This window comes from bacterium, from assembly GCA_021372515.1.
Lineage (GTDB): Bacteria > Gemmatimonadota > Glassbacteria > GWA2-58-10 > GWA2-58-10 > JAJFUG01.
Window position 1 is genome coordinate 1 of record JAJFUG010000030.1, and the last position, 44512, is coordinate 44512.

At 63.0% G+C, this 44512-nt stretch carries 34 protein-coding genes, 1 tRNA gene and 1 other RNA gene; 33 read left to right on the forward strand and 3 right to left on the reverse strand.

All coding sequences use genetic code 11. The annotated features are described in order from the left end of the window. The 6 genes from LLH00_02605 to LLH00_02630 form a co-directional block, all read left to right on the forward strand. Positions 1 to 1243, forward strand: a 1243-nt coding sequence (locus LLH00_02605) for a family 20 glycosylhydrolase (GenBank protein MCE5270155.1), incomplete at its 5' end; no start/stop codon positions are given. A gap of 92 nt (positions 1244 to 1335) precedes the next feature. Beyond that, positions 1336 to 2985, forward strand: coding sequence for a beta-N-acetylhexosaminidase (locus LLH00_02610; GenBank protein MCE5270156.1), 1650 nt, complete (start codon positions 1336 to 1338; stop codon positions 2983 to 2985). Positions 2986 to 3326: 341 nt separating this feature from the next. After that, positions 3327 to 5564 (forward strand): ATP-dependent RecD-like DNA helicase, encoded by a 2238-nt coding sequence (locus LLH00_02615; GenBank protein ID MCE5270157.1) that lies wholly within the window; start codon positions 3327 to 3329, stop codon positions 5562 to 5564. A gap of 183 nt (positions 5565 to 5747) precedes the next feature. Next, a complete protein-coding gene (gene pyrF, locus LLH00_02620; protein MCE5270158.1) occupies positions 5748 to 6578 on the forward strand; it encodes an orotidine-5'-phosphate decarboxylase in 831 nt (276 codons plus the stop codon). 18 nt (positions 6579 to 6596) lie between these two features. Beyond that, positions 6597 to 7043, forward strand: coding sequence for a transcriptional repressor (locus LLH00_02625; protein MCE5270159.1), 447 nt, complete (start codon positions 6597 to 6599; stop codon positions 7041 to 7043). A gap of 64 nt (positions 7044 to 7107) precedes the next feature. After that, the gene (locus LLH00_02630; protein MCE5270160.1) at positions 7108 to 7869 is read left to right on the forward strand and encodes a carbohydrate-binding family 9-like protein; all 762 of its coding nucleotides are present in this window, start codon (positions 7108 to 7110) and stop codon (positions 7867 to 7869) included. Between the two features lie 12 nt (positions 7870 to 7881). Here LLH00_02630 and lnt read toward each other — a convergent pair whose 3' ends face one another. Further along, a complete protein-coding gene (gene lnt, locus LLH00_02635; GenBank protein MCE5270161.1) occupies positions 7882 to 9384 on the reverse strand; it encodes an apolipoprotein N-acyltransferase in 1503 nt (500 codons plus the stop codon). Positions 9385 to 9464: 80 nt separating this feature from the next. Here lnt and LLH00_02640 point away from each other — a divergent pair, with 80 nt between their 5' ends. From LLH00_02640 to LLH00_02705, 14 genes are all read left to right on the forward strand, one after another. Then, positions 9465 to 10121: a 1-acyl-sn-glycerol-3-phosphate acyltransferase gene (locus LLH00_02640; protein MCE5270162.1), complete on the forward strand. Its 657-nt coding sequence runs from the start codon at positions 9465 to 9467 to the stop codon at positions 10119 to 10121. Positions 10122 to 10257: 136 nt separating this feature from the next. After that, a complete protein-coding gene (gene rpsA / locus LLH00_02645; protein MCE5270163.1) occupies positions 10258 to 12231 on the forward strand; it encodes a 30S ribosomal protein S1 in 1974 nt (657 codons plus the stop codon). A 231-nt stretch (positions 12232 to 12462) separates the two neighbouring features. Further along, entirely contained in the window at positions 12463 to 14022 is a 1560-nt protein-coding gene (locus LLH00_02650) for an ABC transporter substrate-binding protein (protein MCE5270164.1), read from the forward strand. Next, positions 14019 to 14756 carry a class I SAM-dependent methyltransferase gene (locus tag LLH00_02655; protein MCE5270165.1) on the forward strand — a complete coding sequence of 246 codons (738 nt, stop codon included), beginning with the start codon at positions 14019 to 14021 and terminating at the stop codon, positions 14754 to 14756. Before LLH00_02650 ends, LLH00_02655 begins: the two co-directional genes overlap by 4 nt. A gap of 38 nt (positions 14757 to 14794) precedes the next feature. Further along, positions 14795 to 15532 (forward strand): glycosyltransferase family 2 protein, encoded by a 738-nt coding sequence (locus LLH00_02660; GenBank protein ID MCE5270166.1) that lies wholly within the window; start codon positions 14795 to 14797, stop codon positions 15530 to 15532. Then, entirely contained in the window at positions 15529 to 17886 is a 2358-nt protein-coding gene (locus LLH00_02665; protein MCE5270167.1) for a YfhO family protein, read from the forward strand. The genes LLH00_02660 and LLH00_02665 overlap by 4 nt, the downstream gene beginning before the upstream one ends. Positions 17887 to 17913: 27 nt before the next feature. Continuing rightward, positions 17914 to 18759 (forward strand): rhomboid family intramembrane serine protease, encoded by an 846-nt coding sequence (locus LLH00_02670; GenBank protein ID MCE5270168.1) that lies wholly within the window; start codon positions 17914 to 17916, stop codon positions 18757 to 18759. A 649-nt stretch (positions 18760 to 19408) separates the two neighbouring features. After that, positions 19409 to 19484, forward strand: a tRNA-Lys gene (locus LLH00_02675). A 133-nt stretch (positions 19485 to 19617) separates the two neighbouring features. Further along, on the forward strand, positions 19618 to 20553 hold the full coding sequence (gene era, locus LLH00_02680) for a GTPase Era (protein MCE5270169.1): 936 nt from the start codon (positions 19618 to 19620) through the stop codon (positions 20551 to 20553). Between the two features lie 24 nt (positions 20554 to 20577). Beyond that, positions 20578 to 20742 carry a Trm112 family protein gene (locus tag LLH00_02685; protein ID MCE5270170.1) on the forward strand — a complete coding sequence of 55 codons (165 nt, stop codon included), beginning with the start codon at positions 20578 to 20580 and terminating at the stop codon, positions 20740 to 20742. Positions 20743 to 20756: 14 nt separating this feature from the next. Beyond that, complete coding sequence (porU, locus tag LLH00_02690; GenBank protein ID MCE5270171.1) at positions 20757 to 24773, forward strand: type IX secretion system sortase PorU; 4017 nt, start codon at positions 20757 to 20759, stop codon at positions 24771 to 24773. Between the two features lie 52 nt (positions 24774 to 24825). Beyond that, complete coding sequence (locus LLH00_02695; protein MCE5270172.1) at positions 24826 to 25830, forward strand: PorV/PorQ family protein; 1005 nt, start codon at positions 24826 to 24828, stop codon at positions 25828 to 25830. 104 nt (positions 25831 to 25934) lie between these two features. Further along, entirely contained in the window at positions 25935 to 26858 is a 924-nt protein-coding gene (locus LLH00_02700) for a hypothetical protein (protein ID MCE5270173.1), read from the forward strand. 144 nt (positions 26859 to 27002) lie between these two features. Continuing rightward, positions 27003 to 29333 carry a GWxTD domain-containing protein gene (locus LLH00_02705; protein ID MCE5270174.1) on the forward strand — a complete coding sequence of 777 codons (2331 nt, stop codon included), beginning with the start codon at positions 27003 to 27005 and terminating at the stop codon, positions 29331 to 29333. 25 nt (positions 29334 to 29358) lie between these two features. Here the strand turns inward: LLH00_02705 and LLH00_02710 are convergent, their stop codons facing one another. Further along, positions 29359 to 29508 carry a hypothetical protein gene (locus LLH00_02710; protein ID MCE5270175.1) on the reverse strand — a complete coding sequence of 50 codons (150 nt, stop codon included), beginning with the start codon at positions 29506 to 29508 and terminating at the stop codon, positions 29359 to 29361. 474 nt (positions 29509 to 29982) lie between these two features. Here LLH00_02710 and LLH00_02715 point away from each other — a divergent pair, with 474 nt between their 5' ends. After that, entirely contained in the window at positions 29983 to 30642 is a 660-nt protein-coding gene (locus LLH00_02715; GenBank protein MCE5270176.1) for a lytic transglycosylase domain-containing protein, read from the forward strand. Between the two features lie 216 nt (positions 30643 to 30858). On the opposite strand, the gene LLH00_02720 is transcribed toward LLH00_02715, so the two are convergent. After that, entirely contained in the window at positions 30859 to 31368 is a 510-nt protein-coding gene (locus LLH00_02720; protein MCE5270177.1) for a CvpA family protein, read from the reverse strand. Between the two features lie 114 nt (positions 31369 to 31482). Here LLH00_02720 and ssrA point away from each other — a divergent pair. The 12 genes from ssrA to LLH00_02780 all read left to right on the forward strand — a co-directional run. Beyond that, positions 31483 to 31837: a transfer-messenger RNA gene (gene ssrA / locus LLH00_02725) on the forward strand. 67 nt (positions 31838 to 31904) lie between these two features. Next, the gene (locus tag LLH00_02730) at positions 31905 to 32705 is read left to right on the forward strand and encodes a methyltransferase domain-containing protein (GenBank protein MCE5270178.1); all 801 of its coding nucleotides are present in this window, start codon (positions 31905 to 31907) and stop codon (positions 32703 to 32705) included. Positions 32706 to 32998: 293 nt separating this feature from the next. Continuing rightward, positions 32999 to 33709, forward strand: coding sequence for a cytochrome c family protein (locus tag LLH00_02735; GenBank protein MCE5270179.1), 711 nt, complete (start codon positions 32999 to 33001; stop codon positions 33707 to 33709). A 23-nt stretch (positions 33710 to 33732) separates the two neighbouring features. Continuing rightward, positions 33733 to 36876, forward strand: a complete 3144-nt coding sequence (locus tag LLH00_02740) for a 4Fe-4S dicluster domain-containing protein (GenBank protein MCE5270180.1) — start codon at positions 33733 to 33735, stop codon at positions 36874 to 36876. Then, on the forward strand, positions 36854 to 38266 hold the full coding sequence (nrfD, locus tag LLH00_02745) for a polysulfide reductase NrfD (GenBank protein MCE5270181.1): 1413 nt from the start codon (positions 36854 to 36856) through the stop codon (positions 38264 to 38266). The genes LLH00_02740 and nrfD overlap by 23 nt, the downstream gene beginning before the upstream one ends. Next, positions 38263 to 38781: a DUF3341 domain-containing protein gene (locus LLH00_02750; protein MCE5270182.1), complete on the forward strand. Its 519-nt coding sequence runs from the start codon at positions 38263 to 38265 to the stop codon at positions 38779 to 38781. Before nrfD ends, LLH00_02750 begins: the two co-directional genes overlap by 4 nt. After that, positions 38756 to 39358 carry a cytochrome c gene (locus LLH00_02755; protein ID MCE5270183.1) on the forward strand — a complete coding sequence of 201 codons (603 nt, stop codon included), beginning with the start codon at positions 38756 to 38758 and terminating at the stop codon, positions 39356 to 39358. The genes LLH00_02750 and LLH00_02755 overlap by 26 nt, the downstream gene beginning before the upstream one ends. 30 nt (positions 39359 to 39388) lie before the next feature. Beyond that, positions 39389 to 40588: a hypothetical protein gene (locus tag LLH00_02760; GenBank protein ID MCE5270184.1), complete on the forward strand. Its 1200-nt coding sequence runs from the start codon at positions 39389 to 39391 to the stop codon at positions 40586 to 40588. Continuing rightward, the gene (locus LLH00_02765; GenBank protein ID MCE5270185.1) at positions 40581 to 41543 is read left to right on the forward strand and encodes a cytochrome c; all 963 of its coding nucleotides are present in this window, start codon (positions 40581 to 40583) and stop codon (positions 41541 to 41543) included. The genes LLH00_02760 and LLH00_02765 overlap by 8 nt, the downstream gene beginning before the upstream one ends. A gap of 16 nt (positions 41544 to 41559) precedes the next feature. Next, complete coding sequence (coxB, locus tag LLH00_02770; protein MCE5270186.1) at positions 41560 to 42348, forward strand: cytochrome c oxidase subunit II; 789 nt, start codon at positions 41560 to 41562, stop codon at positions 42346 to 42348. 11 nt (positions 42349 to 42359) lie between these two features. Then, entirely contained in the window at positions 42360 to 43940 is a 1581-nt protein-coding gene (gene ctaD / locus LLH00_02775) for a cytochrome c oxidase subunit I (protein MCE5270187.1), read from the forward strand. A gap of 13 nt (positions 43941 to 43953) precedes the next feature. Next, positions 43954 to 44512: COX15/CtaA family protein (locus LLH00_02780; protein MCE5270188.1), on the forward strand; the 559-nt coding region annotated here is incomplete at its 3' end.

A 44512-nucleotide genomic window follows, 5' to 3' on the forward strand; every position in this document is an offset into this window, starting at 1 on the left:
TGAGGTGTTTGGTAAGGCCAGGGCCGAGGGTGTGGCCTGGAGCGCGGCCGGGGTGAAAGTGCGCGACATCCCGCGTTTCGGCTGGCGCGCCTACCATCTGGATGAGGCCTGCTGGTTCCACGGCGAGGCGGAGGTCAAGAAACTCCTGGATCAGATGGCAGCCCTGAAAATGAACGAGTTCCACTGGTACCTGACCGATGACCAGGGCTGGCGCATCGAGATCAAGAAATACCCGAAGCTGACCGGGGTGGGGGCCTGGCGCAAGGATTCACAGACCGGCGGCTGGGACAGCCCGCTGCGCACGGGCCAGCCCCACGGCGGTTTCTACACCCAGGAGCAGTTGCGCGAGATCGTGCGCTACGCGGCCGAGAGGCATATCAACATCGTGCCCTCGGTCAACATGCCGGGCCACTCCACCGCGGCCATCGCCAGCTACCCCGAGATGGGCACCACCGGCGAGCCGGTGGAGGTCTGTGTCACTTTCGGCAAGCTGCCCAGCGTGTTCAACGTGGCGAACGAGAACCTTTACCCGTTCCTGGAGGATATCCTGGACGAGGTGATGGGGATTTTCCCCTCCCAGGTGATCCATCTGGGCGGGGATGAGGTGCTGTTCGGCCAGTGGGTGGCCTCGCCGCAGATCAAGGCCCTGATCGAGCGCGAGCACCTGAGCGGCCCGGCGGATGTGCAGATGTATTTCACCGGGCGCATGAGCCGGTTCATGGAGGGCCGCGGACGGCGCATGCTGGGCTGGAACGATATAATGGGCGATGACCTGCACGGTCTGCTCAAGGCCGTGGGCGCAGGGGACCTTCGTGACCGCCCGGACCGCCGTAATTTGGCTGCGGGCACGGTGGTGCAGTTCTGGGCCGGGGATATCGCCCTGGCCGAGCGCGCGCTCCGCGAGGGCCACGACATCATCAACTCGCTGCACACCGAGACCTACCTGGACTACGACTACACACAAATCCCCCTGGCCCGGGCCTATGCGTTCGAGCCGATCCCGCAGGGGCTGGACCGCTCTCTCTGGCCCAAGGTCCTGGGCCTGGGCTGCCAGATGTGGAGCGAGTGGACCCCGACCGATGACAAGGTGGAGCACCAGACATTCCCGCGGATAGCGGCCTACGCCGAGGTGGGCTGGACCCGTGCCGCACAGAAGGATTATCCGGATTTCTGCCGCCGGCTGGACAGCATGGAAAAGCGCTGGAGCCTGCAGAATGTCAATTTCGCCCAGGTCCCGCGCTGAGCGTTGTCGTTCTCACAAAGCCCGGCGCTCAGGCGGTTGAGCGCCGGGCTATAATGTTTTACCGTTTAGAACCAATTTGGTGAGGGGGGTGGATGGGCAGGGTAATTTTCATTCTGATGTTTCTGTGCGCCTGGGCCGGGTCCGGCTGGGCCGCGGAGCGGAATGTCTCGGTTATTCCGCAGCCGCAGGAACTGAACCTCACCGGCGGCGAGTTTGTCCTCAACCCGGCCACAGTCATCCTGGCCGACAGCGCGTTCAACGCCGAGGCGCGCTACCTGGCCGCGTGCCTGGAGGCCCCCACCGGCTTCAAGCCCGGAGTCAAATCAATAGCGGAAAGTAATAAAGCTCAAAATGTTATAATTCTGATAAAATCTTCGGATAGCTCGCTCGGGGCGGAGGGTTACGGCCTGGAGGTCACCCCCGCTGCGGTCACAGTTACCGCGTTCGCTCCGGCCGGGGCGTTCTATGGAATCCAGACTTTCCTGCAGTTGTTGCCCGTGGAGGCGTTCTCATCGCAGAAAACCTCGGGGGTTCTCTGGAGCGCACCCGGGGTGAAAATCCGGGATATACCACGGTTCCCCTGGCGCGCCTACCATCTGGATGACGCGCGCTGGTTCCACGGCGAGGCGGAGGTGCTGCGCCTTCTGGACCAGATGGCCGCGCTCAAGCTGAACGTGTTCCACTGGTACCTGACCGATGACCAGGGCTGGCGCTTGGAGATAAAGCGATACCCCAAGCTGACCGAGGTGGGGGCCTGGCGCGCCGACACCCAGGTGGGCGGCTGGTACAGCCCGGACCGGGCCGGCAAGCCCCACGGCGGGTTCTACACCCAGGAGCAGGTGCGGCGGGTAGTGCGCTACGCCGCCGAGCGCCATATTAAAGTCGTGCCCGGGATCAACATGCCGGGACATGCCACCGCCGCCATCGCCGCCTACCCCGAGATGGGCACGAGCGGCCAGCCGGCCGAGGTGTCCCAGGTGTTCGGCATCCTCAAGCAGACTTTCAACGTTGGGGATGAGAAGGTCTACACTTTCCTGGAGAACATCCTGGACGAGGTGCTGGAGCTTTTCCCCTCAAAGGAGATACACCTGGGTGGGGATGAGGTGGTTTTCGAGCAGTGGCTGGCCTCGCCGCAGGTGAAAGCCCTGATGGAGCGGGAGCACCTGGCCGGACCGGCCCAGGTGCAGCGCTATTTCACAAACCGGATGAGCCGTTTCCTGGAAAGCCGGGGCCGGCGGATGATCGGCTGGAACGATATCCTGGGCGATGATATCCAGGGTCTGCTCAAGTCCGTGGGGGCCGCCTCCCTGGCCGAGCAGCCCGCGGGCGAGGGGCTGGCCCCGGGCACGATCGTGCATTTCTGGCTGGGCGACCCCGCGATCATCGCGCGCGCCGCTCGTGACGGCCACGATATCGTGAACTCGCAGGCCACGATGACCTATTTCGACGATACTTACGAAGCGCTGCCCCTGGCCGAGGCCTACGCGTTCGACCCGGTGCCGGACAGCCTGGAGCAGTCTCTGCGGCCGCGCATCCTGGGCCTGGGCTGCGAGATGTGGAGCGAGTGGGCCCCCTCGGCCGCGCGCGTGGAATGCCGTACTTTCCCGCGTCTGGCCGCCCTGGCCGAGGTGGGCTGGACAAGCCCCGGGCGCAAGGACTACGATAATTTCTGTCATCGGCTGGACTGCCAGCAGGCGCGCTGGGACCTGCAGGGCATCCGCTACGCCCGCTGCGTGCGCTGAAACGTGATACAAACAGTATGCTTACGGCCCGCGGCTTGATCTTGCACCCGCGGGCCGTTATTTTGCCAGTTAATGACAAGGATTCTCATTTTGCGCCCGCACCACGGGTAGGGAGTCGGCTCAGGCTTGGTATTGTAGGGGCAGGCCCCTGTGCCTGCCCCAGCCAGCCCTGGCGGCCACGGGGGGCCGCCCCTACGAAAGGCAGAAGGACTGTTCGCAGCCCCCGCCGGCTTTGCTGCCTTCGCAGAACCGAAAGCAGAGCAAATGTTTAGCCCGTTGATTGAATAAAGAGCATTGAATCGGTCCTCATCCTCTCAAGCGGCTTAAAAGAAGATACACTTATGAACGGCCCGATACGCGACACGATCAGCGGTGTGCTCGACTATATCAGCTACCGCAACGAGGAAAACGACTACACCGTGGCCCGGTTCCTCCAGCAGGGCGAGGGTGAGAGCCTGACTGTCGTGGGGCACCTCTCGGGCGTGAACGAGGGCGAGAACCTGCGCCTGACCGGAATATGGAAAAACCACCCCCGTTTCGGCCGTCAGTTCCAGGTGGAAAGCTACGAGTTCATCCACCCCGAGACCGTGGAGGGGATCGAAAAATACCTCGCCTCGGGCCTTATCCGCGGGGTGGGGCCGGTCACCGCCGAGCGGATCGTGAATGCTTTCGGCGAGAAAACCCTCGATGTGATCGACCACGAGCCGGAGCGCCTGTCCGAGGTCCAGGGCCTGGGGGCCAAGCGGATCGCCCTTATCAAGGAGGCTTGGCAGGAGCAGCGCGGCAACCGGAGGGCGATGGTGTTCCTGCAGGGCTACGGCCTGGGGGGCGGGATGGCGGCCCGCATCTGGCGCATCTACCGCGACAAGACCGTGGAGCTGGTTTCCCAGAACCCCTACCGCCTGGTGGATGACATCCAAGGCATCGGGTTCGCCACTGCCGACCGGATCGCCGCCAATCTCGGGGTCCTGCCCGACAGCCCGCTGCGCCTGGCCAGCGGCCTGGAGCACACCCTGGCCCAGGCCGAGAACCGTAACGGCCACACCTGTCTGCCCCTGGAGCGCCTTCTGGAGGAGGGCGCGCGCCTTCTGGCCGTGGAGCGGGACAGCCTTCGTCCCCCGCTCGAAAATCTGGTGCGGCTGGGACGGCTGGTGGTGCGTCACGAACTGGCCGGGGGCGAAACCTTCATCTACTCGCCACGCTGCTACCGGGCCGAGGAGGTCGCGGTCGAGCGGGTGGGGGCGATCCTCGGCGCGCGGACCGGGTTTCTGGCCGAGTGCGGCGTGGGCGGCTGGGAGAAGGAGCTGGACGCCTTCGAGCGTGAGAAGGGGATCAGCCTGTCGGTCGGCCAGCGCGAGGCGGTGCGCGGCGCGCTCAAGGACCGGATCGCCGTGATCACCGGCGGCCCCGGCACAGGCAAGACCACCGTGGTCGCCGCGCTGATCTCCGTAGCCGAGCGGGCGCATATCCGGGTGACCCTGGCCGCGCCCACCGGACGGGCGGCCAAGCGCATGAGCGAGACCTCGGGCGGACGGCCCGCCTCCACGATCCATCGCCTGCTGGGCTGGAGTTTCCAGGAGGGCCAGTTCCTGCACAACCGCAGTCGTCCCCTGGAGGGCGAGGTGTTCGTGCTGGATGAGGTCTCGATGGTCGACCTGCCGCTGTTTGCCAGTTTCCTGGACGCCCTGCCCTGGGGCGCGGCCCTGATCCTGGTCGGTGATGTGGACCAGTTGCCCTCGATCGGTCCGGGCATGGTGCTGCACGACCTGATCGAAAGCGGAGTGCTGCCGGTCTACCGCCTGGAGGAGGTGTTCCGCCAGGCCGGACGCAGTCTGATCATCCGCAACGCCCACCGGGTGCGCCGGGGGCTTCTGCCGCAGGAGCGGGACAAGGAGCTCGAATCCGAGATCGAGCGCAGCGGAGGCGAGCCGCCCCAGCGTGACTTTTTCATTCTGCCGCAGAGCGACCCCGAGTCTCTGCGCGAGCAGCTCGTGCGCCTGATCACCGAGCGCCTGGAGCCTGCGTTCGGCGTTGATCCGGCCGCCGGGCTGCAGGTGATCACCCCCATGAATAAGGGCCTCTGCGGCACGCGCGCCCTGAACCAGCTCCTCCAGGGGGCGCTGAATCCGCTGGGAAGGAAAATCAATTTCAGCGGCCGCGACCTGCGTATCGGCGACCGGGTTATGCAGTTGCGCAACGACTACGAGAAGGACGTGTTCAACGGCGATATCGGCCGGGTGGTGTCGTTCGACAGCGAGGAGCAGAACCTGTGGGTGGATTTCGACGGCCGCACGGTGGCCTATGAGGGTCTGGAGCTGGAGGACCTCGAGCTGGCCTACGCGGTCACGGTGCACAAGAGCCAGGGCAGCGAGTACCCGGCGGTGATCGTGGTGCTGCTGAACGAGCACTACGTTATGCTCCAGCGAAACCTTCTTTACACGGCCCTGTCCCGCGGGCGCAAGGTGGTGGTGCTGGCCGGCGACCCGCGCGCCATGTCCGTGGCCGTGGGCAACGCCCGCATGGCCGTGCGCCACACCCGTCTGGCCGCGCTGCTGCGTGAGAGCCTGGCCGGGGTTTGACAGATGACGGGATCGGGTCGCCAGGCTGAAACTCAGGCTCAATGAGGTTTTGAATCTCTTCAAGAACCGCAGGTTGCAGGTGTGGAAGCAAAATTGTGTTGACAATTATTCTCAATCTGTTTAGATATGGTACGGGCGTTACAAATCAACGGCAGCAGTCAGACAACAGGGGGGCAGGCGCAGATGGCAGTTGGGACAGGCTGTTGGGAAAAGTTCGCCGAGGCGGCGAGGAAGAATGCAAGCCTGACCTGCGTGGGTCTGGACACCGAGCGGAGCAAGATACCGGTGCACCTTCGCGGCGCCGAGGACGCACTCTACCGTTTCAACTGCGCGGTGATCGACTGCACGCTCGACCTGGTCTGCTGCTACAAGCCCAACATGGCTTTCTACGAGGCCGAGGGCCTGCCCGGCCTGGAAGCGCTTCAGAAAACGATCCGCTACATCGGCGGGCGGGCGCCGGTGATCCTGGACGCCAAGCGCGGGGATATCGGCAACACGGCCGGCAAGTACGCCCGGGCTGCGTTCGAATGGCTGGGCGCGGATGCACTCACGGTCAACCCCTACCTGGGCTGGGACTCGGTGGAGCCGTATCTCAAGCATGACGGGCGCGGCATTTTCCTTCTTTGCCTGACCAGCAACCCCTCCTCGTCCGATTTCCAGTCCGGCGGGGAAAACCCGCTCTACCTTCAGGTGGCGCGCAAGGCCGCCGAGTGGGACAAGGGACGCAACAGCATCGGGCTGGTAGTGGGGGCGACCCACCTGGAGCAGGTCTCGACGGTGCGGGCGGCCGCGCCCGGGCTGCCGTTCCTTCTTCCGGGTATCGGAGCGCAGGGCGGGAGCCTGGAAAGTGTGGACCGTGCGGCGGAGAACGGCGGTGAGCCGGGCGCGATTGTCAACGCCTCGCGCAGCGTGATCTACGCCGGGGATGGAATTGATTTCGAGCAGAAAATCAGAACAGCGGCTGAAAAACTCAAACAAGATGTCGGCGGGCCGCGCACGCGGACCGCGGCTTAACCTGCCAGGGGAGGCGACATGCCGGAGGACCTGACCGAGCAGTTCATTAAGTACCTGCGGGATAACGGCTATCTGATTACCCGCCAGAGGCGCAGGATCGCCGAGATTATTTTCAACTCCACCGGCCACCTGAGCGTGGAGGACATCCAGAACCTGTTGCGCCAGAAAAAAATCGCCGCCTCGATCGCCTCGATCTACCGCACGCTGGACGTGCTGATCAAGAGCAACCTGGTGGTGCAGCACCGTTTCGGCAAGCGGTTCAAGCGTTTCGAGGCCGTGCTCAAGGACAAGCACCACGACCACCTGATCTGCACCCGCTGCGGTAAGGTGCTGGAGTTCAAGAACGACGCGATCGAGGACCTCCAGGTCAAGGTGGCCAAAGAGCATGATTTCAACATCACCAACCACAAGCTCGACATCTACGGTTACTGCAACCGCTGCCGCGCCGGGGTGGAAAAGGAATGATCGCGGCCTGAGCCGCTGCGCCGCCTTGCTTTCAACTATCATCCAATCGGAGAGGTGCGCCTTGTTGCCTGGAAAAATGTTGGCCGGCTTTGCCGCCCTCGCTCTCGCTTTCACGGCTGCAGTCAGTGTTCAGGCCGAGCAGGCCGCTCCGCCCACGCATCATTATGTAGTCAAGCGGGCGCTGTACCCGCCGGTGATCGATGGGGTGGTGAACGAGGCCGCCTGGAAAGCCTGTGAGCCGATCGAGCTGGGCGCGGCGCGCGAGGGCGAGAAAGTGGGCCAGAAAACCACGGCCCGCATCATGTGGGATGACCGCTATCTCTACCTGTCGTTCGAATGCGAGGACAGCCACATCTGGTCCACCATGACCGAGCGGGACCAGCCGATCTACAACGAGGAAGTGGTGGAGGCGTTCATCAACCCGGACGGCGACCGCGAGGGCTACCTGGAGCTGGAGGTCAACCCGCTGAACACACTCTGGGACGGCTATATCGAGAACACGGCAAACGGCCGCGTGGGTCATCTTGCCTGGAACAGTTTCGGCCTCCGCCGCGCGGTGTTCCTGGACGGCACGCTGAACGACAGGAGCGACACGGACGGCGGCTGGAGCGTGGAGATGGCCGTGCCCCTGGAGGACATCGTGACCGGGGCCCACACTCCGCCCGTGGCCGGCGACCGCTGGCGGCTCAACCTCTACCGTATCGACCTGCCCGAGGGGGCCGGGGTGCGGGGAGAGTATTACGCCTGGTCGCCCATCTCGGGCAAGACTTTCCACGACCCCGACCGTTTCGGCGAGATACAGTTCTCGGATGAGCCGCTGAAATAGCGAGTGGGTGGATCAGGCTGCGGGCCTGCGGTGGCGGAAGAAACTCACCAGCAGGGCGGCCAGGCTGAGGCTCCAGCACAGGTGGGCCGGCCAGTCGCCCAGACGGTTGTACAGCGTGCGGTCACTCCGGAGCCGTATCCCGGACGTGGCCGCTGTTCTTTCATACAGCAGTGTAGCCTGCCTGCGCCGTCCATAGCTGTCGTAGAATGCACTCACCCCGGTGTTGGCCGAGCGCACGATGGCGCGGCGGTTTTCGATGGCCCGGAGCACGAGGAACGCACTGTGCTGGTAGGCGGCGCTGGTGCGCTCGAACCAGGCGTCGTTGGTCATGTTGACCAGGAACTGCGCCCCGCGGCTCACCATGCCCCGGCTGATCTCCGGGAAGATCGACTCGAAGCAGATCAGAGTTCCGAAATCCCCCCGTGCGGTGTGGAACACCACCAGGCTGTCCCCGGGCACGAAATGCGACCCGCCCACGTCGATTGCCTTCAGCCCGGTGAAAAAGTCCTCGTAAGGGATTCTTTCGCTCATCGGGACCATGTGGATCTTGTCGTACTTGCCCGCGATCAGGCCGTTCGGGCCGAACAGGAACGCCGAGTTGAACGAATCGTAGTCCTTGCGGTCCTCGTGGAAATGGTATTCCGGCGCGCCGGTGAGCAGGAAGCAGTCGAGTCCCTGGGCCACCGAGCCCACGTACTCGCGCCAGCGGCGGTCCGTGCGCAGGTAGGCCGGGGCCGCGGCCTCGGGCCAGACCACCAGGTCGGGGCGCTCCGCGGCCTGGGAAACTGAGAGCTGGCCAAGTATTTCGAACGTGCTGTCACGCATCTCGGCGCTCCACTTGACCTCCTGGGCGATGCTGGGCTGGACGTAGCTGACGCGCAGGCTGTCGCCTCCGGCGAGGTCATCGCCGGCGTTCCTCAATACCAGCGCGCCCCAGGCCAGGGGCAGGGCGACCAGAAGGGCCGCGGCCGCGGCCGCGCGGGCCACGGGAAGGCCGGAGCGGTAACGCTTGTAGACAGTGTACAGCAGGCCGTTGAGCGCGACCAGCCAGAAAGTCACCCCGTAGGGCCCGCTGAACTCGGCGAACTGGATCAGGACAGGATAATAGGTCAGGCTGTAGGCCGGCTGGCCCCAGGTGAACGCCAGGTCGCCGTGGGCGTGGATATAGTCGATGGCGGTCCAGACAAAGGGGGCGCTCACGGCCAGCGGCACCCCGAAACTGTTCTCGATCCGGCGGGTGACCCAAGCGAACAGGGCCAGGTTCGAGGCCATGATCAGGATCAGCACCACGAACCCGGCATCCGTGAAGAGCGTCACCCAGTAGAGAAGGATGCCCCAGAAAACGAGGCCGCAGAGGAGAGCCCCCAGCACGGCTCGGGTCGTGGAGCGCTCCCGCTCCAGGAACACAAGCAGGGGGACCAGTGCGATAAAAGGCGGCAGGAAGAGCCGGAAAGGCGGGAAAGAGAGCACCAGCAGAAGGCCGCTGACCAGCGGGGCGATATGTATTGCTCGCAATCGCATTTCGGACTAAATTGACCCCGCCGCAGGGAGAATGTTTACTCGGGAGATAACCACTGAAAAGGAAATGTACGGATATGGGCCGGGAAAAGCCAGCCAAAATTGAATACCGCACAATCTACCGTTTCTCGCAGTTCATGGTGCGCATGCTCATGCGCCTGGTTTTCGGGGCGCGCTTTGTACACCAGGAGATATTTCCGTCCGGAGGGCCGGTGATCCTGGCCTCCAACCATGTGAGCAATTTCGACCCGCCGGCCATAGGCTGCGCAGTGCCGCGCGAGATATTTTTTTTGGGCAAGCGCGAGCTGTTCCGGAATTTCTTTTTCGGCCGGCTGATCCGGTTCTACAACACCGTGCCGATCCGTCGCGGGGTGATGGACTGGAGCGCCATCGCCGCACTCAAGGACATCCTGGCCCGCGAGGGAGTGGTGATCATGTTCCCGGAGGGTACGCGCGGGACCGAGGACAGCCTGGGCGAGCCGAAGTTCGGGGTGGGGATGCTGGCCCAGGAGACAGGGGCCGTGATCGTCCCGGCGTTCCTGCGCGGCACATCGCGGCTGAAAGAAGCTTTCCTGCGCCGCCGCCCGATGCGTGTACTGTACGGCCGCCCGATCCTTCCTGAGGAGTATGCGCAGTTCGAGCACAACCCCAAGGGGCAGATCGCCCTGGCCCGCCTGGTGATGGAGCGTATAGCCGAGCTGCAGAGAATTTGCGCGGAGAACGAGTCTCGCTAAATAAAAATAAAAAGCTTAACCGAATATTGTTGACTTTCGGATAAGACGTTTTTAAGTTTATACTTTCGCAGCAGTTATCAACCCTGAACCCCCTGAGATCAAGGGGCTTTTTAATCCTTTAAGGAGATTCTCGTTCATGGCGGAGTTGGAAAAGAACACCGATAACCCTCAGGGCGAAATCCTGCCCGAGGCTGTTGCGGCCGGCGAGGAAAAGCCGGTCGAGGCGACTGCTGACGCCGCAGTGCAGACCGTGGAAGAAGAGGACGAGAGGGTGGAGGCTGCACCCGCTGCGGTGGCCAAGCCGGTCGAGGAGGACGAGGAGTACTGGCAGATGCTGGACGAGGGCATCGAGTACACCAAGGACGAGTACAATCGCATGCTCGTGATGTACGAGTCCACGATGTCCAGCATCGAGGAAGGCCAGGTCATTAAGGGCCGTGTGCTGCGTATCACCGACACGCAGGCGGTCCTCGACATCGGGTTCAAGAGCGAGGGCACTATCGCCCTGGATGAGTTCAAGACTCCGGACGAGGTGCAGGTCGGCGATGAGGTCGAGGTGTTCCTCGAAAGCCTCGAGGATGAGGACGGCATCATCGTGCTGTCCAAGAAGAAAGCCGATTTCATCCGGGTCTGGGACCATATCCGCACTGCCCACGAGAACGACGAGTTGGTCGAGGGCACCCTGGTGCGCCGGATCAAGGGCGGCGTGGTGGTCGACCTGCTGGGCGTGGATGCGTTCCTGCCGGGCAGCCAGATCGCCCTGCGCCGTATCCCCAATCTGGACGAGCTGATGGGGCAGACGTTCAAGTTCAAGATCATCAAGATCAACAAGCGTCGCCGCAACATCGTGATCAGCCGCCGCGTGATCCTCGAGAGCGAGCGCGAGGAGAAGAAAGAGAAGCTGCTCCAGGAGCTGGAAGTCGGCCAGACCCGCGAGGGCGTGGTCAAGAACATCACCGACTTCGGCGCGTTTATCGACCTGGGCGGCGTGGACGGGCTGCTGCACATCACCGACATGTCCTGGGGCCGTGTGGCGCATCCCAGCGAGATGGTCGCCCTGGGCGACAAGATCAATGTCAAGATCCTGGACCTCGATTTCGAGAACGGCCGGATCAGCCTGGGCCACAAGCAACTCACCCCGTACCCGTGGGAAAACGCCGCCGCCAAGTACCCGGTCGGCTCGCGGGTCAAGGGCAAGGTGGTCTCGATCACCAATTATGGCGCTTTTGTGGAGCTGGAGAAGGGTATCGAGGGCCTGGTGCACATCTCCGAGATGAGCTGGACCCGTCATATCCGCCACCCCTCCAAGGTCGTGGCCATCGGGGACATCGTCGAGGCCGTGGTGCTCTCGATCAACCCCGAGGAAGAGAAAATATCGCTCGGCATCAAGCAGACCGAGGCCGATCCGTGGCAGACTCTAAACCAGAAATACCCGGTCGGTACGGTCATCGAGGGCCGTGTGCGCAACTTGACCTCCTACGGCGCCTTCGTGGAGATCGAGGAGGGCATCGACGGGCTGGTGCATATCAGTGACATGTCCTGGACCAAGAGGATCCATCACCCCAGCGAGATCGTCAAGAAGGGCGACAAGGTCAAGGTGGTGGTGCTCAACATGGACATCGACAACAAGCGGATCAGCCTGGGCATGAAGCAGTTGGCCGACAACCCGTGGGAGCAGATCGGCGAGAAGTACCCGGTCGGCACCGAGGTGGATTCCCCGATCGTGCGCCTGCTCGAAAAGGGCGTGGTGGTCGACTTGGGCGAGGACATCGAGGGTTTCGTGCCGATCTCGCAGCTCGGCCTCAAGGGCACGGTCAGTAATCCCTCGGATGTGTACAAGATCGGGGATGAGCTGAAGCTGAAGATCATCGAGAACGATCCGCAGAACCACCGTATCGTCCTGGCCGTCCGCGACATGGCCGAGGCCAAGCGCTACGCCAAGGAGCAGCTCAAGGCCCAGGATGACGGAGTCGAGGTGGTGGTCGAGGATGAGGAATCCCCGGCCGCTGAGGTCTCCTGCGATGAGCCGGAGAGCGATTCGAATAATGAGGCTGAGGAAGTGAAGCCGGAGGGCGGGGCGGAGCCGGAATCGACCGAAGCGGCCGAGTGAGCGCTTGAGAGAGGGTCCGGTCCGCGGTGGTTGCACGGGCCGGGGCTGAGGTCGAGGATGGGTTGAAAGTAAAGCCGTGTTTCTTCGTCCGCTGTGATGGGCGCACCCCGCGTGCGCCCATTCTTTTTGCCCTGGAGTCAGTTTTGAGTTGAAATCGGGACCCCATTCGACTATTTTAGTAATCTATATCATTCACTGTCACCGGCTTCAACGCACCGGAAGGCCCCATCTATGCAAGATACGCAGCGCATTAGGAAATCGGTTCCGGCTCTGCTGGCTCTAATTGTTTTCATCGCCGCGTTCTGCGCACCGCTCGCCGCGAAGCAGAAACAAACGCCCGAGGCCCTGCGCCAGGGTGCGCCCTACGCCGAGATACTTTCCGCGGTCGAGGACTACTCCGCCGGGCGCTACGAGCAGTGCGCCTCCCGCTGCGAGAGTTTCATAGCCTCCCTGGCCCCCGCTGACAGCCAGTTCGCGTTTCTCGGCCTCTACTACGGCCTGCGCTCGCGCCTGGCGCTGGGCCGCAACACCGGAGCGGATTCCCTGTTCAACGCATACAAGTCCGCGGTGCCGGACATCCAGACCTCCGAGCTGCTGGCTGTCCTGGGACGGTTTCAGGCTGCCGCGCCAGCCCCTCTGGCGGCCACCGCTCCAGGCCACTGCAACCGGATCGGCGTGGTGCTGCCTCTGAGCGGCCGCTACGCCGATTTCGGCCAGGCGATCCGCGAGGGGATACAGATCGCTGTGGACCGCTACAACGCCACGCACAACGGGGCAGTCCGGGTGGAGACAGTCTTCCGGGATGACCAGTCCGACCCGCTGATCGCCGCCACGCTGGGGCGCGAGCTGGCCAAGGACACAAGTGTGGCCGGACTGATCGGCTCGTACCAGGATGACGCCACCCTGTCGCTGGCCATGGCCGCCTCTGGCGCCTCCCTGCCGGTTGTCTGCCCGACCGCTGAGTCGCCGCAACTGGCCGGGCTGGGCCCGCTGGTGCACGCGATAAACCGCACCGACCCGGCCGAACTGCGCCGCCTGGCCGATTTCACGATCCACAGGCTGGGCCTTCAGATCTTCGCCGTGCTCGCCCCGAACAACGAAAAGGGCGCACTGCTGGCGGCCAGTTTCCGCTCCGCGGTCCATCACAACGGCGGCGCGGTGGTGGCCGACCTGCGCTACAGCGGCGAGGACAACAATTTCGACAGCCAGATGACCTTGCTCCAGCGCTACCTGCCGGATGCGATCTACATCCCGGCCGAGTTGAACGATATCACCCAGATCGCCTCACAGGTGCATTACTACGGCCTGGGACAGGCGCGTATCCTGGGCACCGAGACCTGGCGCAGCGAGCGGGTGCTGCGCATGGGCGGCGAGTACGTGGAGGGCGTGCTGTTCGCTTCGCCGTTCTACGAGGGCTCGCGCGAGCTGCTCTGGAACAGTTTCAAGTCCGACTACGAGCGTATCTGCCAGCGGCCGGTGAACAAGTACTCGGCCCTGGGGTTCGACGCCGCCGGGATGATTCTGTACGCGGCCGGGGATTTCCCGGTCAGCCGCAAGGGGCTGGCCGAGGCGCTGGAGAAAGTCTCCGCCCTGGACGGGGCCTACGGACAGTATTCGGTGGAGCCGGACGGGCGGGTGGAGCGCCGCACTTTCATCCTCGAGATACACAACGGCGATGTGATCCCGGCCCAGGCGCCGCAGGTACAGGAAAGCCCGGCGGCGGTGGACAGCCTGGCCCCGGCGGCCTCTCCCGCGCCCGGGCAGTCCGGCATGTCCGGAGAGGGCCGATGAAAGACAACGAGAAGGTCATGCAGGAGTTCGACAGCCGGGAGGAAAGCTACTGGCTCTACAGCGGACGACTGCTGATCCTCGAACGTCTGCTGCGCGGCCTGATCGCTCCAGGCCTGCGCCTTCTGAACGTGGGTTGCGGCCCCGGCGCCACGAGTTGCCTGGCCGAAAACCTGGGCGCCGAGGTGGTGAGTTTCGACTACTCGCTGGATGCCCTTCGCTGCACCGCGCGGCGCGGGATGAAACAACTGGTGCGCGGTGACAGCACGCGCCTGCCGTTCCGGGACCGCAGCTTCGAGTTCCTGTTCTGTATGGACGTGGTGGAACACATCGAGGACCATGTGGCCGCGGCCGCGGAACTCAAGCGGATGCTGGTCCCGGGCGGACACCTTCTGCTCACTGTCCCGGCCGACCGCTGGCAGTGGACCAGCCGGGATGTGATCTTCGGGCACTACCGGCGGTACAATTCGCGCTCGCTACGCACTCTTTTGGAGGGGGCCGGTTTCAGTTTCGAGTACCTCACGCATTTCAACTCACTACTCTTTCCGCTGGCTCTGGTCGACCTGCTCCTGGACCGGTTCCGCCGGCCGCTGAAAGAGGAAAACTGTTACCCTGAATTCAGCGGCCTCGCCAACGCCGTGTTCCACCGGGTGTTCAGCTTCGAGCGGCATTTTCTGCCCCGGCCCGGTTTCCCGTTCGGCAAATCGCTGCTCTGCCTGTGCCGCCGCCCCGGCTGAGCGCACTTGAACCGCAACGACTGGAGAAAGAGAGTCACTTGGATTCGGGGAAAGTGTTTCTGAGCGTGGTCATCCCGGCCTATAACGAGGAAAAGCGGATCGGCGCAACCCTGGAGGCGATACTGGCCTACCTGCGGGCGCAGGACTACTCCAGTGAGATCGTGGTGGTGGATGACGGGAGCCGCGACCGCACCCGCGAGGTGGTGCGCTCGTTCGAGAACCCGCAGGTGGCGGTGCGGGTGGAGGGCTACGCGCAGAACCGTGGCAAAGGCCATGCGGTGCGCACCGGGATGCTGGCCGCCCGCGGCGATTTCGCCGTGTTCATGGATGCCGACCTTTCCACGCCCATCGTCATGCTCGACCGGTTCCGTCCCTTGATGGAGCGGGGTCGGGACGTGATAATCGGCACGCGCAAGGTGGACAGCGCCAGGATAGTGAAACACCAGCCCGGCTACCGCGAGAACATGGGCAAGGTGTTCACCTGGCTGAGCAATGTCATCTTCGGCCTGCGGGTGAGCGATTTCACCTGCGGCTTCAAGTGTTTCAGCCGCCGGAGCCTGGCGCCGGTGTTCGGCTGCCAGTCTATCGACGGCTGGAGCTACGACACCGAGATAATCGTGATCGCCGACCGCAAGGGCTTCGCGGTGGATGAAGTCCCGGTGGAATGGGCCAATGACGAGGCCACCCGGGTTCGGTTGCTGAAAAACGTGTTCACCTGCTTTTCCGAGCTGTTCACCATCTGGCGCAACGACCGCCGCGGACTGTACCGGCCATGAGCACCCGCAAGAGCGACGGGCAAAGGAAAGCCGCCCCAACCGAACCTGAGCGCGGCGCCGGGAAACCGGGGCCGGACAGTATTCTGCGCTGGCTGCCGCTGCTGGCCCTCGCCGCTCTGACCGCAATATTCTTCTGGCCTTACCTCACGCCGCTCAAATCCGGACAGGCCTGGCTCTGGGAGGATTTCCTCCATTTCTCCTACCCGGTGCGGTTCTTTGCCGCCACCTCGCTGGTGCGGGGCGAGTTCCCGTTCTGGAACCCTTACGTGTTCGGCGGAATGCCGTTTTTCGCCGACATCCAGACTGCGGTGCTGTACCCCCTGAACCTGGTCCAGACCGTGTTCGCCGGTGCGGACAGCCTCAGCCCGCGGGTGGTGCAGCTGTTCGACGTGCTCCACTATTTTCTGGCCGGCTGGCTCTGCTGGCGTTTCCTGCGCTATCTCAAGCTGAGCGCCGACTCGAGCCTCCTGGGCGCGGTGACTTTCGCGTTCAGCGGGTTCCTGATCACGCACGCGATCCACCTGAATTTCATCAACGTCTTCATCTGGCTGCCGCTGATCCTGGAGCTGTTCCAGCGCGCCCTGGATAGCGGCCGCCTGCGCTGGGCCGTGGGCGCCGCCCTGACCCTGGCACTGAGCACCATGGGCGGCTACCCGCAGTACACCCTGTACATCTGCTACGTGCTGGGCCTGCAATGGCTGTTGCACGAGGTGGGGGCGCGGGAGCATGGGGGGACGGTGAGCCTTTCGGCCTCCGGCGCGCGCTTTCTGACCCTGCTCGGCGTGGTGGGCTTCGGGGTGGGGCTGAACGCCTTCAACTGGCTGCCCGCCGCTGAACTGGCCCGCTACACCCCGCGCAGCAGCATGACCTGGGAGGCTTCGGTCGAGCACTCCCTGCACCCGCTGCTGCTGTTCAAGCTGATCTGCCCGGGCTTTTTCGGGACCCAGTATCCGGCCGAGAACACCTATTGGGCCGGGGGCTACAGCGCGTTCTGGGAGACCTGCCTGTTTGTCGGGGTGCTGCCGCTCAGCCTGGCGCTCTGGGCGCTGGGGGCTTTCCGCCGCGACCGGCGGGTGCAGTTCGCCGCGCTCCTTACCGGGTTAAGCCTCTGGCTGGCTCTGGGGCGCTTCGGGGGGCTTTACTGGCTGTGCTTCAAGTTCGCTCCGGGATTCGGACGGTTCCGCATTCCGGGACGGTTCGCGGCGTTGGCCTCGTTCGGCCTGGCGCTGCTGGCCGCCCTGGGCTGGGAGGCGCTGCGGCGGAAAAGGAGCGAGGCCGGGGGAAAGGTGGTGCGGGGTCCGTTGCTGGTCGCCGCCGCCCTGGGAGTGGTCGTTGTTTTGATGCTTTGTTTGCTCTACGCCGGTGCGCTGAACGGACTGTTTGAGGGCGCCCTGACCCGTCCCGAGGTCAAGTCCCTGGCCTCGACCGCTCTCCTGCACTCAGTGGCCACAATAGCGTGTACGCTTATCCTGCTGGGTCTTGCCGCCGGCGGACCGCTGAAATTCGACCTGCGCTGGATGGGATATGCGGCCGTGCTTTTCACCTTTTTCGAGCTGCTCACATTCGGCCGTCCGTTCCTGGACGGCAAGACCGACCCGGGCCAGTTCTACGCCGACTCGCCGGCTGCGGTCCAGTTGAAAAAGGAGCTTCAGACCGAGCTGTTCCGGATCAACGCCCGCAGCCTGGAAAACCCCGGTGTAATGGTGCTGCGGCGCAATCAGGGCTGCCTGGACCGTCTGTTCCTGCTGGAGGGCTACAACCCGCTGCAGCTCAAGCGCCGCCTGGGCGAGGTCGGCCTGGACCGTCAGTTCGACCTGCTGAACGTCAAGTACAGGATCGTGATCGACTACCAGCAGCAGCGGGCCGGGCTGGTGCCCAACCCCACCTGTATGCCGCGTGCGTTCCTGCTCAGCCGCTGGCGCGTGCTGCAGGAGGACCCGGTGATCCTGGCCACCCTGAACGACTCCACGTTCGACTACCGCGGCGAGGCCGTGCTGGAGAAAGCCCCCGGCATTGACTCGTCAAAGGACCAGGGGCATATTGAAACGAAAGCCGAGGTTAAAAGATATTCCCAGAACGAGATTACCGTGGAAACCGACAGCCCGGCGCCCGGAATCCTGGTGCTGAGCGAGTGGGACTACCCGGCCTGGAAAGCCTGGGTGGACGGCTCCCCGCAGGAAATCCTGCGCGCCGATTACGCCCTGCGCGCCGTGGCCCTGCCCGCGGGGCGGCACAGCGTGCGTTTCGCCTACGAGTCCGACTCGGTCCGGCGCGGGGTGCTGCTCAGCCTGGGAGCGGCCCTGGCTCTGGCGGCGTTCTCGCTCCTGTCCGCGCGCTGGTGGCGCCGCTGGTAGTTATTGTCAGCCGAGAGAGAGATTGCCTTGCGTTACAACACCTATTACGAGGAGCCCGGCTACCTGCTGGGAGGCGGTTTCAGCCCTGCGGTCAAGTATATCCTGATCGCCTGCATCGGCTCGTACATTGTGGACGGCCTGTTGCGCATGGCCGCGGGCAGCTCGCTCTGGGTGACCGTGTTCGGCCTGACCCCGCACCTGGTGAACACCCGCTTTTTCCTCTGGCAGTTCGCCACCTACATGTTTGTCCACGGCGGCCTGTGGCACCTTCTGTTCAACATGTTCGCCCTCTGGATGTTCGGCTCCGAGATCGAGCGCACCTGGGGCACCCGTGAGTTCACAATCTTCTTCTTCATCACCGGGGTAGGGGCGGGCCTTCTGTACTGGATCTTCGCCTCCGACTGGTCGCTGCCCATCCGGGCCGGGCTGCCCAACCAGGCGCTGATCGGCTCGAGTGGGGCGATCTTCGGGCTCCTCGCCGCCTACGGCATGATGTTCCCAGACCGGCGTATCCTGTTCATGCTGATCTTTCCGATCAAGGCCAAATATTTCGTGCTCCTGCTGGCGGCGATCGAGTTCTGGCTCAGCTGGACCCCCTCGGGCATCGCGCATTTCGCTCACCTGAGCGGTATGCTGATCGGGTATCTCTACCTGAAAAAGGACTGGCAGTTCAGCCGCCTGTCCTCTGCCTGGCACGACCGCCGTCGCCGCCGCCAGATCCACCTGGTCAGCCGTGAGCTGGAGAGCCGGCAGAGCGAGCAGGCCGAGGTGGACCGCATCCTGGACAAGATCAACGCCCAGGGCATCCACAGCCTGACCCGCCAGGAGAAAAAAGTTCTGGAGCGCGCCAGCGCCCGTCGCGCAGGCAAGTGAGAACGCTCCGGACACCTCGCCCGATTTTGTGCCGTCCTGTTTGATCCCATCGTGACAACATTATCCTTATCATTGTTGCCCCAAAAGAGACATGTGTATCTACAAGTATGGGTTTGAGCAGCATATTTTCCCTGGCTGTGAGAAAATAATGCCGTATTCTACAGGGGTCGGGGAGAGAATTAATTTTTTTAATTGTATGTGGTCCAAGATATAAACGTAAAATAGCATGCCGGGAAGAGGGCTGGCATGCTATTTGCTCTTAACAAGCCAGGAAAGGCAACAGGACGGTGGGTCATGAACAGAAGGGGACGGAAAATGTGTAAGCACAGGGATTTGATCTATATCGGGAAGCAGCCGATAACGCTCAAATCGGACCGTTTCCTGTACCTGTTCAATTGCACGACCTGCAAGACCACCATTTCCATTCCTCCGCGCCGGTCCCGCAAAGAGCCCTGATTCCCAACCGGGCCGTCTCCTGACGGCCCGTAGTGCACTGCCGTTTCCAACCCCAGACGAAAAACCAGTGCCTGAAATCGATTTTTCCCTTGCCTGGAGCGGCTTTTCAGTGTATATTGTAGCCGTTCGCGCTGACAAGGCCGACACCTCTTCAGTGAGGCCCCATCCAAACAAGGCTTCGTCCGATTGCAGTGCGCCATTAGCTCAATTGGCAGAGCAACTGACTCTTAATCAGTAGGTTTGGGGTTCGACTCCCCGATGGCGCACCATACTATTCCCAACAGACAGACCGGGCCATGCAAATGAACCGCAAACTTGGTTCGCGGGGTTTTTTGCATTATATTCGCCGTTGCGGCGGGTTGAGACCGTTTCGTAGATTCCCTTAAGACGGGGTGCAGAGCAATGACAGTTGGTGCAGAGGGCAAACCGGTCAGTCCCGGAGCGAAGCGCAGCGGAGTGGTGGCGATAGCCGGCAGCCCCAATGTGGGCAAGAGCACCCTGATGAACCACCTGCTGGGGCAGAAAATCTCTATCGTGAGCCCCAAGGCCCAGACCACCCGTCAGCAGGTGTTCGGCATCCTGAGCGGGGAGGGCTTCCAGGCGCTTTTCATCGACACCCCCGGCGTGATCCAGCCACGCGACCGCATGCAGAAAATGATGATCCAGACCAGTTTCAAGGCAGTCAGCGGGGCGGATGTGGTGATCTTCATCCTGGACGCCGCCGAAAGCCGCGGCCTGCACCTGGATCCGGAGCTGGAGGGACGGCTGCGCGGGCTCAAGGTGCCCTGTATCCTGGCCCTGAACAAGATCGACCTCATCCCCAGGGACCGCCTGCTGCCGCTTATCGCCGAGTGCGACGGCACTGGGCTTTTCGCGGAGATCATCCCGGTGAGCGCCCTGACCGGCGACGGCACCGGGCGTCTGCTGGACTTGGTGGTCCGGCGGCTGCCGGTGGGTGAGTTTATGTACTCGGAGGAACAGATCGCCACCCAGCCGATGCGGTTTTTCGCAGCAGAGCTGATCCGCGAGGCCATTTTCGAGCAGTTTCGCCAGGAGCTGCCCTACGCCGCCGCAGTGCAGGTGGAGGAGTACCAGGAGCGTCCGGGGAACAAGGCCTACATCCGGGCCGTGATTTTCGTGGAGCGCGAGGGACAGAAAGCGATTCTGATCGGGCGGGGCGGCGAGCAGCTCAAGCGGCTTGGCCGCGAGGCCCGCACCCGGATTGAGGAACTTTCCGGCTCCAGTATCTACCTGGACCTCTGGGTCAAGGTGAAAGAAAACTGGCGTAAGAACGATTCCTTTCTCAAGATGGTCGGCTACACGCCCGACAAACTCTAACCCGAAGCAACAGTGGAGGACAGGATGCTCGACCCGAAACTGCTTGAAATTCTGGTCTGCCCGAAATGCAAGGGCGATCTCGAATACCGTCATGACCAGAACGAGCTGGTCTGCCACGCGTGTCGCCTGATCTACGACATCAAGGACGATATTCCGATCATGCTGATCGACGAGGCCCGGTCATTCTGAGTGTCGGAGACGCATTGAGAGCCGGACGGAAGATATTCAGCACCGTTCTGTTGACCGGATTGACAATCACTTTTTGCGCTTTCCAGTCGCGGCTGAACGCAGCCGAGGGGCCTTTCCGTCTGGTTTCCTCCGGCCCCGGGGGAGTGCGCCTGGTTTTCGAGCTGCCGGCATGGTCTGTCGAGCCGGTCTTCATGCGCGGTGTGGACTATGCGCGGATCGATGCCACCGGAGCACAGCTTTTCGGCCCGCCGGGCTATCCGCCGCTGCCGCGCTACAGCGTAGCCCTGGCCGTTCCACCCGGCGTGGCGGTGAGCGCTTCAGCAGGGGGTGAGGATATCCAGAGCGTGCGTATCGGCACGCTGGCCCCGTCCCAGTCCACTCCGGATAACGAGACAGGGGAGCTGTCGTTCCAGGCCCTCGCCCCGGAATACACCCGCGGCGGCGAGTACCCGGCCTCGGCTCTCAGCATGGCCGGTCCTTTCTCTTTCCGCGATTACCGTATCGTGCAGCTCACCGTGAGCCCGTTCAGCTACGACCCGTCCAGCGGGCGGCTGAGCGTACGCCGCAGCCTGAGCCTCAGCCTGACTTTCAGCGGCTCCTCCTCCCAGCCTGCCGCAACCGTATCCCCCGACCCGCTGGTCCGGGGCTCGCTCCTCAACTGGCAGAGCGCCGCCGCCTGGCGCACCCCGCGCAGCAGCCGTCTGGCCGCAGCCGCGGCCTCGCCTTTCGACCGTGCCCCGCGCTGGGCCGCGCTCAGTGTCGATTCCAGCGGTGTATACTCCGTGAGCGGCGCCGACCTGGTGGCCGCCGGTGCCGACCTGTCCGGGATCACCCCGGCGAACCTTCGCCTGTACTGGGGTGGAGGACTGATGCTGGAGGAGGCCCCTGAGGCCGCCCAGCCCGACCTGCACGAGGTGGCGGTCCGGGTGACCGGGGCGCAGGACGGCAGATTCGACCCGAATGACCGGATCATTTTCTACGGCCAGGGCCTGGACCGCTTTACCTTGGATGACAGCGGCGCAGTAGCGAGCCTGCGCCACCGCTACGACAGCCGGGCGGTCTACTGGCTGGCCTGGGGTGACCCGGTAGCCTCCGGCCTGCGCATGGCCGAGAACACGGCTGCACCGTCACAAAGCGCCTTGCCGGTGACAACCGCCGAGCGCTGGCTGCATTTCGAGCGCAACACTGTCTATTTCCCCGACCTTCAGACCGAGCAGTCCAAGCTCAACCCCGTGCCCGACTACTGGGCCTGGGTCGAGGACTCCGACAGCCCTGACAGCCGCGAGCGGCGGCTCGATCTCCCCGTGAACCCTCTTTCAGGCGGTAACTGGCTGCGCTGCCAGTTCTACGGCCAGGAACGCTACGCCACCGCACTCTGGCGGTTGAACCTGAACGGCGCCCTGCTCACCCAGGGGGCCAACTATTCCGCCACCGCCGTGACCACCGGCTGGAAAGCCGTCCCGGAGGGCGGCCTGGGCCAGTCCGGCAACAGCCTGACCCTCACCGGACCGGGGCAGATATACGGGTTTGTCGAGCTGCGGGTGAACACCTCACTGACCCTGAGCGGCCGCACCCAGGCCGAGTTCCACCACCGTCAGGACAGCGGCCCGGCCGTGTATCAGGTTTCCGAGGACGCGGTGCGTGAAACCGAGGTCTACGATGTCACCCGGCCCGAGCAGCCGGTGCACCTGAGCGCGGTCGAAAGAACCGGCAGCAGCGCGCGGTTTGCTCTGGCCGCCGCTTCCGACTCCCTGCGCTCGTTCGTGGTTCTGACCGATACCGCCTACGCCCGTCCCGCGACCGTGAGCCTGTTCGAGCCGCCCGGCCTGCGGCATCTGGCCGGGGCTGAATATGTAGTGATTACCCCACGCGCCCTGGCCTCCCAGGCCCGCGCCCTGGCCGACACCCGCGCTTCGCGTCTTTCCACGCAGGTGGTGGCGGTGGAGGACATCTACGACGAGTTCGCCCTGGGCCAGCGCGACCCGGCCGCGATCCGCAATTTTTTCAAATTCGCTTTCGACTCCTGGAGCGTGCGCCCGCGCTTCGCCGTGCTGTTCGGTGACGGGCACAACGATTTCCGGGGCTACACCGCCGAGGGCCGGGCCAGGGCGAACCTGATCCTGCCTTTCATCAACATTCAGGACACGGCGGTGGACGAGTGGTACGCACGCTTTGAAAGCGGCGCTCCGCCGCAGATTTCCCTCGGGCGGCTGCCGGTAAAATCGGCCGCGGAGGCCGCGGTGGTGGTGGACAAGATTGCCCGCTACGAGCAGGGACGCGACCGCGGCGACTGGGTGCGGCGCGCGGTGCTGGCGGCGGATGACGGGTACTCCAGCGGTGGAAACTGCGATCAGGTGGGGGGGCTGGCTGCTGGCAGCGAGTCGATAGATTCTCTTCTGCCCAATGACCTGGAGCGGAAAAAAGTGTACCTCGACCGCTACCCGTTCGATCCGCCGGAAATCGGCAGCCGAAAGCCGGCTGCCACGCGCGATCTGATCCAGTGGTGGAACCGCGGGGCCTTGCTGATCAATTATTTCGGTCACGGCAGCCCGACCCAGTGGGCCCAGGAACTGGTGTTCGATGTGGAACGGGATTTGCCGTTGCTTAGCAACGGATACAAGTTGCCCCTGGTGCTTAGTTCATCCTGTTCTATCGGCTATTTCGACAGCTACCGCTCGGATGCCATGGCGGAGCGGCTGTTGACCGCCAGCGGCGGCGGCGCCATTGCGGTCTACGCGGGCACGCGGGTGACTTATGCGGGGCTGGACCTGGCTCTCAACCGTCTGATGGTGCGGAATCTGTTTACCACGCCGACCGTGACAGTGGGCGAGGCCGCGCTCCAGGCCCGCCTGGGCATGGGGGACACGGGATCGAGCAACTCGGAACAATATACGGTATTCGGCGATCCGGCCCTGCTGTTGCACGCACCCGTCGGGCAGCTCGACACGCAGCTCGAAAGCGCCGCCACGCTCCAGCCCGGCGGCAAGGTGGAGTTCAACGGCAGCGTGAAAAACACGGCCGGGCAGACACTGAACGATTTCTCGGGAGTGGCGCAGATAAAGTTCCTGGGTGATGCCGACAAAGTAACACTTTCGTACCAGTGTAACCTGGGCGGCGCCACAAGCACGCAACAGGTGAGTTTCGTCCCGGCGCCGTCGGTGCTGTTCGACGGCAGCGTGACCGTGAGCGGGGGAAGGTTCAGCGGGGCTTTTGTGCTGCCGCTCAACCTGGCCCAGACCCAGGGCTCGGACAGCCTGAGCCAGGCGGCGGGCAGCGGACGGTTCCTGGGCTACGCCACCAGTGAGAGCGCGGATGCCTCCGGGGCTGGGGAGAAAGTGCCGGTCTCGCGCCAGGGGATCGCGCTCTCGGACAGTGCCGGCCCCGAGATGCACGTGCTCTACCGTGACCGTGAGCTGCGCGACGGAGACAGAGTATCGGCCGGCACGCCGCTGGTCCTGTCGCTCAAGGACGCCAGCGGTATCAACACTACCGGTGATACGGGTTACCAGCTCTGGGTGGAGGTGGATGAAGGTTCCTCCTATTCGGCCGACCTGACCGGCTTTTTCCGTTACCGCACGGACAGCTATCAGGAGGGCTCGGTGGAGGTGAACCTGAGCGCGGTCGGGGAGGGGCTGCATAGTTTCCGGTTCCGGGCCACGGACAACGCGCTCAACAGCAGCCGCTTCGAGATCATGCTGTATGTCAGCCCGGCCGGCGCAGCGCTCAGCCTGGAGAATGTGCTCAACTACCCCAACCCGTTCCAGGACGAGACGGATATCTGTTTCGACCTCGGCTCGGCGGCGGATGTGCGGGTGCGCATATTCAGCGTGGCGGGACGCCCGGTGCGAGAGCTGAGGCTTTTCGGGGCCGCGGCCGGTTTCAACCGGGTGCGCTGGGACGGGCGGGATGAATATCATGAAAAGGTTGCCAACGGAGTTTACATTTATAAGATTATCTGCAAGCCTGTTTCAGGCGCAGCAAATGACACCGAGGAGGTGGAGGCCACAGGCAAAGCCCTACTTAGTCGCTGAAAAAAGTAGACTTGCTGTTTCCCCTTTCAAAACCTTATAGGAGAATATACGGATGCTTAGAAAGTTCATCTTGTCCCTGGCTGTCGTCGCTCTGACCGTCGCTTACGGTTCCAGCCTTTACGCCGCCGACAATAAAGGCATAAAAGCGGAATTCACCGAGCAGAACGGCGCACGCGCGATCGGTATGGGACATGCCTACACCGGCGTGGCCGAGGGCCTTGCGACAGTGCTCTGGAACCCGGCCGGCCTGGCCTCGCTGACAAAGACCGAGGTCTATTTCTCGCGCTATAACGGGTTCAGCTTTACGGTCACCGACAATATGGGTCAGGAGACTGAGGACCAGATCAGTTTCAACCTGTTCAACGTGGGCGTGCCGATCAAGGACATCGGCGTGATCGCGGTCTCGGCCAACCTCTGGGACCTGGGCAGCAACGAACGGATTGGCCAAGGCCAGAGTTCACAGGGCCTGGACAACCAGAGCGTGCTGATGATGTACGGCTCGTTCGCCACCCGTCTGAGCAAAAAAATCGACGTGGGCGTGACCATGAAATACATCCGTGAAAAGCTCTCCAGCGAAGAGGGGGGCGTGGGCACCAGCGCCGCTGTGGACCTGGGAGTGCTCTACCGCCCGCTGACCGATGTCCCGCTGCAGTTCGGCATGTCGATCCTGGACCTGGGCACGGACATGCAGCACAAGAACGAGTACCAGTCCGACCGCCTGCCGCGCCGCGTGCGGGTCGGTTTCGGCTACAACATCCTTAAACACCTGATGGAAACGGACAAGTTCAATTTCCTGCTGGCCGCCGATTACGAGCGTTTCCTGGTCGGCAGCCCGGCCAGCAGCGGCACTTTCGTGGGCGGCGAGTTCTCGGTCCAGCCGAAAGAGGACCTGCTGCTGGCCATGCGCAGCGGCTACCTGAGCGAGGAGGGCGATCTGAGCGGAGCCCTGATCGGTTTCGGGGTGAGCTGGCGCGGCTACGCTTTCGACCTGGCCCGCGAGCTGGGAGTCAACCCGTTGAGCGACCGCACGTTCTTCGCGCTGACCGCTCATTTTTAAGATCGAGCCGGGAAGCGTTATGGTGTGGTCCGCATGACAGAACGCAGCCCCCGGGGCCTCGTGGAAAGTGACTGGGCCGCCGGGGGCTTATTATGACAGGGGAGATGATGAGGCCGATATCGCTGCTGGCCGTGTGCTTGATTACCGGAAACCTGTTCGCCCAGGCGGCGCCGCATCTCGACGCAAAGCCTGCCCGGACTGTGTACGCCCAGACTGAAACCGGGGCGGGTTCGCCCGCGAGCCGGGAGGCGGAATTCATCCGCAACCTGCCACCGGGTGCGAAAATCGCCCTGGCCGCTCTCGTGCCCGGGCTGCCGCAGCTTATGGAGGGCAAGCGCCGCGGCTGGGCCTATTTCGCGGCCGAGGGGGGTTCCATCGCCGGCATGGTGTTTTTCAACGCCCAGGCCCACGACCGTCAGGACCGTTTCCGTGCCATCGCCCGGGATGCCCGCCGCAATTTCGTGTTGAGCGGACTGCGCAACAACCCGGAGGAAGTGACCGACCCGCTGGCCGGAGGGTTCGGCGAGTATTACGAGGACCTGACCAAATGGGCCTCCAGCGGTGACTACGACAACGATCCCTCGCTGGACGGGGTCCAGCCCGAGACTGACACCCGCACCTACAACGGCCACCAGTGGGAGATCGCCAAGATCAACAACTACACCGGCACCAGCGGCGGAATCCCGGTCGCCAAGAGCGCCGAGGAAGAGAGCCGCGCCCTGGCCGCCTACAAGGAGGCGGTCTATCCGCTCCAGTACAACTGGGACTGGACCGGCATCGAGGACAGCGAGGCGCTCTACCACGACGTTTTCAACAGCAACGACAAGTCGTACCGGCGGCGCAACCGTTTCACCACGGTCTTGCTGGCCAACCATATTGTCAGCGCCATCGACATGCTGGTGCTGGAAAAGCTCAACCGCAGCCAGGGCATGCAGCGTAGCGGCCTGAACCTGGGGCTCTATCCCAGCCCGGGACGCTCTGCGGACGACTGCCCGGGCGTGAGGCTCAACCTCTCGCGCAGTTTCTGACCCGCCGGGCCGCTGTTGGCTGCAGCCAGCCCGCCCTCCCGGCACGCTGTACGGCTGTAAATCAGAACAGATGCGCATTTCGGGTGTATCACCGACAAATGACCCGCACTTCGATACTCTTCTCCACACAGGGGACTCAACGGGATGTCAGGTTCACAGCATAAAACCTTCCTGCTCTTTGCCGCTGTCTGTCTGGCTTCGCTGACCTGGGGCGCTGCGCTGCGGGCCGCGGACTCGCCGGTGGACAGCCTGAAAGGTCAGGCCCTGGTGAATTTCGCCCGCGAGGCCATACTGAACAAGGGCTGGGAGGATGCCCGCGAGGCGCTGGAGAAGTATCTCGGTGACAACAAGCCCACGGCCGAGATAATGGTCGACCTGGGTCGCTCACAGCTATTTGAGCAGGATGAGAAGGACGCGGAGAAGAGTTTCCGTAAGGCCCTGGAGCTGGAGAAGCACAGCGCGGACGCCTGGGCCGGGCTGGTCGAGGTCTACCTGATCCGCGACAAGCAGAAAGAGGCCGAGGAAAGCCTGAAAAACCTGCACTCCGCCGAGGGCGAAAGCCGTCGTGTCCGCTACTGGCGCGCCATGACGACTGATAAGCTCAAGGCCAAGCAGCACGATGACGCCTATTTTTGGGACACGCTCGAGCAGCTCGTGCGCGAGGACATCACCGATGTGCAGACGTTAAACACGCTGTGCGACGCCTATGTGGATGACAAGTTCTTCGAGCGTGGCATCCTGTTCCTCACCGAAATGAGTGAGATGAACAACGACAAGCCGGAATTCCTGTTCCAGCTTGCCCGCATCTACACCAATAGTGGAGATGCCGATCTGGCCAAGGACATTTTCCAGCGTATCGAGAAAGCCGGCATGGACAGCCTGAGCCCCAGGCAGCGTTTCCTGATGTCCAAGGAGCTGCTCCGCCTCGATGAGCCGGAGTTGGCCTGCGAGGCCTATTTCAGCGCGGCGCGCCAGATGGACGACCAGTTGGCCGAGGACGCTCTGGGCGATATCCGCGACATCACTACCAGCGATGAGAAACGCGAGTTCAAGCTCACACCCTCCGGCCACAAGGGCCTGTTCCTGATCAATTTCTGGAACCGCAAGGACCCGACCCAGAACACGGTGAAAAACGAGCGCCTGGTTGAGCACTACAAGCGGATGGAGGAGGTCAAGACCAAGTTCTACAGCCCGCTCAAGCCGGGTTACGATGAGCGCGGGCGGGTATATATCAAGCACGGCGAGCCGGACCAGAAAGTCAGCCTCAACGGCAACTGGGCGATCCGCGACAACGAGACCTGGCTCTACAGCAAGAACCGCTCGCTGCCGCTGATCTACAATTTCGTGGCGCGGAACAACTACTACCGCATGGTCTACCGCCTTGAGGAGGCCCTGGTCCCGGACCTCCAGACCGAGATCAACATGGGCGGCAGCAATATCGTGGCCCTGTTCCGCTCACGCGGCGAGATCGACCCCAAGTACGACCAGCTGGCCAACGAGCTGAACAATTTCCAGGGCAACATCGAGGATGCCCGTCACGGCAGCCTGATGGACCTGTTCTCGGACGAGGAGATGATGACCGAACGCGGTTTCACCGAGGGCGAAATCACCGAGACTTTCGAGTTCAAGCCCGAGGAGGAGCCGATGAATTTCTACTACTACCCGGTTTCGCTCAAGGGCCAGGACTCGCTGAGCGCAATGGGTGTGTTTTTCGCCCTGCCCACCGATCAGATCAAGCTGCCCGACCCGTTCGGCGCGGTGGACATCCCGGTGGAGGTGGAGGTGATAGTCTACGACAGCTGGTGGAAAGAGGTGGCCCGCTCCGTGCAGAGCAAGACCTACCGGATCAACAATTTCGTGGCCTCCAAGGACCAGATGATCCCGGACCTGATGGGTCTGCAGCTCAAGCCCGGCAACTATCATCTGGTAGTGCGGATGAAGCAGTCCAAGAGCAATATTATGCAGATATACAAGAGCAACTATTCGGTGCCTTCGTTCCGCTCGCCGGACAGCCTCTACATCAGCGACCTTCTGCTGGCGGCGGATGTGGTCGAGGACAACACGCCCAGCAAGTTCAACATCCGCGGGCACCGGATCACCCCCATGCCGTCCTCCTCGTTCAAGAAAGACCAGCCGGTCTTCATCTATTACGAACTTTACAACGTGAAGCCCGACTCGGCCGGCAGCAAGCATATCCGGGTGGAGTACACGGTCAGCACCACCGGCGGCGAGCTGAGCGCGGCGCAGAAACTGATTCGCACCCTGGGACGGCTGATCGGGGTGCGGGACGAGACCGGCAAGGTGGTCTCCACTTTCGAGCGGGACTGGGAGCGGCCAGGCAAGGTGGACCCGATCTTCCTCTCCATCGACCCGTCCAGCTACCCGCCGGGACGTTATAACGTGATGGTCACGGTGCAGGACACGGTGGGCGGGATGCAGGTGGCCAGGGACGCCACGTTCCTGATTACGAAATAGCCGCGTGGCCGGAGCGTGGTGTGTTTCAGAGGGTGATGATGTTGAGCAGAGAGGGCAGGTTGGACAGCACTTTGGCTGCGATCAGATAGAGCAGTCCGAACAGGGCCAGGTTGAGGACCCAGTTCAGGACACGCTCTGCGAAAAAGGAAAAATCGTCGGTTCTTCCCTGGTTCATGACTGCCCCCCGCAGACAATTGATGGCACGGAACCTGCATTTGATTATAACAATGTTAGGCCTTGAAGTCCAATAATATCTGCTGCGGCAAACAAAAAACTTGACAAACGCACACAACCATTACTATATTTGGTGTAGCTTAGGAAGCCTTAATCTACATATGGTACAGACGCCGATAAGAGGGTTATATTCTGAACTGCGTGCCGGGCAACCGATTGGACCGGCTTTTTTAAGGTGTTTTCTACCCGATATGGGATAATGACAAGGCCTGTTTGAATTTCTGGAGATTCAAAGGGTCTTTTTTTGTGGGAGAGGGAGCCGGGTGTATTATTCTCTGGCGGTCGGACCGAGCCGCCACAATTTGGAAAACAGGCGTTAGACGCCTTTTGTCCAAAGGGGTTATTCAAGATGCACAGTACCAGCGTTTGGAATGAAATCGACCGTAAGACCCAAATCCGCCTCCGGGGGGCGCGCTTGCGAACCCGGGGCCTGACCAAGCTGCTCACCCGTTCATCCAACATACTTTTCGGCTTCGTCGCTGTCGCCCTGTCGGCCTCAGTGGTCCATTGGCTGTACCAGTCCCCCGTGACAACCTCCACCGAAGTCAAGATTCATATCGGGGGGGCGATCCCGGATGCCGAGGTGCCGCTGATCGCCGAGGCGCGCGCCATGCGCCGCACCGCTCTGGCCCATTCGGTGCAGGTGGAGTCGGACCGCGATGTCGGCCGTTTCGCCGACCGGTTCAACATCGACTGGGACCTGGCTCGGCTGGTCAATTCGATCAGCGAGAGCGAGAACATGGACCCGAACCTGATTTTCAACGTGATCCAGGTCGAGAGCCAGTTCAACACCCGCGCCGTGGGTTCGGTGGGGGAGATCGGCCTGATGCAGGTGCGTCCCGAGACCGCCCTTACCATCGACCCGGGCGCGACTGTGGAGAAACTCTTCGATCCGGCCTACAACATCCGCATCGGAATCAAGCACCTCAAGGACCAGCTCCATTTCTTCCGCGGCGACCTGCGCCTGGCCCTTCTGGCCTACAACCGCGGCCGGGGGACGATCAACTCACTGCTCTCGGTGGGCCTCGACCCCTCCAACGGCTACGCGGCCAAGATCATGAGCGGCAGCATGTAAAGCCGGTACGGATAATTCGATGACTAAAGCCCGCGGGGAGAGTTGCTTATCCCGGCGGGCTTTGCTTTGAGCGCGAATTCATGGTCTGGATCGTATGTCTTGAATTGATGCAGTGGCACGGCGCGCCGTGCCACTTCGTAAATACTCCAACAGCCTCCGGGCACTATTGCGCACATAAAAGCGACTTGCCCATCAACGGGAAGGAACGGAGCCCGGTCAGACCGGCGGTGAGCTGTGACGATGTGTGAGCGGGGGGCGCTGGGTCAGGAAAGGCGCGTGCTCCAGGCACCAGTCGGCGCTCTGCAGAAGGTAAGGCGTGAGGTAGTTCTGGCTGGTCACCCGGTTGTGAGGATAGTTCATCTCGGCCCAGGCGAACACGAGCGATGCCACCAGCACTCCGCGCGCCAGCGAGATAACGGAGCCACCCAGACGGCTGAGCGCGGGAAGCTTTTTCTCTTTCTTGTCGTGGCTCATCGCGGCGCACATCAACTCCACGGCCAGCCAGACCCCCATGAAGACCGCGACAAAGCCCAGGGTGTCGCTGGAGACGGGCAGGTGGATAAGGGAGGCCAGTTTCTCTCCGGCCAGTTGGTGATAGTTGGCCGCGGCGATCAGGCCCAGGCAGAGCGCCAGGGTGGCGAACAGTTCCTTGACCAGCCCTTTCCAGAAACCCCGTAGAATGAAAGTGGCCAGGAACAGGATGACGATGCCGTCGATCACGGTCATTCGGATTCCTCCGGAACTGGTGTTTGGAGCGGTTTCTAACGCCGCATATATTACTCGCGGGCCTTGACTTTGTCAATGCGCCTGGCTATGTTCAGATAACCGTGGGAACACTCTGGGGGCGACATGGTTTCGACGGGGACAGGGAAGGGTATGACAGCATGCCGGGGCCCCGTGCCTCGTTAAAAAACGGGAAAAATCACAACTGCCAACGACAACTTGGCTCTGGCTGCCTAACTAAGGCATCCACGTTCGTCACAGGATCCCCGCCCGTGGAGCGGTGACGAACGCCGAAAAAGCGGGCTGGCCCGACCGGATGCCGGTGACGGGAGGGCGAGAACTTCACCGGATGGTCTGAGGTGGACTGGCCGACGTAGTCCACCGATGACGACAACCTGAACGCCGGCTAAGCATGTAGCGGTTGTATTCGTCCGGTCTTCGGACGTGGGTTCGATGCCCACCGCCTCCACCATCTTGAGAGAGCAGCCTTTCCGCCGGACAAGGGAAAGGCTGCTCTTCTTTAACCCCGAGCCGGCGCTATGACCGATTTCTCGAAAAGATCCTCACGCTATGAGCAGAACTCGCTGGTGCAGAAATCAGCGGCCCAGACCCTGATCGCGCTGCTGGCGATCGGGGCAGAGGAGGACGTCCTCGACCTGGGCTGCGGCAGCGGAGGGCTGACCAAGACCCTGCGCGGCCTCACACGCGGACGGGTGCTGGGCGTGGACAGCGCCGCGGGCATGCTGGCCCAGGCACGGCAGAACTCGGGGGATGACAGCATCGAGTTCGTGCAGTCCGAGGCCGGTGGGATGGATTTCGACAGACAGTTCGATATCGTGTTCTGCAACTCGGCTTTCCAGTGGTTCCGTGAGCCTGCCCCGGCTCTGGAGGCAATCCGTCGGGCGCTGCGTCCCGGCGGGCGGGTCGGGGTGCAGGCCCCGGCCACCCGCAACTACTGCCCGAATTTCCTGCGCGCCGTGGCCGCGGCCTGGGAAGACCCTGACCTGGCCCCATTCCTGGCGGCTTTCGACCCGCCCTGGCTGTTCCTGGACACCGAACGGCAGTACAGCGAGCTTTTCCAGGCCCACGGCTTCAGGGTCACGCATTGCCGTCTCGAGACAATCCGCGGCGAGTACGCCGCGGCCCAGGCCCTGGCCATCTTCTCCACCGGCGCCGCGGCCGGCTACCTCAACCCGGCCTGCTACCGCACGGCACTGCCCGGCTGGTATGCGGAGCGGTTCCTTGAGCGTGTCGGTGCGGATTTTTCCGCCCAGGCGAAAGGCGGGGACAGGCTGGAGCTGGTTTTCACCCGTATTTTCCTCACCGCGGTTCGAAACTGAACGGTTTTTACGAAATCATCTCTGTATCCCTGCTATTCCTTTCATCGTTTCCTGCCCGTTCTTTTCCTGCAACACAACCCTGATCTTCACGTTAATAGTGCATCCGACAGGGTTGGGTTATCGCAACAATGTTTAATTTCCTGCAAGAAAAAAACCGCCCTCACTGGACAACCTGCCGGAAATTGTGTAAACTTTTTGAAAAGCCATGTAAAGCCTGCCCTGATACAGATTGCCTTTAAGCCCCAGAGCATCCTAAGTCGCCGAATGACAGAACAACTCAGGGGATCGGACTGTTGCTCAAACCAGTTAAAAACCACATACACCTGATACTGTTGCTGCTCATTGTCCTCGGCTTGGGCGGGAAATTTCTCTGGAACCTGGAGTACAACACCGGCTACACACCGGACCAGCCGATTCCTTTCTCACACAAGCTGCACGCCGGCGACTACAAGATGGACTGCCTGTACTGCCACGCCTCGGCCGAGAAAGGCCCTCACGCCACGATCCCCCCGATGAATGTCTGCCTGGGCTGCCACTCGGTGATCGCGGTCACGAAGGACAACATCAAGAAAATGACCCAGATGTACAACGACGGCGAAGTCATGCCCTGGGTGCGGGTGCACCGTCTGCCGGACCATGTCTATTTCAACCACAAGTGGCACCTTAACGCTGGGGTGACCTGCCAGGAGTGCCACGGCCCGGTGGAGACAATGGCTGTGGTGGGCCAGGTTATGCGACTGGAGATGGGCGACTGCCTGGCCTGCCACCGCAAGCGCGACAAGAGCGATGCCTGGCTCGCCCTTCAGGACAGCCTGGGCACGGGGGGTTACCCGGTCATGGAGTACAAGAGCTATCCGTACCTTAAATATATCAGCCGGGCCACACTGTGGAGCGCCGAGGCCGCCGGCGAGCTGCCGGCAGTGAAAGCCGCACCGGCCAAGAGCGCCACCGGTGTTTTCCCGGAACAGAACGCTTTGACCCAGTGCAGCACCTGTCACCAGTGAAACGGGACCGGATCGGATAAAGCATGGAAAAACCAGCCGGATATTGGTCTGACATCGAGCAGTATGTCCGCGCGCAGGAGGCGGGGGCGGAGCATTACCGGCCGCTTTGCGGCGCGCCTGTGTCCACTGCGCCCGAGAAGGCCGGGGTGGGACGGCGCGATTTCCTCAAGCTGGGCGGCCTGGCCGCGGTGTTCTCGCTGGCCGGCTGCATGCAGCGCCCGGCCGAGAAAATCATCCCCTACCTGAACCGCCCCGAGGAGATTGTGCCCGGCGTGGCCAACTACTACGCCTCCAGTTGCGGCGGCTGCGCCATGACCTGCGGCCTGGTGGTCAAGGTGCGCGAGGGCCGTCCGATCAAGGTGGAGGGCAACCCGGACAACCCGTTCAATCGCGGGGTGCTCTGCGCCCGCGGCCAAGCCTCGGTGTTCGACCTCTACGACCCGGACCGCGCGCGAAAGCCGCTGCGCCGCACTGACCAAGGCGCCTGGGAGGAAAGCTCGTTCGCGGACCTGGACCGGGAAATCGCGGCCAAGCTGAAAGAGCGCAAAGGTGAGGTGGTGCTGCTGAGCGGCCCCTGGCACGGACCGGCGCGCAGCGCCCTGGCCGAACGGTTTGTCGCCGGGCTGGGCCCGGCCTCGCACGTGCGTTTCGCCCCGCTGCGCGACCATGCCTACGCCGCCTCGCGGCGGGTCTGTTTCGGCGACAAGGGGCAGTGCCGCTACCGTCTGGACCGCTCGCGCCTGACCCTGGCCCTGGGGGCTGACATTTTCGCCTCGGGACGGTTCTACCTGGAGGATCTGCGCCAGTTCACCGCCGGGCGTAACCCGGAATCAGGCGAGATGCCGCGTCTGGTGGCGTTCGAGCCTACAATGAGCGAAACCGGGGTGCTGGCAGATGAGCGCTACCCGGTGGCGACCCTTGATCTGCTGGCAGTGGCCGGCGCCCTGGTGAACCAGTTGCTGCTTATCATGAAAGTGTCGGCTTATGCCCAGGACAGCGCCCTGTGCGCCTCTTTCAGCCGTTTCGAGCCGGAGGCGGTGGAGAAACGCCTCGGTCTGCCCGAGGGTCTGATCGCCCGTCTGTCGGATGAGCTGTGGGCTGCGAGCGGAGCCTCTCTGGTCCTGACAGAGAATTTTTCGAACCAGTTCGACAGTGACAGCGCCCTGCACGCGGCCGGGCACCTGCTCAACTCTATCCTGGGCAACGAGGGGACGACTGTCGAAAGCGGCACAGTGGGCGACCAGCAGGACACCGACCCCTCAGAGGCGCTGGATGAGCTGGTGAAGCGGATGGACCGGGGTGAGGTCGCGGCGGTGATCATCGCCGGGACCAACCCGGCGTTCTACCTGCCTGAGGCGAGCGGGTTCAGCCGGGCGCTGCTCAATGTGCCGCTGCGGGTCTCCCTTTCCGAGCGGCTGGATGAGACCGCACGGCTCTGCCATTACGTTCTGCCGGGGCTGCACGCCCTGGAAAGCTGGGGCGACAGTGAGCCTCTGCGCGGGCTGTTCGTGTTCCAGCAGCCCACGATCTCACCCCTCTGGGAGAACCGTCAGGCCGAGGACAGCCTGCTGGCCCTGGGCGCGGCACTCGGCATTGGCGAATTCACAAACAATGAAAAAGCAGTTGCTTGGCGCGATTATTTAAAGATACACTGGAAAGAGATAATCTTCCCGGGCCTGGGCCTGTCCGCCGATTTCGAGGCGTTCTGGCTCGACTCACTCAAGAAAGGCCAAGCCGAGCTGGACCTGGGGGACACGCCGGCCGATCCACCCAAGCTGGACAGCGTGGCTGTGGCCGCGGCTCTGGGCGAGCTTGATGAAAGTACGCCGTCGGCGGAAGGGGAGTTTCAGCTCAGCCTGACCGCGGGCTCGGTGCACCTGGACGGCCGCTCGGTCAACAACCCCTGGCTGCTGGAGCTGCCGCACCCGGTGACCCGCATTACCTGGGACAATTATGTCTGTATCTCCCCGGCGGACGCCCTGGAACGGGGGCTGTCGGAGGGGGACCAGGTGCGCCTGAGCGTGGAGGGCGCGGAGGCTGTCCTGCCCGTGCATGTGAAACCGGGGCAGGCGAGGGGAGCTTTGACCGTGGATGTAGGCTGGGGACATGTCCCGGCCGGGGCCGAGGAGCAGATTCATGGAGTGAACGCATTCGCCCTGGCCGCGTTCGAGGGTGGGAGGCTTGCGTTCACCCGCCGCAAGGCCCGGCTCACGCCCACCGGCGAACGGGTCCGTCTGGCCTCGGTCCAGGGCAGCGCCGACACGCACGGACGGCCGATCGTGTTCGAGACCACGCTGGAGGAGTTCCGCCAGGACCCGCGGGCCGGGCAGTTCGAGCACGCCGGGGGCGGGCATACCGGGGAGCCATCCGCCCTGGGGCACTACCCGCGGGCCACGCTCTGGAAAGAGGATGAGCACCAGTATCCCGGCCACCGCTGGGGCATGCTGATCGACCTCAACCGCTGCAACGGCTGCGGGGCCTGCACCCTGGCCTGCCAGGTGGAAAACAACATCCCGTACGTGGGCCGGCGCGAGGTGCTGATGGGCCGCGAGATGCACTGGATCCGCGTGGACCGCTATTTCAGCGGCGACCCGTCCAACCCCGACTCCCTCTACCAGCCCATGCTCTGCCATCACTGCGGCCACGCCCCCTGCGAGACTGTCTGCCCGGTGCTGGCCACGGTGCACAATGACGAGGGCCTGAACCTGCAAGTCTACAACCGTTGCGTGGGCACGCGCTACTGCTCCAACAACTGCCCCTACAAAGTGCGGCGGTTCAATTACTTCGAGTTTTCGAAAGAGGCCTACGGTGAGAAGCCTCTCAATTTCACGCTCAACCCGGAAGTCACGGTGCGGGAGAAGGGCGTGATGGAAAAGTGCACGTTCTGCGTGCAGCGGATCCGCGAGGCGCGCTACCGGGCCAAGGAGAGAGGGACGCCGGTGCGGGATGGCGAGGTTGTCCCGGCCTGCGTGCAGACCTGCCCCACCGGCGCGCTGACCTTCGGGGATGTCAACAATCCGGAGAGCCGCATCTCGAAGCTCCTGGCCGAGCCGCGCGCGTTCCGGGCCCTGGAGGAGCTGAACACGCGCCCCCAGGTTTCGTACCTGACTCTGGTCCGTAACCGTGCGCCACGGAATAACACAAGTGAAAGCCATCAGCATGGATGAAACCACCCAGATAAGTCCGGACGCGGCTGAAAAAATCACCTCACCCGGCTGGCTGCCCGAGTCGATGGGTATGGCCCGGGTGACCGAGGATGTGCAGCGCCCGATGGACGCCCGCCCGGGACTGTTCTGGGCCATGCTGCTTTTCGCCGCGATGAGCCTGGCCGGGATGATGTTCCTGACCGTGGGCTGGCAGTTGCACAAGGGCCTGGGAATCCTGGGTATCAACCATCCGGTGATGTGGGGCTCGTACATCACCAATTTCGTGTTCTGGGTGGGCATCGGGCACGCGGGGACGCTGATCAGCGCGATCCTCCTTCTCTTCCGTCAGCGCTGGCGCAACCAGATCAACCGCACCGCCGAGGCGATGACCATCTTCGCCGTGATGACCGCCGGGCTGTTCCCGCTTCTCCACGTGGGGCGCACCTGGGTCGCCTACTGGCTGATCCCGTACCCCAACCACCGCGAGCTGTGGGTCAATTTCCGCTCGCCGCTCATCTGGGATGTTTTCGCGGTGAGCACCTATTTCGCGGTCTCGGCCATGTTCTGGTTCCAGGGCCTGATCCCCGATTTCGCCACCCTGCGCGACCGGGCGGTGAACAAGATCAAGAAATTCGTCTTCGGGGTGCTGGCCCTGGGTTGGAGCGGCTCCTCGCGCGACTGGAACAACTATGAGCGCGCCTACTGGCAGTTTGCCTGGCTGGCCACGCCGCTGGTGCTGTCGGTGCACAGTGTGGTGAGTTTCGATTTCGCCACCGCGCTCTTGCCCGGCTGGCACGCGACTATTTTCCCGCCGTATTTCGTGGCCGGGGCCATTTTCAGCGGCATGGCGATGGTGGTCACCCTGCTGGTGCTGATGCGCCGGGCCTACCACTTGGAGGATTATATCTCGCTGCGGCACCTGGAGATGATGAACAAGGTGATCCTGTTCACCTCGCTGCTGGTGGGCTACAGCTATGCGATGGAGTTTTTCACCGCCTGGTACAGCGAGGAGACCTACGAGCGCTTCGTGTTCATGAACCGGGCGACCGGCCCCTACTGGGCCACGATCTGGACCATGCTGATCTGTAACGTGTTCGTGCCGCAGCTTTTCTGGTTCAGGAAAATACGCCGCAGCCTCAGGGCCATGCTGGTTATCTCGATCCTGGTCAACGTAGGCATGTGGCTGGAGCGGTTCAACATCATCGTCACTTCTCTATCGCGCGAGTTCCTGCCCGCTAACTGGGGGCATTACAGCCTGACCGTTTTCGACTGGGCCGTACTGGTCGGCTCGTTCGGCTTCTTTTTCACGTTCTTCCTGCTCTTCATCAAGTTCTTCCCGGCGATCTCGATGTCCGAGACAAAGATGGTGCTGCTGAAACCGGGCGCGGGCGGAAAGAGGGCTGACCGATGAAAGCGCATAAGCTGTTGTTGGGCTATCTCGACACGCCTGAGCGGGCGCTGGAAGCGGCCGAGAAAGCCCGCCGGGCCGGGTTCAGCGGCCTGGACCTGTTCTCGCCCTACCCGGTGCACGGGTTCGAAGCGGCCCTGGACCTCAAGCCCTCCTGGGTGCCGTCGATAGCCAAGGTCATGTTGATCGCCGGGGCCGGGCTGGCGTTCCTTCTGCAGGCCTGGACCTCGGCGGTGGACTGGCCGATCAACGTGGGTGGCAAGCCGCTGGTCTCCTGGCCCGCGTTCATGCCGGTGGTGTTCGAGGGCGCGGTGCTGCTGGCCGGGCTGGCCACATTCATGAGCCTGATGCATTTCCTGCGCGCCTGGCCCGGCAAGCGCCCAGCCGTGGCGAGCAGGCGTCTTACGGTGGACCGTTTCGCCTTGGCGATCCCGGCGATGGATGAGGCCGACTGCGAACGGATTAAGGACTTTCTGAAAGGCTGTGGGATAGATGAGATCGAAATCCGGGAAAACTGAACACCTGGCTGTCCTGGCCCTGCTGCTCCTGGTTTCGGGCTGTTTCCGCGAGCGCACCCAGCGCGAGTGGGAGTACATGCCCGATATGTACCGCTCGGCGGCGATCAAGGCGCAGGAGGCTGACCCGGACGGCGCGAGCCTGATGCGTATGCCGCCCGAGGGCGCAGTGCCGCGCGAGACCGAAATCTACTGGCCTGCCGCAGCCGACACCCTGGCCGCCTACGCCATGGTGAACCCGCTTCCCGACAGCAAGGCGGTTCTGGAGACCGGAAAGAAATATTTCAATATCTATTGCATAGTCTGCCACGGGCCGCGCGGGGCAGGGGACGGCCCGGTGATCCCCAAGATGCCGCCGCCGCCGCCCTTGACCTCGGACAAGGTGTGCGCCTGGCCGGATGGCCGTATCCACCACGTGATCGTGCACGGCCAGGGCAACATGCCCTCGTACCGCAGCACGGTGGATGCCCCGACCCGCTGGGCCATAATCCGCTACCTGCGGGTTATCCAGCGCGCCGAGCATCCGCTGCCTGGGGATGAGGCCCTGCTGGCCGCCGATTCCTCGGCCGTGCAGAAATGATGCTTTCCCGGAACAGAACGGACCTTGAGCATGCATGAAGAGGAAAACATCCAGGTTCAGGATCCCGGACCGCTGCGGCCCAACCGTCCGCTGGACACGCTGCTGGCGGCGCTGGCCGCCGTGGGTGTCGTTGTGTTCATCGCCGGGCTGGGCGTGGACAGCACGCGGGTCTGGTACAATTACCTTCTGGAGTACTATTTCTTCCTGGCCCTGGGCCTGGCTGGTCTGGTGCTGACCGCAGTGCACTACGTGACCGGGGCCACCTGGTCGGTGACGGTGCGGCGCGTGGCCGAGGGCCTGAGCGCCTATCTGCCGTGGGCCCTGGCGCTCGGCCTGCCCCTGTTTTTCGCCGTGCCGAAGCTCTACACCTGGGCCCTGCCGGCCACGGTGCACATGTTCCATGAGAAGCACATCTACCTCAACCGGGCGTTCTACATGGGCCGCGAGGCGTTCGGCTTCGCGATCTGGCTGGGACTGGGTGCTGCAATCGTGCGCAACTCATTGCGCCAGGACAGAGGGGAGGGCTCGCTCGCCCTCTACAGCCGCAACCGCAAGCTGGCCCCGGCCTTTCTGATCCTGTTCGGCCTGACCTTCACTTTCGTTTCCGTGGACCTGCTGATGTCCCTGGATGAGAACTGGTACTCCACCATGTTCCCGGTCTACTGTTTCGCCGGGCTGTTCCTGAGCGGCCTGGCCCTGACCACGGTGCTGACCGTCTGCCTCCACCGCGCAGGCTATCTGGCCCAGGCGGTGCGTCCTCACCACCTGTACGACCTTGGCACCTGGATCATGGCGTTCTCCTGTTTCATGGTCTACATCGGGTTCTCGCAATACATGCTGATCTGGTACACCAACATGCCGGTCGAGATCGCCTATCTGCTCAAGCGCTCGACAGGCGGCTGGGGCTGGGTGTTCCTGCTGCTGCCGCTTCTCAAGTGGCTGCTGCCGTTCGTGGTGCTGATGCCGTCGAAACTGCGCGGCAACGAGACAGTGCTTCTTTTTGTGGGCCTGGGCGTGCTGGCCGGCCAGTGGCTGGATGTCTACTGGATGGTGGCGCCGGTGTTCTCCGAGACTTTGCGCCTGCCCGGCTGGATCGAGATCGGCCTGTTCCTGGGATTCGCCGGGGTGTTCGGTCTGGCGCTCAGGCGCTTTTACCGACGGCATTCGCTGGTGGCGTTCAACGACCCGCGTATCGAGGAATGCATGAAGGGCAGGTACCTGCATGTCTGAGTGGCTGAAAAAACTTCTGCCCCTGGCCTATCTGGCCATGCTGCTGATCGCGATCTACGCGGTCTATACCTCGTTCGGCAGCGGCTTGAAGCGCGGCGAGTTCACCGGCAAGTACTATCCGCCCGACACCCTGAAACCAGGAGCGGCCCTCAAGCCCAAGGATGAGGTGTTCCTGGTTGACCTGCTGGAGCCCACCCCGGAGATGCTTTCCTCAGGAAAGCAACTGTTCCAGCAGAACTGCGTGTCGTGCCACGGCTCGGAGGGCAAGGGCAATGGTCCAAAAGCCGCCGGGCTGAACCCGCCGCCGCGCAATTTCACGGCCGAGAAGTTCAAGAACGGGGCGGCCTCGCTCCAGATATACAACACCCTGGGGACAGGAGTGCCGGGCAGCAGCATGGCCTCGTTCAGCTTCCTCTCCGTGCGCGAGCGTATGGACCTGGCCCACTACGTGCGCACGTTCGTGCCCAACCCGCCGTCCAACCCTCAGGAGTTGGTGGACCAGTTGCCCAAGCCGTCCGGGGCCGGTGCTGCCACAGCGGCTGCGCCCTCCGCGGCAAACGCGGATTCGGCAAAAAAGCCGGAGAAGATCAAGCCCTTGCCTCTGGGACTGGCCGAAAGCCAGATTCTAAAAGAGGCTGCGGAAAAGGCGGGAGAAGAAACCAGAGTCGAAGTCCGGACGATAGAAAGCCGCCTCTGGGCCGAGCGCTGCGCAGTCTGCCACGGCGAGTCAGGGCAGGGGAGAGCCTATGCTCTGCGTGTTCCCAACACCGGCCTGATCTACGTCCGGACCAAGCCGCTGTCCGCTTATCACGGCCCGGCCCTGGACAGCCCGGAAGCCCTGGCGCGGTTCCTGGCCGCGGGTGTTCCCGGCCTGCCGGGGCACCGTTTCAGCGCTCTGGGGCAGGCCGCGGCCACTGAACTTCTGGACGGTATCCGTCAGAGCCAGACACACTGAGCACGGGACAAGGCTGATGAAACAGAGGCTCTTCATACTCTCCACCGCACTGCTCGCCGCCCTGGCCTGCGCCGGAGCACACCCGGGTGACATCACCAACTGGCTGCAGGCCCCGGCCTCGACCACCGCGGTCGAGGTGCGCCACAGCTTTTTCCTCACCCTGATACTGATCGCCCCGTTCCTGCTGGCCGCCGAGGGCCTGCTGCTGTTCGTGATCTTCCGTTTCCGGGCCAAGCCCGGACGAGAGCCGGCCAAATTCCACGAAAACACGCGCCTGGAGATCGCCTGGACAGTCGCACCGGCCCTGGTGCTTATCGTGATCGCGGTCTCCACCTACAAGCTGATCGAGAGTATCAACTACTCTCCGGCCAGCGATATCCAGGTCGAGGTCACGGGCCAGCGCTTTTTCTGGAAATACACCTACCCGGAGTACGGGTTGACTATCTCGGACGAGCCGCTGGTGGTGCCCGAGAACAAGGTGGTCACCCTGCTCGGCACGAGCGTGGATGTGATCCACTCCTGGTGGGTCCCGGCCTTGGGGATCAAAAAGGACGTGCTGCCGGGACGGATCACCGAGGCCTGGTTCAAGGCGCGCCGTGGAACATACAAGGGGCAGTGTGCCGAGTTGTGCGGCCCGCTGCACGCTGAAATGCTGATCGACGTTAAAGTTGTCTCTGAAGACGAGTTCAAGTCCTGGATCAGGTCCAAGCAGGCCGAGCTGGCCGTGCCGTCCGCCGCAGCGCCGGCGGATTCCTCCGCCGCCAAGCCCGCCGACTCGACCGGGACCGCCACGGGAAGACAGTGAGGGGTGCATCGATGAGCGATAGTCCTGAAAGGAAAAAATACCCGGCCTTTTTCGAGTGGCTCACCACCGGCGACCACAAGAAAATCGGTATCATGTACCTCTGGTTCGCCCTGTTCATGGCCCTGGTGGGCGGCGGGCTGGCCGGGGCGATCCGCGCCCAGCTCGCCAGTCCGGACAGCGGCCTGATGCGCCCGGAGCTGTACAACATGTCCATCTCGATGCACGCCACGCTGATGATCTTTTTCATGATCATCCCGGCGTGGGTCGGGTTCGGCAACTATTTCGTACCGCTGCTGATCGGGGCGCGGGACATGGCTTTCCCGCGGCTCAACGCTTTCGCGTTCTGGCTGGCCGTTCCGGCGGCGGTGCTGATTCTGAGTAGTTTCCTGGTCGTGGGCGGCTCGATCCAGACCGGCTGGACCGCCTATCCGCCCTTGTCGCTCAAGGCTTTCTCGGCCGGCGCGGGCACGGACATGTGGATACTGGGGATAATCATCGCCGGGACGGCCTCGGTGCTGGCGGCGATCAATTTCATTGTCACCACCGCCAACATGCGCGCCCCGGGGATGACCTGGCTCAAGATGCCGCTTTTTGTCTGGGCCTGGTTCGTCAACGCCACCCTGATCCTGATTGCCACGCCGGTGCTGAGCTCGGCACTGGCCATGCTGCTCACCGATCGTCTTTTCGGCACCACGTTCCTGACCGTGGGCTCGGGCGGCGACCCGCTCCTGTACCAGCACCTGTTCTGGTTCTACTCGCATCCGGCGGTCTATATCATGATCCTGCCCGGTTTCGGCGTGATCTCGCACGTGGTGGCGGCTTTTTCGCGCAAGCGGGTGTTCGGCTACCGGGGCATGGTCACCGCCCTGGCCCTGATCGGGATAATCGGCTACATGGTCTGGGCGCACCACATGTTCGTCTCGGGTATCCCGGCCTGGCTTCAGGTGTTCTTCTCCTACGCCTCGATGGTCATCGCGGTGCCCACCGGGATAAAGGTGTTCAGTTGGCTGGCCACGATCTGGGGCGGGACGATCCGGTTCTCCACGCCGATGAAATTCGCCCTGGGCTTTATCGGCCTGTTCGTGCTGGGCGGTATGAGCGGGATCATGCTGGCCAACGTGCCCATCGACTACCAGGTGCACGACAGCTATTTCGTGGTGGCGCATTTTCACTACGTGCTGGTGGGCGGCTCGGTGATGGCGATCCTGGCGGCGACCTATTACTGGTTCCCCAAGATGAGCGGACGGTTCCTGAGCGAGAAGCTGGGGACATGGATTTTCTGGCTGATCTTCGTCGGGATCAATATCACGTTCTTCCCCCAGCACATCCTGGGTATCCAGGGCATGGCGCGGCGCATATTCACCTACCGGCCCGAGTTCACCGCGCTCAACCGGGTCTCCTCGTTCGGCTACCTGTTCCTTCTGCTGGGCGGCCTTCTGCTGGTCTGGGACCTCCTGCGCCAGGCCTTTTTCCGCAAGGGCAGCCTTCCGGATGACCCCTGGCAGGTAAACGACATCCAGCACACCTTGGACTGGGCCGTGGCCAGCCCGCCACCGGAATACAATTTCGAGGAAATACCGGTAATCAAGTGAGGGAGAAATCCAGATGAACAACCAGTCGGAACAGCCCAACTCCACGGCCGCGGCCCCCCTCCAGCGGAGCCTGGGTCGCTGGTTCGTTGTGCTCAGCCAGATGGTGATTCTGATAATGATCGTGGGCGGAGTGGTGCGCCTGAGCGGCTCGGGGCTCTCCATCCCGGAATGGCCCGTGATCAACGGCAGCCTGTTGCCACCGCACAATGACGCCCAGTGGCTGGCCGTGTACAAGACATATCACCGTCAGATCGAGGGCATCGAGGTGGACCGTCTGATCGAGAGCGAGGAGCCGGATATCGTGCCGGTCGGACGGTTCAAGATCATGTTCGCCATCGAGTATTTCCACCGCACCGTGGCCGCGGTACTGGGTCTGGCGTTCCTCTGGGTGGCGCTCAAAGTCTGGCTGAACGCTGCGGCCCGCAAACGTTACGGCCTGCGCATGTTCGGCCTCATGGCCCTGCTCCTGGTCCAGGCCATGCTGGGCGGGCTGGTGGTCAAGACCGACCTGGCCGCGGCCCTGGTGGCAATCCACCTGGGAGTGGCCTATATTTTCTTCGGGGTGTTGTTCT

Bases quoted from the DNA above. Each gene is read 5' to 3' on its own strand.
- LLH00_02710 (MCE5270175.1), bottom strand. From the start codon at position 29,508: ATGAACCAGGGAAGAACCGACGATTTTTCCTTTTTCGCAGAGCGTGTC.
- LLH00_02730 (MCE5270178.1), top strand. From the start codon at position 31,905: ATGACCGATTTCTCGAAAAGATCCTCACGCTATGAGCAGAACTCGCTG.
- LLH00_02720 (MCE5270177.1), bottom strand. From the start codon at position 31,368: ATGACCGTGATCGACGGCATCGTCATCCTGTTCCTGGCCACTTTCATT.
- rpsA (MCE5270163.1), top strand. From the start codon at position 10,258: ATGGCGGAGTTGGAAAAGAACACCGATAACCCTCAGGGCGAAATCCTG.
- LLH00_02610 (MCE5270156.1), top strand. From the start codon at position 1,336: ATGGGCAGGGTAATTTTCATTCTGATGTTTCTGTGCGCCTGGGCCGGG.
- LLH00_02650 (MCE5270164.1), top strand. From the start codon at position 12,463: ATGCAAGATACGCAGCGCATTAGGAAATCGGTTCCGGCTCTGCTGGCT.
- LLH00_02625 (MCE5270159.1), top strand. From the start codon at position 6,597: ATGCCGGAGGACCTGACCGAGCAGTTCATTAAGTACCTGCGGGATAAC.
- LLH00_02740 (MCE5270180.1), top strand. From the start codon at position 33,733: ATGGAAAAACCAGCCGGATATTGGTCTGACATCGAGCAGTATGTCCGC.
- LLH00_02700 (MCE5270173.1), top strand. From the start codon at position 25,935: ATGATGAGGCCGATATCGCTGCTGGCCGTGTGCTTGATTACCGGAAAC.
- LLH00_02750 (MCE5270182.1), top strand. From the start codon at position 38,263: ATGAAAGCGCATAAGCTGTTGTTGGGCTATCTCGACACGCCTGAGCGG.
- coxB (MCE5270186.1), top strand. From the start codon at position 41,560: ATGAAACAGAGGCTCTTCATACTCTCCACCGCACTGCTCGCCGCCCTG.
- era (MCE5270169.1), top strand. From the start codon at position 19,618: ATGACAGTTGGTGCAGAGGGCAAACCGGTCAGTCCCGGAGCGAAGCGC.
- pyrF (MCE5270158.1), top strand. From the start codon at position 5,748: ATGGCAGTTGGGACAGGCTGTTGGGAAAAGTTCGCCGAGGCGGCGAGG.
- ctaD (MCE5270187.1), top strand. From the start codon at position 42,360: ATGAGCGATAGTCCTGAAAGGAAAAAATACCCGGCCTTTTTCGAGTGG.
- LLH00_02640 (MCE5270162.1), top strand. From the start codon at position 9,465: ATGGGCCGGGAAAAGCCAGCCAAAATTGAATACCGCACAATCTACCGT.
- LLH00_02615 (MCE5270157.1), top strand. From the start codon at position 3,327: ATGAACGGCCCGATACGCGACACGATCAGCGGTGTGCTCGACTATATC.
- LLH00_02695 (MCE5270172.1), top strand. From the start codon at position 24,826: ATGCTTAGAAAGTTCATCTTGTCCCTGGCTGTCGTCGCTCTGACCGTC.
- LLH00_02665 (MCE5270167.1), top strand. From the start codon at position 15,529: ATGAGCACCCGCAAGAGCGACGGGCAAAGGAAAGCCGCCCCAACCGAA.
- LLH00_02760 (MCE5270184.1), top strand. From the start codon at position 39,389: ATGCATGAAGAGGAAAACATCCAGGTTCAGGATCCCGGACCGCTGCGG.
- LLH00_02755 (MCE5270183.1), top strand. From the start codon at position 38,756: ATGAGATCGAAATCCGGGAAAACTGAACACCTGGCTGTCCTGGCCCTG.
- LLH00_02685 (MCE5270170.1), top strand. From the start codon at position 20,578: ATGCTCGACCCGAAACTGCTTGAAATTCTGGTCTGCCCGAAATGCAAG.
- LLH00_02655 (MCE5270165.1), top strand. From the start codon at position 14,019: ATGAAAGACAACGAGAAGGTCATGCAGGAGTTCGACAGCCGGGAGGAA.
- LLH00_02705 (MCE5270174.1), top strand. From the start codon at position 27,003: ATGTCAGGTTCACAGCATAAAACCTTCCTGCTCTTTGCCGCTGTCTGT.
- LLH00_02765 (MCE5270185.1), top strand. From the start codon at position 40,581: ATGTCTGAGTGGCTGAAAAAACTTCTGCCCCTGGCCTATCTGGCCATG.